This window comes from Nocardia sp. CA-136227 (assembly GCF_050955695.1).
GTDB lineage: Bacteria > Actinomycetota > Actinomycetes > Mycobacteriales > Mycobacteriaceae > Nocardia.
Genome location: NZ_CP192081.1, coordinates 7404568 through 7462238 on the forward strand (window position 1 = coordinate 7404568; position 57671 = coordinate 7462238).

Annotated in this window: 48 protein-coding genes (2 of these 48 only partly in view); 27 read left to right on the top strand and 21 right to left on the bottom strand. The window is 70.2% G+C overall.

The genetic code is table 11. The features are described 5' to 3' along the window. Together ACQP06_RS34265 and ACQP06_RS34270 are read left to right on the top strand one after the other, a co-directional pair. Positions 1 to 663, top strand: the 3' portion of a protein-coding gene (locus ACQP06_RS34265) for a DUF4185 domain-containing protein (protein WP_433669202.1). The gene continues 444 nt to the left of window position 1, outside the view; only the last 663 of its 1107 coding nucleotides appear in the window; its start codon lies off the left edge, out of view; the stop codon is at positions 661 to 663. Between the two features lie 104 nt (positions 664 to 767). Then, positions 768 to 1496: a class I SAM-dependent methyltransferase gene (locus ACQP06_RS34270; protein ID WP_433669204.1), complete on the top strand. Its 729-nt coding sequence runs from the start codon at positions 768 to 770 to the stop codon at positions 1494 to 1496. Positions 1497 to 1509: 13 nt separating this feature from the next. Here the strand turns inward: ACQP06_RS34270 and ACQP06_RS34275 are convergent, their stop codons facing one another. Next, the gene (locus ACQP06_RS34275; RefSeq protein ID WP_433669206.1) at positions 1510 to 2400 is read right to left on the bottom strand and encodes an SDR family NAD(P)-dependent oxidoreductase; all 891 of its coding nucleotides are present in this window, start codon (positions 2398 to 2400) and stop codon (positions 1510 to 1512) included. A gap of 78 nt (positions 2401 to 2478) precedes the next feature. Here ACQP06_RS34275 and ACQP06_RS34280 point away from each other — a divergent pair, with 78 nt between their 5' ends. Continuing rightward, positions 2479 to 3051 (top strand): TetR/AcrR family transcriptional regulator, encoded by a 573-nt coding sequence (locus tag ACQP06_RS34280; protein WP_433669208.1) that lies wholly within the window; start codon positions 2479 to 2481, stop codon positions 3049 to 3051. A 37-nt stretch (positions 3052 to 3088) separates the two neighbouring features. On the opposite strand, the gene ACQP06_RS34285 is transcribed toward ACQP06_RS34280, so the two are convergent. After that, entirely contained in the window at positions 3089 to 3694 is a 606-nt protein-coding gene (locus tag ACQP06_RS34285; RefSeq protein ID WP_433669209.1) for an alpha/beta hydrolase family protein, read from the bottom strand. Between the two features lie 369 nt (positions 3695 to 4063). On the opposite strand from ACQP06_RS34285, the gene ACQP06_RS34290 reads away from it, so the two are divergent. After that, positions 4064 to 5890, top strand: a complete 1827-nt coding sequence (locus ACQP06_RS34290; protein ID WP_433669211.1) for an acyl-CoA dehydrogenase — start codon at positions 4064 to 4066, stop codon at positions 5888 to 5890. Between the two features lie 56 nt (positions 5891 to 5946). On the opposite strand, the gene ACQP06_RS34295 is transcribed toward ACQP06_RS34290, so the two are convergent. Continuing rightward, positions 5947 to 7575: a VanW family protein gene (locus ACQP06_RS34295; RefSeq protein ID WP_433673514.1), complete on the bottom strand. Its 1629-nt coding sequence runs from the start codon at positions 7573 to 7575 to the stop codon at positions 5947 to 5949. A 330-nt stretch (positions 7576 to 7905) separates the two neighbouring features. Here ACQP06_RS34295 and gnd point away from each other — a divergent pair, with 330 nt between their 5' ends. From gnd to ACQP06_RS34315, 4 genes are all read left to right on the top strand, one after another. Then, a complete protein-coding gene (gene gnd, locus ACQP06_RS34300; RefSeq protein ID WP_433669213.1) occupies positions 7906 to 8934 on the top strand; it encodes a phosphogluconate dehydrogenase (NAD(+)-dependent, decarboxylating) in 1029 nt (342 codons plus the stop codon). A gap of 162 nt (positions 8935 to 9096) precedes the next feature. Continuing rightward, complete coding sequence (locus ACQP06_RS34305) at positions 9097 to 10263, top strand: glycoside hydrolase family 3 N-terminal domain-containing protein (protein ID WP_433669215.1); 1167 nt, start codon at positions 9097 to 9099, stop codon at positions 10261 to 10263. 130 nt (positions 10264 to 10393) lie between these two features. Further along, positions 10394 to 11002: a TetR/AcrR family transcriptional regulator gene (locus ACQP06_RS34310; RefSeq protein WP_379102574.1), complete on the top strand. Its 609-nt coding sequence runs from the start codon at positions 10394 to 10396 to the stop codon at positions 11000 to 11002. A 101-nt stretch (positions 11003 to 11103) separates the two neighbouring features. Continuing rightward, positions 11104 to 12279 carry a DUF5685 family protein gene (locus tag ACQP06_RS34315; RefSeq protein WP_433669216.1) on the top strand — a complete coding sequence of 392 codons (1176 nt, stop codon included), beginning with the start codon at positions 11104 to 11106 and terminating at the stop codon, positions 12277 to 12279. A gap of 175 nt (positions 12280 to 12454) precedes the next feature. On the opposite strand, the gene ACQP06_RS34320 is transcribed toward ACQP06_RS34315, so the two are convergent. Beyond that, positions 12455 to 13321, bottom strand: coding sequence for a MaoC/PaaZ C-terminal domain-containing protein (locus ACQP06_RS34320; RefSeq protein ID WP_433673515.1), 867 nt, complete (start codon positions 13319 to 13321; stop codon positions 12455 to 12457). Further along, the gene (locus ACQP06_RS34325) at positions 13321 to 14679 is read right to left on the bottom strand and encodes a 3-oxoacyl-ACP reductase (protein ID WP_433669217.1); all 1359 of its coding nucleotides are present in this window, start codon (positions 14677 to 14679) and stop codon (positions 13321 to 13323) included. Before ACQP06_RS34325 ends, ACQP06_RS34320 begins: the two co-directional genes overlap by 1 nt. A 173-nt stretch (positions 14680 to 14852) precedes the next feature. Here ACQP06_RS34325 and ACQP06_RS34330 point away from each other — a divergent pair, with 173 nt between their 5' ends. Then, entirely contained in the window at positions 14853 to 16175 is a 1323-nt protein-coding gene (locus tag ACQP06_RS34330; protein WP_433669219.1) for an acetyl-CoA C-acetyltransferase, read from the top strand. Positions 16176 to 16249: 74 nt separating this feature from the next. Here ACQP06_RS34330 and ACQP06_RS34335 read toward each other — a convergent pair whose 3' ends face one another. Together ACQP06_RS34335 and ACQP06_RS34340 are read right to left on the bottom strand one after the other, a co-directional pair. Continuing rightward, positions 16250 to 17359: an ADP-ribosylglycohydrolase family protein gene (locus ACQP06_RS34335; RefSeq protein ID WP_433669221.1), complete on the bottom strand. Its 1110-nt coding sequence runs from the start codon at positions 17357 to 17359 to the stop codon at positions 16250 to 16252. A gap of 16 nt (positions 17360 to 17375) precedes the next feature. Continuing rightward, on the bottom strand, positions 17376 to 17816 hold the full coding sequence (locus ACQP06_RS34340; RefSeq protein ID WP_433669222.1) for a hypothetical protein: 441 nt from the start codon (positions 17814 to 17816) through the stop codon (positions 17376 to 17378). A gap of 234 nt (positions 17817 to 18050) precedes the next feature. Here ACQP06_RS34340 and ACQP06_RS34345 point away from each other — a divergent pair, with 234 nt between their 5' ends. The 4 genes from ACQP06_RS34345 to ACQP06_RS34360 all read left to right on the top strand — a co-directional run bounded on the left by ACQP06_RS34345 (position 18051) and on the right by ACQP06_RS34360 (position 24362). Continuing rightward, entirely contained in the window at positions 18051 to 18545 is a 495-nt protein-coding gene (locus ACQP06_RS34345) for a universal stress protein (protein WP_433669224.1), read from the top strand. Positions 18546 to 18708: 163 nt separating this feature from the next. Continuing rightward, positions 18709 to 19800, top strand: a complete 1092-nt coding sequence (locus ACQP06_RS34350; protein ID WP_433669226.1) for an isochorismate synthase — start codon at positions 18709 to 18711, stop codon at positions 19798 to 19800. A 127-nt stretch (positions 19801 to 19927) separates the two neighbouring features. Beyond that, the gene (locus ACQP06_RS34355; RefSeq protein WP_071812209.1) at positions 19928 to 20098 is read left to right on the top strand and encodes a DUF2613 domain-containing protein; all 171 of its coding nucleotides are present in this window, start codon (positions 19928 to 19930) and stop codon (positions 20096 to 20098) included. Further along, the gene (locus ACQP06_RS34360) at positions 20079 to 24362 is read left to right on the top strand and encodes an alpha-(1->3)-arabinofuranosyltransferase (protein ID WP_433669228.1); all 4284 of its coding nucleotides are present in this window, start codon (positions 20079 to 20081) and stop codon (positions 24360 to 24362) included. The genes ACQP06_RS34355 and ACQP06_RS34360 overlap by 20 nt, the downstream gene beginning before the upstream one ends. Before the next feature lie 13 nt (positions 24363 to 24375). Here the strand turns inward: ACQP06_RS34360 and ACQP06_RS34365 are convergent, their stop codons facing one another. After that, complete coding sequence (locus ACQP06_RS34365; RefSeq protein WP_433669230.1) at positions 24376 to 25527, bottom strand: acyltransferase family protein; 1152 nt, start codon at positions 25525 to 25527, stop codon at positions 24376 to 24378. Between the two features lie 187 nt (positions 25528 to 25714). On the opposite strand from ACQP06_RS34365, the gene ACQP06_RS34370 reads away from it, so the two are divergent. The 3 genes from ACQP06_RS34370 to ACQP06_RS34380 all read left to right on the top strand — a co-directional run bounded on the left by ACQP06_RS34370 (position 25715) and on the right by ACQP06_RS34380 (position 30102). Further along, positions 25715 to 26851, top strand: a complete 1137-nt coding sequence (locus tag ACQP06_RS34370; protein WP_433669232.1) for a DUF3068 domain-containing protein — start codon at positions 25715 to 25717, stop codon at positions 26849 to 26851. Positions 26852 to 27036: 185 nt separating this feature from the next. Then, the gene (locus ACQP06_RS34375) at positions 27037 to 28203 is read left to right on the top strand and encodes a polysaccharide biosynthesis protein (RefSeq protein WP_433673516.1); all 1167 of its coding nucleotides are present in this window, start codon (positions 27037 to 27039) and stop codon (positions 28201 to 28203) included. 9 nt (positions 28204 to 28212) lie between these two features. Next, positions 28213 to 30102, top strand: a complete 1890-nt coding sequence (locus ACQP06_RS34380) for a hypothetical protein (RefSeq protein ID WP_433669234.1) — start codon at positions 28213 to 28215, stop codon at positions 30100 to 30102. Positions 30103 to 30174: 72 nt separating this feature from the next. Here the strand turns inward: ACQP06_RS34380 and ACQP06_RS34385 are convergent, their stop codons facing one another. Next, positions 30175 to 31344 carry a glycosyltransferase family 4 protein gene (locus tag ACQP06_RS34385; RefSeq protein WP_433669236.1) on the bottom strand — a complete coding sequence of 390 codons (1170 nt, stop codon included), beginning with the start codon at positions 31342 to 31344 and terminating at the stop codon, positions 30175 to 30177. A 137-nt stretch (positions 31345 to 31481) separates the two neighbouring features. Here ACQP06_RS34385 and ACQP06_RS34390 point away from each other — a divergent pair, with 137 nt between their 5' ends. After that, entirely contained in the window at positions 31482 to 32273 is a 792-nt protein-coding gene (locus tag ACQP06_RS34390) for a methyltransferase domain-containing protein (RefSeq protein WP_433669238.1), read from the top strand. Between the two features lie 15 nt (positions 32274 to 32288). Here the strand turns inward: ACQP06_RS34390 and ACQP06_RS34395 are convergent, their stop codons facing one another. Continuing rightward, entirely contained in the window at positions 32289 to 32591 is a 303-nt protein-coding gene (locus tag ACQP06_RS34395) for a hypothetical protein (RefSeq protein WP_433669239.1), read from the bottom strand. Between the two features lie 202 nt (positions 32592 to 32793). Next, a complete protein-coding gene (locus ACQP06_RS34400) occupies positions 32794 to 32997 on the bottom strand; it encodes a hypothetical protein (protein WP_433669241.1) in 204 nt (67 codons plus the stop codon). Between the two features lie 240 nt (positions 32998 to 33237). Here ACQP06_RS34400 and ACQP06_RS34405 point away from each other — a divergent pair, with 240 nt between their 5' ends. After that, positions 33238 to 34671, top strand: coding sequence for an aldehyde dehydrogenase (locus tag ACQP06_RS34405; protein WP_433669242.1), 1434 nt, complete (start codon positions 33238 to 33240; stop codon positions 34669 to 34671). 132 nt (positions 34672 to 34803) lie between these two features. On the opposite strand, the gene ACQP06_RS34410 is transcribed toward ACQP06_RS34405, so the two are convergent. From ACQP06_RS34410 to ACQP06_RS34420, 3 genes are all read right to left on the bottom strand, one after another. Then, positions 34804 to 36630 (bottom strand): phosphoenolpyruvate carboxykinase (GTP), encoded by a 1827-nt coding sequence (locus ACQP06_RS34410; protein ID WP_433669244.1) that lies wholly within the window; start codon positions 36628 to 36630, stop codon positions 34804 to 34806. 243 nt (positions 36631 to 36873) lie between these two features. After that, positions 36874 to 38430: a hypothetical protein gene (locus ACQP06_RS34415; protein ID WP_433669246.1), complete on the bottom strand. Its 1557-nt coding sequence runs from the start codon at positions 38428 to 38430 to the stop codon at positions 36874 to 36876. Between the two features lie 234 nt (positions 38431 to 38664). Then, a complete protein-coding gene (locus ACQP06_RS34420) occupies positions 38665 to 39327 on the bottom strand; it encodes a hypothetical protein (protein WP_433669248.1) in 663 nt (220 codons plus the stop codon). A 267-nt stretch (positions 39328 to 39594) separates the two neighbouring features. On the opposite strand from ACQP06_RS34420, the gene trmB reads away from it, so the two are divergent. From trmB to ACQP06_RS34435, 3 genes are read left to right on the top strand one after another with little or no spacing between them, the layout of a single operon-like run. Further along, the gene (gene trmB, locus ACQP06_RS34425) at positions 39595 to 40449 is read left to right on the top strand and encodes a tRNA (guanosine(46)-N7)-methyltransferase TrmB (protein WP_433669250.1); all 855 of its coding nucleotides are present in this window, start codon (positions 39595 to 39597) and stop codon (positions 40447 to 40449) included. Continuing rightward, the gene (locus ACQP06_RS34430) at positions 40446 to 41216 is read left to right on the top strand and encodes an NYN domain-containing protein (protein ID WP_357094131.1); all 771 of its coding nucleotides are present in this window, start codon (positions 40446 to 40448) and stop codon (positions 41214 to 41216) included. The genes trmB and ACQP06_RS34430 overlap by 4 nt, the downstream gene beginning before the upstream one ends. Beyond that, on the top strand, positions 41216 to 44506 hold the full coding sequence (locus ACQP06_RS34435; protein WP_433669252.1) for an MMPL family transporter: 3291 nt from the start codon (positions 41216 to 41218) through the stop codon (positions 44504 to 44506). Before ACQP06_RS34430 ends, ACQP06_RS34435 begins: the two co-directional genes overlap by 1 nt. Positions 44507 to 44566: 60 nt before the next feature. On the opposite strand, the gene ACQP06_RS34440 is transcribed toward ACQP06_RS34435, so the two are convergent. Next, the gene (locus ACQP06_RS34440) at positions 44567 to 46213 is read right to left on the bottom strand and encodes a DUF2339 domain-containing protein (RefSeq protein ID WP_433669254.1); all 1647 of its coding nucleotides are present in this window, start codon (positions 46211 to 46213) and stop codon (positions 44567 to 44569) included. A 228-nt stretch (positions 46214 to 46441) separates the two neighbouring features. Between ACQP06_RS34440 and ACQP06_RS34445 the strand changes: the two genes are divergently transcribed. Beyond that, the gene (locus ACQP06_RS34445; RefSeq protein WP_433669255.1) at positions 46442 to 46792 is read left to right on the top strand and encodes a hypothetical protein; all 351 of its coding nucleotides are present in this window, start codon (positions 46442 to 46444) and stop codon (positions 46790 to 46792) included. Positions 46793 to 46839: 47 nt separating this feature from the next. Here ACQP06_RS34445 and ACQP06_RS34450 read toward each other — a convergent pair whose 3' ends face one another. From ACQP06_RS34450 to ACQP06_RS34470, 5 genes are all read right to left on the bottom strand, one after another. Continuing rightward, the gene (locus ACQP06_RS34450; RefSeq protein ID WP_433669257.1) at positions 46840 to 47649 is read right to left on the bottom strand and encodes an alpha/beta fold hydrolase; all 810 of its coding nucleotides are present in this window, start codon (positions 47647 to 47649) and stop codon (positions 46840 to 46842) included. 42 nt (positions 47650 to 47691) lie between these two features. Then, positions 47692 to 48336, bottom strand: coding sequence for a DUF1707 SHOCT-like domain-containing protein (locus tag ACQP06_RS34455; protein WP_379272903.1), 645 nt, complete (start codon positions 48334 to 48336; stop codon positions 47692 to 47694). A gap of 107 nt (positions 48337 to 48443) precedes the next feature. Next, entirely contained in the window at positions 48444 to 49106 is a 663-nt protein-coding gene (locus ACQP06_RS34460) for a response regulator (protein ID WP_433669258.1), read from the bottom strand. 14 nt (positions 49107 to 49120) lie between these two features. Then, positions 49121 to 50311: a MacS family sensor histidine kinase gene (gene macS, locus ACQP06_RS34465; RefSeq protein WP_433673517.1), complete on the bottom strand. Its 1191-nt coding sequence runs from the start codon at positions 50309 to 50311 to the stop codon at positions 49121 to 49123. 21 nt (positions 50312 to 50332) lie between these two features. Further along, positions 50333 to 51460: an AI-2E family transporter gene (locus ACQP06_RS34470; RefSeq protein WP_433673518.1), complete on the bottom strand. Its 1128-nt coding sequence runs from the start codon at positions 51458 to 51460 to the stop codon at positions 50333 to 50335. A gap of 172 nt (positions 51461 to 51632) precedes the next feature. On the opposite strand from ACQP06_RS34470, the gene ACQP06_RS34475 reads away from it, so the two are divergent. The 3 genes from ACQP06_RS34475 (at position 51633) to ACQP06_RS34485 (ending at position 54763) form a co-directional block, all read left to right on the top strand. After that, positions 51633 to 53150, top strand: a complete 1518-nt coding sequence (locus ACQP06_RS34475; protein ID WP_433673519.1) for an adenylate/guanylate cyclase domain-containing protein — start codon at positions 51633 to 51635, stop codon at positions 53148 to 53150. Positions 53151 to 53154: 4 nt separating this feature from the next. Beyond that, positions 53155 to 54300: a lysylphosphatidylglycerol synthase transmembrane domain-containing protein gene (locus ACQP06_RS34480; RefSeq protein WP_433669260.1), complete on the top strand. Its 1146-nt coding sequence runs from the start codon at positions 53155 to 53157 to the stop codon at positions 54298 to 54300. A gap of 79 nt (positions 54301 to 54379) precedes the next feature. Next, positions 54380 to 54763: a DUF3054 domain-containing protein gene (locus tag ACQP06_RS34485; protein ID WP_433669262.1), complete on the top strand. Its 384-nt coding sequence runs from the start codon at positions 54380 to 54382 to the stop codon at positions 54761 to 54763. 7 nt (positions 54764 to 54770) lie between these two features. On the opposite strand, the gene ACQP06_RS34490 is transcribed toward ACQP06_RS34485, so the two are convergent. Next, positions 54771 to 56324 carry an NTF2-like N-terminal transpeptidase domain-containing protein gene (locus ACQP06_RS34490; RefSeq protein ID WP_433669264.1) on the bottom strand — a complete coding sequence of 518 codons (1554 nt, stop codon included), beginning with the start codon at positions 56322 to 56324 and terminating at the stop codon, positions 54771 to 54773. A gap of 460 nt (positions 56325 to 56784) precedes the next feature. On the opposite strand from ACQP06_RS34490, the gene ACQP06_RS34495 reads away from it, so the two are divergent. Together ACQP06_RS34495 and aroQ are read left to right on the top strand one after the other, a co-directional pair. Continuing rightward, entirely contained in the window at positions 56785 to 57402 is a 618-nt protein-coding gene (locus tag ACQP06_RS34495; protein ID WP_433669265.1) for a hypothetical protein, read from the top strand. A 28-nt stretch (positions 57403 to 57430) separates the two neighbouring features. Next, positions 57431 to 57671 carry the 5' portion of a type II 3-dehydroquinate dehydratase gene (gene aroQ / locus ACQP06_RS34500; protein WP_357097348.1) on the top strand. 197 nt of this gene lie beyond the right edge of the window, so the window shows 241 of its 438 coding nt (coding positions 1-241); its start codon is at positions 57431 to 57433; its stop codon lies off the right edge, out of view.

The following is a 57671-nucleotide window of genomic DNA, read 5'->3' on the forward strand; positions in this document are numbered from 1 at the left end:
AAGATCCCCTTCATCGAGATCAGCCGCATCCCCACCGCGGCCATCTCGGTCGGCGGCACCCAGATCATGAGCCTGATGTCGGTGAAGAGCTGGGACGACGTCGGCCAGTGGACCACCAACTACTCCAGCCTGGCGGTCTCCGGCGACAACGGCGAGAACTGGGTCGAACTGCCGGCCACCCGCCGCGCCGACGACGGCGGCAACTCCAACTTCCAGATGAACGCCTTCGTCAAGCGCGGCGGCTTCCTCTACAACTTCGGCACCGACTCCGGGCGCAACCACCCGGCCTACGTGGCTCGCGTCCCGGAGGGCGCCGCCACCGATCTCGGCGCCTACGAGTACTGGGACGGCGGCCGGTGGCAGAAGGACGTCAACGCCGCGCAGCCGGTGGTGGGCGGCGGCGTCTCCGAGATGTCGGTGATGTGGAACGACTACCTCGGGCAATACATCATGCTGACCACGGACCCGTGGAACTCGGTGGTCATGTACACCTCGCCGAGCCCGGAGGGGCCGTGGAGCCCGCCGTCGGTGCTCATCGACACCCGCGAACTCCCGACCGCGTACGCGCCCTACATCTTCCCGTACCAGACCGGGCGTGACCTGTACTTCCTCACCACCGTCCACAGCCAGTACAACGTGCTGCTGATGCACACGACGCTCTAGCGGAACCCGACTCCCGGGACTCCGCCCCGCTCGACCCGCCGCCCGCGAACGCCCCCGTTCGCGGGCGGCTTTCGTCGGCGGGCACAACTTCTAGACTCGTTCCCATGGATGCCGCCGCATGGGACGAGCACTACTCCGCCACCGAACTGGTGTGGGGCGCGCCCCCGAACGCCACGGTGGTCGAGCAGGTCTTCGGGCTGGAACGCCGGGTGCCGGTCGGCGGGCACGGGATCGGCGAGGGCCGGCCCGAGCTGCCGCGAGTACTCGACCTGGGCTGCGGCGAGGGCCGCAACGCGCTCTGGCTCGCCACCCACGGCTGGCAGGTCGACGCCGTCGACTTCTCCCAGACCGGCATCGACAAGGGTCGTACCGTCGCCGCCCGGCTCTCCCGCTCGGTGCGCGGGCGCATCCACTGGGTGCACGGCAATGTCACCGATCTGGACCGCGCGGGCATCACGGGTCCCTACGAACTGATCCTGGTCGCCTTCCTGCACCTGCCGCCCGAGGACCGGCGCATCCTGCTGCTGCGCGCGGCCGGGATGCTCTCCCCCGAGGGCACCCTGCTGGTCATCGGCAACGACACCCTCAATCTGGCCGAAGGCTATGGCGGCGAACAGGATCCGGCCCTCACCTTCACCCCGGCCGACATCATCGCCGATCTCGCCTCCGCCGAACCGGCCATTCGCGTCCAGATCGCCGACCGCGTGCACCGGCCCACCGAGGACCGCGACGCCATCGACGCCCTGGTGGTCGCCACCCGCCCGGCGGTCGAGGATCCGGACGCGCCGCGGGCTCTCGAGGTTCCCCAGCCTCCGGCGCTGGACATGTTCTGACGGCCGCGGCCCGTCAGTGGTCGACCGTCAGCCCCGTGAGCCGTGCGCTCTCGTCCCACAGCCGCGTGCGGCGGGCCGGGTCGGTGGTGTGCGCGGCCGTCGCGACATCCTTGCGGCGCACGAAGAATCGACCGGACACGCCCTCGAGTTCGGGCGCGGTGGCCAGCCAGACCGGCGTATCGGCCCCGGCGTCGGGACCCGGCAGCAGCGGATTGACCCACTGCGACCAGCCGAAGACCCGCAGCAGCCCGCGCGCGGACTCCCGGCCCAGCCCGGTGTGCCGGATGATCCCCGGATGCGCGCCGTTGACGGTCACGCCGCTGCCCGCGAGCCGCTCGGCCAGGCTGTAGACGAACATCGCGTTCATGTTCTTGGTGCGCCCGTAGGCCACGAAAGGCCGGAAACTGGGCGGGAATCCGAGCGCGCGCGGGTTCCGGAATCCCAGATCGTCGAGATCGACGGGCACCGAGCGCAAGGCGGTCGGTGAGGCCCCGACCACCACCAGTCGCGCGGATCGCCCGGCGTCGGCGAGGTTCTCACCCAGGGTGCGCAGCAGCAGGTACGGCGCGAGGTGGTTGGTGGCCAAGGTCGGCTGCAAGCCCTCGGCGGTGCGGTCGGCGATGTCGGCCACCACGGCCGCATTGCTGATCAGGATGTCGATCCGGCTGTCCCGCAGGCGATCCCCGAGCGCACGCACGTCCGCGACCAGCGAGAGATCCGCGAGTTCGTCCCGCAGCACGGCGTCGGGCACGGCCGCCGTGATCCGTTCCCGCGCGGCGCGCAAGCGGCCCGGGTCCCGCCCGACCAGCACCACCTCCGCGCCGGCCGCAGCGAGCTGCCGCGCGATCGCTTCCCCGATGCCGTTCGTCGCGCCCGTGACGACGGCTGTTGTTCCCCGGTCCATACCCGCTCCCATCAGAGGTTGACAGTGTCAACCTAGGCGCGCTGGTTGACACTGTCAACCGCTGATTACGATGGACCGATGCCGCCGTCCACCCGCACCGTGCTGCTCGATTCCGCCCTCCGCCTGCTCGACGCCGGCGGGGTCGAGGCCGTCACGCTGCGCGAGGTCGGCAGCGGCGCGGGCGTCTCACACAACGCGCCCTACAAACATTTCGCGAACAAGAACGCGCTGCTCGCGGCGGTCGCCGCCCGCGAATTGTCCGAGCGCTCAGCGGATTTCGCCCGCATCGTGCAGGAGCGCCCGGAGCCGGTCGAGATGCTGCGCGGGGTGCTGCACGGCTACATCGCGTGGGCCCTCGAACACCCCGCCCGCTTCAAGCTGGTCTTCGGCCACTGGGCCGACGAGACCACCGAACTCGCCGAGACCGGCCGCAATGCCCAGAACGCGCTGATCGCCCTGGTCGGGCTGGCCCAGGAGGCGGGCAGCCTGCCCGGCGGCGACACCGAACGCATGGCCTCCCTGGTCCGCGCGCTGGCCCACGGGGCCGCCGACCTCGCCTCCTCCGGCCACCTGGACGCGAACGGCAAGGGACACGCGACGCCGACCGACCTCGTCGACGACCTGCTCGCCTACCTCGGCAAGGCCCGCTGAGCCCGCGAGACGGATTCACCCGGCGGTGCGCAACCGCTCAGTTCGCGGACCAGCGCTCCAGCCACGGCTCGATCGCGGCGACGATCTCCTCGAACCCGGCGCGATACGAATGCGCCTGTCCCGCAATGACATGCACCTCGGCCGCATCGGCGGCATCGGGAATGCCGAAGGGGTCGCGCGCGCCATTGACCACGACGACCTCGATGTCGCCGGGTTCCAGCAGTTCCTCGCGCCGCGACTTCTCCGGCTTACCCGGCGGATGCAGCGGGAACGACAACGCGACCACGCCGCGCGCACCCGCCTCGCGCGCGGTCCGGCACGCCACCCGCGCGCCATTGCTGCGCCCGCCCTGGATCAGCGGCGCGCCCCGGACCTTCTTCCGCAGGGCCGCAATGATTTCGAGCCAAGCCGCGTCCTGCACGTCGGCCTTGCCGGGCGCGCGCCGCCCCGCGACCCGATAGGGCTGGGTCACCAACGCCACCGCGCCGCCGAGGGCGACAGCCGAATCCCGCACGGCCAGCAAATCTTTCGCATCGACCCCGCCGCCGGCGCCGTGGGTGAGCACCAGCAGGAATCCGGGCTTCTTCCGCCCGGGCTCGGCGATCTCCGCCTCCGCCGGTCCCGCACTCGTCTCGATCCGCATATACGCACCGTAACCACCGTCACAGGCGGGTTTCGCGCGGCACACCGGAGGTGTGCGCGAGGGTTGCCCACGCGCCCGGAGCCGACTGTGTCGAGGGCCTCACGTCGCCTCCGCATCGATCTCCCGCAGGGCTTTCACCTGCGACGACGGGATCCCCACGGACTCAGCGAAACCCCCACCCCCGGTTACCCGCGTGCTTTCGGTCACATTCGGCCTCGATCGGGTTGGCGGGCCCCCTACCGGTCGGTAACATGGCGCATAAGTTACCCGCTAGTAGCGCTGCTTTACGGTGTCTACCCGGTGGAGACCTTACGGGCGGGAACGGCACACACCGAACCGCACCCATCTCAATGGAGAGTGAGTACGACCATGGGTCACTACAAGAGCAACGTTCGCGACCTCGAGTTCAACCTGTTCGAGTTCCTGGGCATCCAGAAGCTCCTCGACGCGGGCGCCTACGGCGACCTCGACGCCGACACCGTCAAGGAAATGCTGAGCGAGGTCCGTCGCCTGGCCGAGGGCCCGCTCGCCGAGTCCTTCGCCGATGCCGACCGCAACCCGCCGGTGTTCAACCCCGACACCCACACGGTCACTCTCCCCGAGTCCTTCAAGAAGTCCTACCGCGCCCTCGAGGACGGCGGCTGGTCCAAGGTTCCCGTCCGCGAGGAGCTCGGTGGCCTCGGCGCCCCGTCCGTCGTCGGCTGGGCCCTGGGCGAGATGGTCCTGGGCGCCAACCCGGCCGCCCAGATGTACGCCGCCGGTGCGGGTTTCGCGCAGGTCTTCTACAACAACGGCACCGATGAGCAGAAGCAGTGGGCTCAGAAGATCGCCGACCGCAACTGGGGCGCCACCATGGTGCTGACCGAGCCCGACGCGGGCTCCGACGTCGGCGCCGGCCGCACCAAGGCGGTCCAGCAGGAAGACGGCACCTGGCACATCGAGGGCGTCAAGCGCTTCATCACCTCGGGCGACTCCGACGACCTGTTCGAGAACATCATGCACCTGGTGCTGGCCCGCCCCGAGGGCGCCGGCCCGGGCACCAAGGGTCTGTCGCTGTTCTACGTGCCGAAGTTCCACTTCGACTTCGAGACCGACACCCTGGGTGAGCGCAACGGCGTGTTCGTCACCAATGTCGAGCACAAGATGGGCATCAAGGTCTCGGCCACCTGTGAGGTCACCTTCGGCGGCCACGGCGTACCTGCCAAGGGCTGGCTGGTCGGCGAGGTCCACAACGGCATCGCGCAGATGTTCGACGTCATCGAGAACGCTCGAATGATGGTGGGCACCAAGGCCATCGCCACCCTGTCGACCGGTTACCTGAACGCGCTGGACTACGCCAAGACCCGCGTGCAGGGCGCCGACCTGACCCAGATGACCGACAAGGCCGCCCCGCGCGTCACCATCACCCACCACCCGGACGTGCGTCGTTCGCTGGCCATGCAGAAGGCCTACGCCGAGGGCCTGCGCGCCGTGTACCTGTACACCGCCGCGCACCAGAACGCCGATGTCGCCGAGCTGGTCTCGGGCGCCGACAAGGACACCGCGTTCCGCGTCAACGACCTGCTGCTGCCGATCGTCAAGGGTGTCGGCTCCGAGCGCGCCTACCAGTACCTGACCGACTCGCTGCAGACCTTCGGTGGCTCCGGCTTCCTGCAGGACTACCCGATCGAGCAGTACATCCGCGACGCCAAGATCGACTCGCTGTACGAGGGCACCACCGCCATCCAGGCGCAGGACTTCTTCTTCCGCAAGATCGCCCGCGACCGCGGTGTGGCGCTGGCCCACGTGGCCGGCCAGATCCAGAAGTTCATCGAGCGCGAGGGCGGCAACGGCCGCCTGAAGGCCGAGCGCAAGCTGCTCGCCACCGCCCTCGAGGATGTCCAGGGCATGGCCGCCACCCTGACCGGGCACCTGATGGGCGCCCAGCAGGACCCGAAGGAGCTCTACAAGGTCGGCCTGGGTTCTGTCCGCTTCCTGCTGGCCGTCGGTGACCTGATCATCGGCTGGCTGCTGCTGTCGCAGGCCGAGGTCGCCATCAACGCCCTCGACGCCGGCTCCACCGAGAAGTTCTACGACGGCAAGATCGCCACCGCGCAGTTCTTCGCCCGCAACGTGCTGCCCGAGCTGACCTCGGTCCGCACCGTCCTGTCGAACCTCGACAACGACATCATGGAACTCGACGAAGCCGCGTTCTGATAGCTGAATGACGAAGGGGCCCGGGTGATCACCCGGGCCCCTTCGCTATATCCGGATCACTGGCACCGCACGACCGGGATCGGGTCGTATTTGACGGTGCGGGTGTTGCGGGAGATCTCCTTGCCCGTCTTGGCGTCGCGGATGACGCGGGTGTCGGAGGTGGTGAAGCCGGAGCCGCCGCTGGAGGGGACGCAGTCCTTGCCCGCGGGCAGCGTGATGGTCTGGGGCTCGGTGTATTTGGAGCGGTCCCCGGTGATCGATTCGACGTCGACGGTCTTGGTGCCCCACATGCGGACGGTCACGTTCGAGGCGTCGGAGGTGGCGTCGATGATCACGCCGTACGGGGTGTTGTTGCGGAACTTCAGGTCGATCGCGCCGTCGAAGACGGTGGCCTCGCGGGCGGCCGGATAGCGCGAGATGTAGTAGCTGTGCTCGGTGTGGCCCGCGTCCTCCATGCCCGCGAAATAGGCGGCGTTGTAGAGGGTGGTGGCGAACTGCGAGATGCCGCCGCCGACCGCGTTGGCGGGACGGCCGTTGTTGATGATGCCGGACTCCACATAGCCTTCGGCCACGCCGCGGGGGCCGGTGAAACCGTTGAGCGAGAACGTCTCCCCGGGCCGCACCAGCGCGCCGTTCACCTTGCGGGCGACCACGCCGATGTTCACCCCGGACGGCCCGCTGAACCCGCCGGTGGTGAAGGAGCCGATCACCTCGGTGATGCCCAGCTTGCCCGCCTCCTCGGTGGTCAGCTTGGGCTGCACCTCCTTGTAGGCCACCGGCTTGACCCGCATGCCCGGCGAATTCAGCACGGCCGGAAGGTCTTCCAGGGTCTTGTCCCAGTCGACCAGCAGCCCGGGCACCGCGGGCCGCACCGCGGCGCGGGAACCGCTCAGGTCGAAGCTCGCGTCCTGCGGCTTCGTCTCGGTGGCCTGCAACTGCGGGGCCAGGATGGCGATCATCGACTCCCGGTTGATCGAAAGGCCCAGTCCGCCATGGCCGTCCGGCGGGAAAGCGAGCACGCTCGCGATCTGCGCCGGTTCCACGGTGGCGTCGCCGCCCTGTCCGGTGAACGTGATCGGGGCGCGCACGGCCGGTTCGGCGACCATCCGCAGGGTGCGGTCGACAGCGTCGGCGGTCACCGTGGCCGGGGTCTCCACCATGGGCAGGGTCATCGCCGATCCGTCGGCCCAGTGGTCGATCAGGGTGGTGCGGGCGGCCGGGGCGTCGAGGGTCAGGCCGGGCACCGGGCGGACCGCGACGGGCAGCGCGCCCTCGAAGGCGATCCCACCCTCGACCGGACGCCGATCGTGCGCCCGCAGGGCCTCCAGCTGCTTGTCCAGGGCCGTGGCGTCGACGGTGGAGGCGGGTTCCACCTCGTGGGTGGTGAAGAAGGACGCGATCCGGGTGAAGGGGTTGAGCGGCTGACCGCCGATCCGGTCCCAGGTGCCGTCCCAGTCGACGCCCAGTCCGGCGGCCCGCGGCACCACGTCGGTGGTGGCGTCCCCGGTGCGGACGGTGATCGGCCGGGTCGCCCGCTGTTCGAGCGCGGGTTCCAGCCGGGCCCGGGCGGCCGCCCGATCCTCGCCGCCGATATCGATCCCGGCCACCTGTGTACCGCGCGGCACATTTCCGGACGAAACGGACAGATCAACCAGGTATCCGACCGTCGCGGCGGCCACCAGCATACCAACGGCGATCCCGGCGCGACGCCCAGCCTTCAAATTCAGAGCATGGCGTACACGAGCAATTCCACCGGTCACGACCATCTCCCCAGCTCTCAGCAAACCTGCTGCAACGATACCGGTCGCGCGGTTTAGAGCCAGTCCTGAGATGCAAAGAGCTCCGTGCGGTTGCCGGGTCGGGGGTCTGGCAACAGCACGGAGCCACCCGTTCTATCGACACCGGTTCCAGGGTGTTACACACCCATTTCACGAATCGGGAAAAGTTTCCGGAGAGGGCTATCGTCGTCATAGCGAACGCAACATCTGATCTCGAAAGAGGCGGAGGAGCGACCTATGCAGCTGGGGATGATCGGGCTCGGGCGGATGGGCGCGAATATCGTGCGCCGGATCGTGCGCGACGGGCATACCGCGGTCGGATATGAACGCAAGCCCGGGCACATCGAGGAACTCGCGGGGGAACTCGGCGACAAGTTCCAGGGCAGTACCGAACTTCAGGAATTCGTGGCCATGCTCGACACCCCACGCGTGGTGTGGGTGATGATCCCCGCCGGCGCGACGGGCACGGTCATCGATGATGTCGCCGAGCTGCTGGAGCCCGGCGACATCATCATCGACGGCGGCAACAGCCGCTACCACGAGGACATCGCCCGCGCGAACAAGCTGCGGCCCAAGGGGATTCACTACGTCGACATCGGCACCTCGGGCGGCGTGTTCGGTCTCGAGCGCGGCTTCTGCCTGATGATCGGCGGCGAACCGGAACCCGTCGCGCACCTGGATCCGCTGCTGAGATCCATCGCCCCCGGCGTCGACGCCGCGCCCCGCACACCCGGCCGCAGCGGCACCCCGTCCCAGGCCGAGCAGGGCTATCTGCACTGCGGCCCGGCGGGTGCGGGGCATTTCGTGAAGATGGTGCACAACGGGATCGAATACGGCGCGATGGCCGCCTATGCCGAGGGCCTCAATATCCTGCACAAAGCGAATGTCGGCAGCGAACAGGACGACGAGCATTCCGCGGAAGTCACGCCGCTCGAACATCCCGAGTACTACCGCTACGACATCGATATCCCCGAGGTGGCCGAGGTGTGGCGGCGCGGATCGGTGGTGGCGTCCTGGCTGCTCGACCTCACCGCCGCCGAGTTGTACGCCGACCCGAATCTCGATTCCTTCGGCGGCCGGGTCTCCGACTCCGGGGAGGGCCGCTGGACCGTGGACGCCGCCATCGACGAGGGCGTGCCCGCGCCGGTGCTGTCGGCGGCCCTGTTCCAGCGTTTCGCCTCCCGCGGCGAAGCCCTGTTCGCGGACAAGACGCTGTCGGCCATGCGCCAGGCCTTCGGCGGGCATCACGAGCTGCCGGAGCGGTAAGTGGGATACGAAAGGCGACAACAGATTTCGCGAGTTTGGGGGTAACTCGCCGGGTACGTCGGGAATCGGCTCGGCTCCCAGCCGCCGGCACGGGTGCGAACGGCAGACGGCTCTCAGCCGTCCGCTGAAGTCTCGGGGAGGCGGAGGAGCTACCGTCGAAGCATGCGCCTTGCACCGGGGATCGTTGTCGCGGTAACCGCCCTCGCCCTGACCGCCTGTTCGGGTGGGAAGGACTCCACCGACGCCGCGCCGACCAGCGGTAGCGCGGCGCCGAGCAGCAGCGCCGTCGCGCCGCCGCCGACGACGACGGGCAAGCAGGACTGCGCGGCCGGGTACCTCTCGGAGTTCACCCTGCGGCAGAAGCTCGCGCAGCTGCTGACCGTCGGCGTGACCGGTGAGGCCGACGCCGAGAACGTGGTGCGGAACGAGCAGATCGGCGGCATCTTCATCGGCAGCTGGACCGACAAGGCCATGCTGGCCCAGCATCAGGTCGACGCCGTTCAGCAGGCGTCGCGGACCCCGCTCATGGTGACCATCGACGAGGAGGGCGGCCGGGTCTCGCGGGCCAAGGACCTGATCGGGCCCGCGCCCTCGGCCCGGGTGATCGCCCAGACCATGAGCCCCGACGAGTTCTACACCTTCAGCCTGGACCGGGCGAAGCAGCTGCGGGCGCTGGGCGTGACCGTGGACTTCGCGCCGGACACCGATGTGAGCGCGCAGCCCGACGACTCGGTGATCGGCGACCGCTCCTTCTCCGACGATCCGGATGTGGTGACGCAGTACGCGGGCGCGCAGATCCGGGCCATGAAGGACGCCGGGCTGGGCAGTCTGATCAAGCATTTCCCGGGTCACGGCTCGGGTTCGGGCGACTCGCACACCGGCGCGGTGCGGACGCCGCCGCTGGATCAGATGCAGACCACGGACCTGGTCCCGTTCCGCAATCTGGTGGATTCGGGCGCCGCCGTGATGGTCGGGCACCTGGATGTGCCGGGTCTGACCACCGCGAATGTGCCGGCCAGTATCAGCCCGCAGGCGATGGCGCTGCTGCGTCAGGGCACGGGTTACGGCGCAGCACCCTTCGAGGGCGTCATCTTCACCGACGACTTGGGCGGCATGGCCGCGATCACCAGCCGGATGAGCATCGAGGACGCGGTGGAGGCCGCCCTGATCGCGGGGGCCGACAATGCCCTGTGGATCACCACGGACGCGGTGCCGAAGGTGCTGGACCGGCTCGTGGCGGCGGTGAACAGTGGCCGCTTACCGGGATCCCAGGTGGATGCCTCGGTCTTGCGCATGGCAAAGTTCAAGGGCTCCGCGCCGCACTGCTGAGATCGGCTCCGACGCCGCCGTCCAGGCATGGCGAATCACCGGCAATTCACACTGGCGGAACTTACCATGGAGTAAGATAAGGGCTTCGGCGCTTGCGATGAGCGCCGACTGTCCGGTCCGAGGAGAGTGAATGGCAGGCGGAACGAAACGGCTTCCTCGCGCGGTGCGCGAGCAGCAGATGCTCGACGCCGCCGTGGAGGTCTTCTCGCGCAAGGGCTACCACGACACCTCGATGGACGCGATCGCCGCCGAGGCGAAGATCTCCAAGCCGATGCTGTACCTCTACTACGGCTCCAAGGACGAACTCTTCCGCGCCTGCATCCTGCGCGAGAGCGCGCGGTTCATCGAAGCGGTCGCGGTCGCGGGCAACCCCAAGCTCACCCCGCACGAGCAGCTGCGCGCGGGCCTGGAGGCGTTCCTCGCCTACGTGGACCAGAACCGGCTGTCCTGGCAGGTCCTCTACCGGCAGGCGCTCGGCCAGCAGCCGTTCGCCACCGAGATCGCCAACAGCCGCGACCGGATCATCGAGCTCACCGCGAAACTGCTGGAGTCCAGCGCCAAGTACGCCGAGCCGGGCACCAATTTCGAGGTGGTGTCGGTGGCGGTGATCGGCGCGGGCGAGGCCATCGCCGACCGGGTCGCCAGCGGGCAGATCGACATGGACGTGGCCGTGAACCTGCTCGACGATCTGGCCTGGCGAGGTCTGTCCGGCAGCAAGAAGCGGGCCGAGCCCGCCTGAACCGGTGCGGCCCGCCGGACTTGCCGTCCCGGCGCGCGCCTGCCACAGTTCGCTGCGATCGTGTTGCAGGACGGCCCTTCCGGCCGGGGAGCGGGGACATCTTGTTCGGCTTGCTGAAGCCGTGCGCGCACAGTGCGGCACGGCACGGAATCGACCCCTCGGCGTGGCAGGCGCACATGTGCGGTCTGTGCCTGGGCTTGCGCGACGGGCACGGCCAGCTGGCCCGCGCGGCCACCAATACCGACGCCATCGTGCTCGAGATCCTCACCGAGGCACAGCAATCGCTGCCTTCGGCACGTACGGCCGCGGGCCCGTGCCCGCTGCGCGGTATGCGCCGGGCCGAGGTGCTCGCCGCGGACGCGCCCGGGGTCCGGCTGGCCGCCACCGCGTCACTGCTGCTGGGCGCGGCCAAGATTCGCGATCACGTGGACGACGGTGACGCCCACCGGCTGGCCCGCCGGCCGCTGACCCGCGTCTCCACCCGCTGGCACGCCCGGGCCCGCTCGGCCGCCGCGCCGCTGGGCCTGGATGTGGAACCCCTGATCGCGGCCATCGAATCGCAGCTGCGCCTGGAGAACTCGCCCGGCAGCTCGCTGGCGGAACTGACCGAGCCGACCCAGGTCTGCGCCGCGGCGCTGTTCGCGCACACCGCGATCCTGGCCGATCGCCCCGAGAACGCCGGCGCGCTGCGCGAAGCCGGATGGCATTTCGGCCGGATCGCCCATCTCGCGGACGCGCTCGAGGATCTCGACGCCGACCGGGCCGAGGGGCGTTTCAATCCGCTGTCCGCCACCGGAACCACGCCGGAGCAGGCGCATGCCCTGGTGGCCGAATCGAATTCGCTCTTGCGCGCGGCCCTGACCCGGGTCGCCCTGGACCGGACCGCGACGGTCCGCTGGGCGCTGCTCGATCCGCTGGGCAGTGTGGTCAAGCGGCTCGGCCGGGCCGCAGGCGTCGTCCACACCTGCGCCACGGGTGCGTGCCGCACCCAGACAGCGTCGCTGCCGGTGGCGACCTTCACGCAGCGGCCGGGTTCGGATGACCTGCGCGAGAAGCCGAACCTGCTCGAAGGTCTCGGCATCATCTGCACCCAGTACTGCACCGGGTACGCGTGCTGCGCCGAGCACACCAGCCCGTGCAGCGGCCGCCGCAAGGAGCCGTGGATGAACTGCTGCGACGGCTGCGGGAATTGCGGTTGCGACGGCTGTGACGGTTGCGGGGACTGCTGCGACTGTGACTGCGACTGCTGCGACTGCGGTTGCGATTGTGGCTGCTGACGCCGGATCGGTGTCCGTCCCACGAAATGGCAAGAGCCGCACGCTGTTTCGTACCGGATGTAGAAACCCCTGCGTGGCGACATCCGGTATCCGAGACAACGTGCGGCTCTTCACCCCCGTCGGGCGGGCCGTGTGATCACGGCTCCGCCCGAAACCTCGGGTGTCAGGCTCGTACTCAGCGCAGCGTAGCGGTGAGGTGTGGATAGCCCTTCTTCGGGTGCTTCAAGGACAAGTCCCACCCACCGGACGCCTGGTCGGCGTACACGTTCACGGTGGACGGCAGCAGGATCGGCTTGCCGAACTTCACCGAGTAGGTGGTCCGGTCCGGAACCCGGCCCTCGATGGACCCGAGAATGGCGGCCGCCGACCACATGCCGTGCGCGATCGGCTTCGGGAATCCAAAGGCCTTGGCGCCCAGCGCGGAGGTGTGGATCGGGTTGTGGTCACCCGACGCGGCGGCGTAGCGGTTGATCATCTTCGGATCGACCCGCAGCGTGCGCAGCGGCGCGGGCGGCACCTCGTCCGGCTTCGGCTCCGGCTTGGGGCCGCCGGACAGCGAGGTGCGCTGCTGGTGCAGGAAGGTGGTGACCTGCCGCCACACCAGCTCACGACCGACACTCACCTCGGTGACGGCGTCCACGAGCAGGCCCTTCGGGTGCTCACGCAGGTTCTCGATGTGGGTGTCGAAGTCCAGCGGCTCGGCGACCGAGATGGGACGGGTGCGCTCGATGACGTTCTCCGCGTGCACCGCGCCGACCGCCACGAACGGGAAGTCCCGCGCGACGACCAGCTGCATGGCCAGCGGGAAGCTGAGCACGAACGGGTAGGTCAGCGGCAGCGAGTCGCTGAAGCGCAGCCCGGTGGCCCGGCAGTAGGCGGCCAGGTGGTCCGGGTTCACCCGGAAGCCCTCCAGCCGGACGCTGCGATCGGGCAGGGTCGGCTTGCGGGCCGAGAGTCCGGGCACCGGCAGCGCGCCGAGGGCGGCCTTGACGAACAGGCCACCGTTCTTCGGCACCTCGGACAGAGTGATGGTCTGCGACATCATGCTCCGATCATGGCCTGGCCGCAGACGCGAACGATGTTGCCGTTCACCGCGTTCGAGGCCGGGGAGGCGAAGTAGGCGATGGTCTCGGCGACGTCCACGGTCTGACCACCCTGCAGCAGGGAGGACAGCAGGCGGCCGCCCTCGCGGGTGGCCAGCGGGATGGCGGCGGTCATGGCGGTCTCGATGAAGCCGGGGGCCACCGCGTTGATGGTGATGCCCTTCTCGGCCAGCTTCGGGGCCTCGGCGTTCACCATGCCGATGACACCGGCCTTGGAGGCGCCGTAGTTGGTCTGACCGCGGTTACCGGCGATGCCGGCGATGGAGGACACGTCGATGACGCGGCCGCCGGCGCGCAGCGCGCCCGCGGCGACCAGGCCCTCGGTGATGCGGTGCGGCGCGGCCAGGTTCACGTTGATGACCGAGTTCCAGCGGCCCTCGTCCATATTGGCGAGCAGCTTGTCGCGGGTGATGCCGGCGTTGTGGACGACGATGTCGATGCCGCCGAAACGCTCGGTGGCGAAGGCGGCCAGCTTCTCGGCGGCGTCGGCGGCGGTGACGTCCAGCGCGAGGGCGGTGGCGCCGACCTTGTTGGCGGTCTCGGACAGCGCCTCACCGGCGGCCGGGATGTCGGCGACGATCACGGTCGCGCCGTCCCGGGCGAAGACCTCGGCGATGGTGGCGCCGATACCGCGGGCGGCGCCGGTGACCACGGCCACCTTGCCCTCCAGCGGCTTGTCCCAGGAGGCGGGGGCGACGGCGTCGTCGGAGCCGACCCGGAAGACCTGGCCGTCGACGAAGGCCGACTTGCCCGACAGCACGAAGCGCAGGGTGGACTCCAGACCCGTTGCGGCGGTGGCGGCTTCGGGGTGCAGGTACACGAGGTTGGCGGTGGCGCCGCGCAGCAGCTCCTTGCCGACCGAGCGGGTGAAGCCCTCGAGCGCGCGCTGCGCGATCTGGCCGTCGACCGAACCGGCCAGCTCGGGGGTGGTGCCGATGACCAGCACGCGGCCCGAGGGGGCGATGCTGCGCATGGCGGGCTGGAAGAACTCGAACAGCTGCTGCAGCTCTTCGATGGTGCGGATACCGGTGGCGTCGAACACCAGCGCGCCGAACTTCACGCCCGGGGTGACGGCGTCGACGAAGGTGTAGTCGCCCAGCAGGTTTCGCACGGCGTCCGCGGCGCGGCCCTTGCCGCCGAGCAGCACGGGGCCGGGGAGGGCGGCTTCGCCCGCCTTGTAGCGGCGCAGCGTCTCCGGCTGCGGCAGGCCCAGCTTCGAGGCCAGGAACGCGCCGGGGGCGGAGTGAACGAAAGATCCGTAGAGGTTGGGAGCGCCCTTGCTCTTGCTGGCAGCCACGTTTCCTACCTTCTCCTTGTCTAGGTCCGCGGGAAGCGGCATAGCGCACATCTGCGGGGTACGGTGTCGACAATGAACTTACTCCAGAGTAAGTTTAATGTAAACCGACTGACGCGCACCCCCCGGGGCTGCGCGTGCGGAAACCTCCCACCGACGAGACACTGGAGACTCGAGTGACCACCAAAGCCCGTTCGGCGAAGGCCGCGGCCAAGAACACCAAGCAGGCCCGCCCGGTTGCCATCCTCGGCGGTAACCGCATCCCGTTCGCGCGGTCCGACGGCAAGTACGCCCACGCCTCCAACCAGGACATGTTCACCGCCACCCTGAACGGCCTGGTCTCCCGCTTCGGCCTGCAGGGCGAGCGCCTGGGCATGGTCGTCGGCGGCGCGGTGCTCAAGCGCGTCGGCGAACACGGCATGATCCGCGAGAGCGTGCTGGGCTCGACCCTGTCGCCTTACACCTCGGCCCACGACTTGCAGCTCGCCTGTGGCACCGGCCTGCAGTCCATCGTCACCGTCGCCGACGGCATCGCCCTGGGCCGCATCGAGAACGGTATCGGCGGCGGCACCGACACCACCTCCGACGCGCCGATCGGCGTCAGCGAGGGTATGCGCGAGTGGATGCTCGACGCCAACCGCGCCAAGAAGAACTCCGACTACGTGAAGCTGGTCGGCCGCCTGCGCCCGTCCATGGTCGGCATCGAGATCCCGCGCAACGCCGAGCCGCGCACCGGCCTGTCCATGGGTGACCACGCCGCCATCACCGCGAAGGAGTTCGGCATCTCCCGCGAGGCGCAGGACGAGCTGGCCTACCTGTCGCACAAGAACATGGCCGCCGCCTACGACCGCGGCTTCATGGACGACCTGATCACCCCGTTCCTGGGCCTGACCCGCGACGACAACCTGCGTCCGGGCTCCACCCTGGAGAAGCTCGCCACCCTGAAGCCGGTCTTCGGCACCAAGCTGGGCGACGCCACCATGACCGCCGGCAACTCCACCCCGCTCACCGACGGCGCGTCCGCGGTGCTGCTGGGCTCCGAGGAGTGGGCGGCCGCGCGCAACCTCTCCCCGCTGGCCTACCTGGTGGACTCCGAGGTCGCCGCGGTGGACTACATCCACGGCCCCGACGGCCTGCTCATGGCCCCCACCTACGCGGTACCGCGCATGCTGGCCCGCAACGGCCTGACCCTGCAGGACTTCGACTACTACGAGATCCACGAGGCCTTCGCCTCCGTGGTGCTCGCCACCCTGCAGGCGTGGGAGTCGGACCAGTACTGCAAGGAGCGCCTGGGCCTGGACGGCGCGCTCGGCAAGATCGACCGCTCCAAGCTGAACGTGAACGGCTCCTCGCTCGCCGCGGGCCACCCGTTCGCCGCCACCGGCGGCCGCATCATCGCCCAGACCGCCAAGCAGCTGGCGGAGAAGGGTGGCGGCCGCGCGCTGGTCTCCATCTGCGCCGCCGGCGGCCAGGGCGTCGTCGCCATCGTCGAGCGCTAGCCGACGCCGCGTCACCCCCGCGAAGGCGGTGCGGTCCGAGTCCTCGGATCGCACCGCCTTTCTCGTATCCGGGTCTATACGAGCAGGTTTCGCGTGCGGCCGGCCAGATCGGCGAGACCGTTCCCGTCGGTGGCGGCGAGCGCGGCGGCCCCGGTCAGGATGCCCGCCACCGAGCCGGCGGTCGCGCTGTTCGAGTCGGTGTCCCAGCCGCCCTGGACGGTCAGGGTGACGGTCCGGTCGAAATCGCCGCCGCCCCAGAGCAATCCGGCCGCGATCAGGCAGGCGTTGCCGATGGCGTGCACCCGGTTGTAGTGGTCGTGGCGGGCGTGGACGGCGGTCACCACCCGCTCCCAGGTGTCGCCGCGAGCGTGGTCGGCGAGCACCTCGGCCAGGGCCACGGCGAGGCGGGAACGGGCCGGGACCACGGCCGCGGCGGTGGTCAGCGCCGAGGCCGGGACGTGGTCGGTGAAGGCGGCGGCGATCAGGGCGGCCGACCACATGGCGGCCCATAAACCGTTGCCCGTGTGGGAGATCGAGGCGTCGCGGGCGGCCGCGTCGGCAGCCCGGCGGGGGTGGCCGGGGTGGGTGTAGCCGTGGATGTCGGCGCGGGCGAGGGCGCCGACCCACTCCCGGTACGGGTTTCGGTAGGTGGCGGTGTCGGGTGGGGCGAAGCCGTCGATGAGATTGCGGTAGGCGACCCGTTCGGCGGTGTAGGTCCACAGGAACGGCAGGCGCTCGAGCCATTCGGCCGCGACGTCGTCGGGGCTGAAGTCGAGGCCGCGGCGTTCCAGCAGGTGCAGGCCGAGCACCGCGTAGTCGATTTCGGTGGCGGCGCGGGAACGAGCGGCGTGGCGGCCGAGCCAGCCGCCGTGCAGGCGATCCAGCAGTTCCGGTTCCGGCAGCGTTCCGGCCGAATCCTGCTCGCTCCCGGCCGGATTGCCGGGGTGCGGCGCGTCGGCCCACTCCGTGTACGGCCAATCCGGTAGCCGGGGCGCGTGTTCGATCTTGTCCAGCAGCCGCCAGCAGGCCGCGGGAACCGGTCGGTCGGCGTTCGCCAGCTCGTGCACTTCTTCCTCGAAGTCGTCCACGGCGTAACCGGATTCGGCGCGCTGACACCACTCGTAATACAGCAGGGCACGGGGGTCGGCCTCATGATGGCCGAACATGGCCGCCTCGATCGTCACCTCGATACCGCAGCGGTCACAGCACCGCGCGGGTGGCCGTGACCACCTCGGAGAGCAGCGGCAGCGATTCGTCGCGCCGGGGCTCGCGCGCCCACCAGCGACCCTCGTGGGTGTGCCGCCCGAATCCGGTGGGCAGGATGACATTACTGCGGTGCGGGCCGATGTCGACGCTGTTGCGCTCCAGCAGCTCCAGCAGGTCGTCGGCGGGGTAGCCGTCGAAGACCGCGAGGAAGGTGCGGCGCGACGGCTTGTCGCGCACCAGCACCGGGCCGGGTGTGCCGCGCTCCATCATCTCGCGAAGGATCAAGCCCCCCAAGGGTTCCGGGGTGTTCAACGCCGCGATGGTGTCGTTGAGCGGTAGCACTACGAAGCCGGGGGTGGTCACGTGCACGTGGGGGAGACCGAACAGGGAGCGGTACACACGCGCCCACTCCTGCGGGGTCGTCAGCTCGTCCAACCGCACAATCCACCCCTCGTTCGGGCCCTGCTCCAACGACGGCGATGTCGATCGTCGGCGACCGCCGACAATTTCAGTGAAAACCCGTACCCCCCATCGCACCACCGCTTTGGGTGAATCGTTCGCAAACTGTGGAGAACTTGCGACGTGCCGGGTCTTGCCAAGTCCACTGGACAGCGGGCCCGAGGGGTAGCCTCGGGAGGACAGAGAGGCGTTCCTACCAGGAGGTTCGTCATGCCCTGCGATTTGATGCTGATCGCCTACGACGGCTCCGAGAACGCCCGGCGGGCCGTCGAATACGCGGGACGGTTCCTGGCCGCGAATCGGGCCGTGGTGCTGACGGCGTGGGAGCCGATGGTGCGACAGGCCGCGCGGCTGTCGGGGCTGTCCGGAGTGATGCAGCCGGAGTGGATGACCGACGACGAAATAGAGGACGTCGCGCTCGTGGACGCCCGGAATATCAATGCCGAAGGCGTGCGGCTGGCCAAACTGGCCGGTCTCAATGCTGAGGCGCGCACCGTGGAGTGCAGCACCACCATCTGGACCGCCATCGTCGAGACCGCCGACGAGCTGGATGTGGACATCATCGTGGCGGGCACCCGCGGGGCCACCGGCATCCGCGCCCTCATGCACTCCAGCGTCGCCGACGCCGTGCTCAAGCACTGCCACCGGCCGGTGCTGATGGTGCCGCCGGGCCGCGAACCCGACGAGAAACCCGCCGGTCGGTGAGGCTCCGGCCCTGGTCGGCGCCCCGCTCGCGGGCCGGATCGCACCGCTTGCGGGAAAGATGCTGGGCCGCAGGGTGATCCGTCTCACCACGCCGACGGCGGGGTGAGAGATGCGTCGCTCCCGGGGCTCGAGCGCGCGGGCGCGGGGCTATCGTCGATCCATCATGGACGGATTTCTGCTCGCGACCCCGGACGGTGTGCTGCGCACCTCCGGCACCCGGGCCGCGTTCGACTCGGCGGCGGCCGCGAGCACGGCGCTACGGTCCGCCGCGGCCGAGCTGATCGTGGGCGCGCTGCCCTTCGATCCGCGCGGGCGGGCCGCGCTGACCGCCCCCGAGCAGGCCCTCCACACCGCCGGTCCGTGGCGGCCCGCCGCCCTGCCGGACCTGCCCGAAGTGCGGGTCGTCGCCGAAATACCGAGTGCCGCAGACCATGTCGCGCGGGTCACGAAACTGGTCGAGCAACTGGGCGATCCGGCGCAGCCGCTGCGCAAGGTGGTGGCCGCCCGCGCGCTGCGGGTGGCGGCGGAGGCCCCGCTGGAACCCGAGGTGATCGCGGCCCACCTGGTCACCAGGCATCCGCGCGCCGCCGTCTACGCCGTCGACCTGACCGCCGCCGGACGGCCGGGCGACACTCTCCTCGGCGCTACTCCGGAAACCCTGGTGTCGCGGCACGGCCGCGCCGTCACCCTGCGCCCGCTGGCGGGCACGCTGCCCCGGCTCGCCGATCCGGCCGCCGACGCCGAGCAAGCCCGGGATTTGCTGGCCAGCACCAAGAATCGCGACGAGCACGCCTACGTGATCGATTGGATCCGGGAGCTGCTGACCCCCGTCTGCTCCGAGCTATCCATTCCCGACGCCCCCGAACTGCTCTCCACCCCCGAGGTCTGGCACCTGGCCACCCCCATCCGCGGCGTCCTGCGCGACCCGGCCATCACCGCCCTGGACCTGGCCGTTCTGCTGCATCCCACTCCCGCGGTCTGCGGCACCCCCACCGATCTGGCCCTGGACGCCATCGCGGCGCTCGAGGGCGACCGCGGTTTCTACGGCGGCGCGGTCGGCTGGTGCGACGCCGCCGGCGACGGCGACTGGTTCGTGGCGATCCGCTGCGCCGAACTCGCCGCCGACGCCCGCACCCTGCGCGCTTCCGCCGGCGGCGGCATCGTCGCGGCCTCCGACCCGGTCGCCGAACTCCACGAGACCACCGCCAAACTCCGCACCTTCCTGGGCGGACTGAGCTGTGCGATTCCGGAGTAACCGGGCTGCGCGATTCCGGACCAACCGGGCGGTGCGATTCCGGAGTAACCGAGCGTCGCGAATCCCGCCGCGCAAAACCTGCTAGGTTGGCCGGGTTACGCATGCGTCCGATGTTGGGAGTACCGCGATGAAGTTTGCCGTTCCTGGTGCAGCGAGTGCTGTCGGTGGGGCCCTCGTCGGCCTGGCGGCGGTCCTGGTCATCACAATGGCGGCCTCGCAGGACAAGCGGCCCGATATCGACCGCAGCGGTGACGCCTCGTCGTCGCTGCTGAACAACGTTGAGTACGGCTCGCGCTGACCGGACGACCTCCGAACCAGACCACACCGAAGACTCACAGTCCGCGACCGGTCCGGACGAGGACCGGTCGCCGACTACCGCGCCGCTGGGCCGCCGCTGGCTGCTCGGCAGCGTCATCGCAGCATTCCTGCTGACCTTTCTGCAGGCCCCCGGGCAAACCGTCGCCGACACCAAGTACGACCTGGCGCAGAATCCGCTCGGCTTCCTGTTCCGCGCCTCGCATCTGTGGAGTAGCCAGGCCCCGATGGGCCAGGTGCAGAACCAGGCGTACGGCTACTTCTTCCCGCACGGGGCGTTCTTCTCGCTCGGGCACGTGCTCGGGCTCCCCGCCTGGGCGACCCAGCGCATCTGGTGGGCGCTGCTGCTGCTCGCCGGATTCTGGGGCATCGTCCGGCTCTGCGAGACCCTCGGCATCGGCAGCCGCGGTTCGCGGGTGATCGCCGCGGTCGCGTTCGCGCTGTCGCCGCGCGTGCTCACCACCCTCGGCTCCATCTCCTCGGAGACGCTGCCGATGATGCTGGCCCCGTGGGTGCTGCTGGCCCCGGCCGCGCTGGGGGTGGCGATGCGGCGGGACCGGAACTCCGAACCACCGAAGCGCGGGATGGCGACGCCCGCGGGCAGTGCCCTCGCGCTCGCCCTGATGGGTTCGGTCAACGCGGTGGCCACGGCGGCGGCCTTCCTGCCCGCGGCCCTGTGGTGGTTGTCCTACAAGCCGAATCGGGCGTGGTGGCGGTTCACCCGCGCCTGGATCCCGCTGCTGGCGCTGGGCACCTTCTGGTGGGTGGTGCCACTGTTGTTGCTGGGCAAGGTGAGTCCGCCGTTCCTGGACTACATCGAGTCCTCGGGCGTGACCACGCAGTGGGCCTCGCTCGGCGAGGTGCTGCGCGGCACCGACAGCTGGACGCCGTTCGTATCGCCGGAGCGCATCGCGGGCGCGGTGCTGGTCACCCAGCCCGCGGCGGTGCTGGCCACGGGGCTGCTGGCGGCGGCGGGCATGGCCGGTCTGGCCATGCGGGCCATGCCGAATCGCGGTCGGCTGGTGCTGATCCTGATCGTCGGCCTCACCGGCATCTGCGCGGGCTACGCGGGCGCGCTGGGCGGGCCGTTCGCCGAACAGGTGCGCCTGTTCCTGGACTCCGGCGGCGCGCCCCTGCGGAACGTGCACAAGCTGGAACCGCTGATCCGACTACCGCTGGTGCTCGGGCTGGCGCACCTGCTGGCCCGGGTCCCGCTGCCCGCCTCGGTGCCGATGCCGGTGTGGCGCAGGGCGTTCGCGCATCCGGAACGCGATCGCATGGTGGCGGTGGGCGCGCTCATCCTGACCGCGCTGGCCCTGTCCACCTCGCTGGCCTGGACCGGCAAGCTCGCACCGCGCGGCAGCTACGACGAGGTCCCGGCCTACTGGCGGCAGACGGCGGACTGGCTGGCGCACAACGCCTCCGACACCCGCGCACTGATCGTGCCGGGCGCGCCGTTCGCCTCGCAGGTGTGGGGCCTGACCCGCGACGAGCCGATGCAGGCGCTGGCGAGCACCCCGTGGGCGGTGCGCGACGCGGTGCCGCTCAACCCGCCCGGTGCGATCCGCGCCATGGATTCGGTGCAGCGGCTCATCGCCGACGGACGGCCGTCGGCGGGGCTGGCGGCCACGCTGGCCGGACAGGGCATCGGAGTCCTGGTGCTGCGCAACGACCTCGACCCGGAGACCTCGCGCTCGACCCGGCCGATGCTGGCGCACCGCGCCATCGAAGGGTCGCCGGGGATCCGGAAGGTCACCGAATTCGGGGATCCCATCGAGACCGGCAAGGTGGAGGGCCTGGTCTCCGACGGGGATCTGCGGCCCGGCTACCCGGCCGTCGAGATCTACCGCGTCGAGGTGCCCGCGCCCGGCACGCCCACCAGCGTGCGCAGCGGCGTGGGCGCGCCGAATTCGTTCCCGGGCGCGTTCACCGTTCCGCTCGCGAATCTCCCGGTCGTGCAGGGCGGACCGGAAGTCGTGGAACGATTGCGGCGCAATCCGGCCGTGCCCGCCGGACCGGTCCTGCTGTCCGCCGACGCGAACACCGCCGGACTGCCGCAGCACGGCGTCACCATCACCGACACCCCGATGGACCGCGAAGCCGACTTCGGGCGCGTCGACAACCACAACTCGGCGCTGCGCGCCCCCGGCGACGCCCGCCGCACCCACAATCTGGTCCCCGACTACGCGGTGCCCGGCGCACCTCTGGTGGAGGGCGAATGGTCCGGCGCGACCGTCACCGCCTCCAGCGCCGCGGGCGACGCCACCCAGCTGGGCGGCGCCGCGCCCGGCAGCTCCACCGCCGCCGCGGTGGACGGCGACCCGGCCACCGCGTGGATCAGCAATGGCGCCGAACACGCTGTCGGCCAATGGCTTCGACTCGACCTGGACAAGCCGGTGAGTTCGGCGGTGCTGCGGCTGACCACCAGTGCGGCCGCCATCGGCAGCCCGATCAAATGGGTCGAGGTCGAGACCGCCAAGGGCACCGTCGCGGGCCGCGTCACCGAACCCGGTGCACCCGTGTCGATCTCGCTGCCGCCGGGCCGCACCGACTGGATCAAGATCACCGCCGTGCACACCGAGGACGGCAGCGCCGGTGGACAGTTCGGGATCGCCGAACTGAGCCTGTCCGACTACGCCGACCGCGAGAACCCGGTCACCGTGGACATCCGGCATCGCACCGTGCTCCCGCCCGCCCCCGCCGGCGCCACCGTCGCGGGCTGGGACCTGGGACAGGAATTCCCCGGCCGCAGCGCCTGTTTCGACTCCCCCGACCGGATCCGCTGCAGCAAGGGCCTGGCGCTGGCCGCCGAGGAACCGAGCCTGTTCGAGCGCACCCTCCAGGTGCCGGAACCCGTCACCGTGGCCCCGGACCTGATCGTGCACACCCGGCCCGGCCCGGCCCTGGAGGCCCTGCTCACCGATCCGGACCGGCCCATCGCCCGCGGCCGGGCCGATGTCGCGGACCCGCGCGGCTCCGCGCTCGCCGCCACCGACGGCGACCCGCTCACCAGCTGGACCGCGCCCGAGACCACGGTGCGCAATCCGGCCGGGCCCAAACCCACGCTCACCATCGAACTTCCGGCCCCCACCCTGGTGACCGGGCTGACCGTGACGCCCTCGCGCGGCGATCTCCCCGCGCACCCGACCGCCGTCACCGTGAACCTGGGCGACGGCCCCCAGGTGCGGGAGGTGAAGCCGGACTCCGGCAGCACCACCCGCCTGGAGCTGTACCCGACCGTCACCAGCCGCATCGAGATCTCGCTGCAGAGCTGGGACGGCGTGCTGGACCGCACCGCACTGGGTTTCGCGCAGGAGCAGCCGCCGGGCCTGGCCGAGGTGACCGTGCTCGGCCCGGACTATCCGGCGCCCGCCGATCCGAATCGGCCCATCACCGTCGACTGCGCGCACGGGCCCACCATCGTGGCCGCCGGTCGCACCCTGCACACCACGGTCACCGGGACCGCGGCCGAATTGCGTTCCGGCGCACCGCTGCCCGCCACCGTGTGCGGGGTCGACGACAACGGCGGCGGCGCGTCGGAGGACCACTCCTTCGAATTCCCCTCCGGGCGCGTGGATGTCGCGGTCGCGCCGACCGAGCTGTTCACCGTCGACGAGCTGCGCCTCGACCGCACCCCTGCCCTGCCCGCCGCGACGGAGACGAACGAGGCGACCGGCACGCAGGTGCTGGTGCTGCCGCTGTCGACGAATGTCGGCTGGCAGGCCACGACGGCCGACGGCACCGCGCTGAAACCCGTGGTGATCAACGGCTGGCAGCAGGCGTGGCTGGTGCCGGCCGGCGCGCACGGCCCGATCACCGTGTCCTTCCCCACCGACCGCTGGTACCGGGTAGCCATCTTCGGCGGCCTGGTACTGCTGATTCCCTTGCTGGCGCTGGCCTTCCGGGGCGCGCGGTCGCCGGTTGGCACGGACGGCCCGCCGCCGCGCGCCTGGCGCAGCCGGACCCTCGCCGGGCTCGGCCTGGCCGCCGGGGCCGGTCTGATCGCGGGCCCGGTCGCGCTGGTGCTCACCGTGTTCGGCCTGATCGGCGCTCATCTGCGGCCGCGAGGCTGGTCGCGCATCCTGATCGCGCTCGCGGGCGGCGGCACCGCCGTGTGCGCGGCCGCGCTGTCCACCGGACCGTGGCGCTCGTTCGAGGGCTATGTCGGCGGTTCGCTCTGGGTGCAGTTCCCGGCGCTGGTCGCGATCATCGCGGTCGGGATCGCGGCCCTGCCGCCGCGCCGCTGAATCACGCTGCCGCTCAGCCGAAGCGGCGGCGCGTCCACTGCCGTACCGGCTCCTCGACGAGGGCGAAACTGGCGGCGGCCAGGGGCAGCGTGAAGACGACGGTCAAGACGTAGACCACCACGAAATGCCCGCGGAACGGCACCACGCCGAACACCGGGAACACGATCGACAGCACCGCGAGGTGCCAGATGAAGATGCCGTAGGACCAGCGGCCGAGGGTGGCCGCGACCCGGCTCTCCAGCAAGCGGTGCGGCAGGTCCGGCCGCAGCACCAGCGGGGCGATCAGCCCGAAGCCGACGATCGCGCCGAGCGCCATCTTGGCGGCGTACTGCCAGGGCTGCCCGTGCACCAGTCCGCGCGGCCCGGCCAGGTCGGTGGTCGCCAGGACCATGGCCGCCACGGCGAGCGGCCACATCAGCCAGCGGTTGCCCGCCACCCGCCGCCAGGTCGGCGCGGGCTGGTCGGCGAGTTCGGCGAGCAGCATGCCGACCGCGAACCAGGGCAGGTAGCCGGGCAGCCAGTTGTCGGAGTGGATGCCGTCGGGGGTGGGGACGGGCAGGAAGTTCCAGCCGAGACCGATCACCGCGAGGCCGAGCACCACCGGCACCCGCAGTCGCGCCCGCTGCCCGCGCAACCACACCAGCGCGAACGCCAGCAGCGGCAGCACCAGATAGAAGGCGACCTCCACCGAGAGACTCCACATCTGGGTGAGCCCGTCGGTCAGCGTGAACGGCACGAACACCTGCAGCAGGCCGAGATTCGACAGCCACACCCGCAGTCCGGCGGTGTGCGCCGCGCTCGGCAGCAGGATCAGCACCGCGCACACGACCACCCAGTAGGCGGGCAGGATGCGGGCCGCGCGATGCAGCAGATAACGTCCGGCGCTCGGTGCCACCCCGTGCCCGCGGGCCGCCGCGGCGTGCGGCCGCCACAGCAGGAATCCGGACAGCGCGAAGAACACCGCGACCGCGAGATCGAAGCGCTCCCACACCCGGCCGAGCACCGGCTGTCCGGTGGCGCCGGTCTGGAAGGCGACGTGGGTGAGCACGACCCCCAGGGCGGCGAGCGCGCGCATGCCCTCGAGTGCGGGAACGAAGCGGCCCGGACGGACCGGCGCCGGGTCCAGGTCGGGCGTCTCCGCGGTGGTGAGGGTGGTCGTCGTCATCGGGTCCCAGTGTGCCTTGCGGGTGTTCCGCGGATCATCCGGCTTTTGACTTGGGGGCGTTTCGGGGTGTTTTCCTGCCTCGGCCGCACTCAGGGACCGCTCGGACTGTTAGTGTCTGGGCTCACGAGTGCTGCGCGGCGACCGCAGTACTGGAAGAAACACGCGTTCGACGACGAGGAGAACCTGCATGGCACTCAGTGCCGGTACCAGAAGGACGGTTGCCTGCGTACTCGTGGGGCTCGGCGCGATGCTGCTCGTCGCTGCCATCATGATCCCCACCTACACGGTCAGCCGCCTCGCGAAGACGCCGTTGGATCTGGAGATCACGACCGTCGCGACCAACCCGCAGACCGGGGCGCCCAGTGAGGTGCTGGACTCGAAGTCGCTGACTTCGACGACCGGCTCGGCGAAGGTGGACCAGAACGTCCCGCTCGTCTCGCAGCGCTTCCTCACCGTCGAAAACCCGTCCGACGCTTCGGAAATGACCATTCAGGCCGGTCAGACCCTGCGCCGCACGGACAAGCAGGGCGACACCGGCCTGCTGACCGCGAGCATCGACCGCGTGACCGTGGACCGCAAGACCGGTGAGCCGGTGGAGTCGGTCGACGGCGGCCCGAACGGCGCGATCGCCGTGACGGTCGACAAGAAGGGCGAGTCGGTCATGGACCCGGTGCAGCACACCGGTCTGCAGTACCGCTTCCCGATCGGCACCGAGAAGAAGACGTACCCGTACTTCGACCTCAACACTCGCAAGACCTACGACGCCCCGTTCGTCGAGGAAACCGAGATCAACAGCCTGAAGGTCTACCACTTCCAGATGACGGCGCCGGTCACCGACCTGTCCACCGTCGCGAACTCGCCGACCAACAAGCTGACCCTGCCCGCCGCCAAGTGGGGCGTGGAAGGCGACGGCGACGTCACCATGGCGCGCTACTACACCAACGTCCGCGACCTGTGGGTCGAGCCGGACACCGGCACCGTCATCAAGGGCCAGGAGCAGATTCACCTGTTCTACGCCCGCTCCGGTGACAAGCCCGAGGTGACCGCGCTCAAGTCGACCCTGGTGTTCGACGAGAACACCATCGAGTCGCAGATCTCGGTGGCCAAGGAGAACATCGACAAGCTGTCGCTCTACGGTCGCACCCTGCCGATCATCCTGGGCGGCCTCGGCCTGCTGTTCCTGATCGCCGGCATCGTGCTCGGCCTGCTCGGCAAGAGCGGCGACGGCCGGACCCCGGCCCGCCGCGTCCCCGCCCCCGCGGGCGGCCCGGCTCCCTCGTTCGACGCGCCGACCCAGCAGATCGACATGAACAAGCGCCCCTGACGGCACCCGTTCCCGGCGGCCCAGCACCTTTCGCAGGTGCTGGGCCGCTGTCGTTCGCGGACACCCGTCCGGGTTGCGCGGGGTGGCGGGCCGGGGGCCGGACCCCGGATGGGAGCATTGCGGGCGTGTCTGTTGTACGCCGTCTGCCCGTGGTCAAGGACCTGACCTTGGTGACGGCGGGGGCGATGACCGCGAATGTCGCGGGGTATCTGCTGCAATTGCTCGCCAGCCGCTGGCTGGGAGTGGCGGGATACAGCTCCTTCGCGAGCCTGCTGGCGATCCAGGTGCTGTGCGCCGTGCCCGCGCTGGCCTTGCAGAACGTGGTGGCGCGCGAAGTGGTGCGCGGCGCACCCGCGACGGCCGTGCGCACACTCGCGCTGCGCTGCGCCGCCCTGGTCGCGGCTGCCGCGGTCGTGCTGGTGCCGATCGTCGCCCTCGTGTTGAAGGTGAGTGTCGTGGCCGCGGCCGGCGCGCTCTGCTCCGCTCCCCTGCTGGTCCTGCTCGCGGGCGAACAAGGGATTCTCCAGGGTGGCAGCCGATTCCGGCCGCTGGCCTGGGTGCTGGGCGGCGCGGCGATCCTGCGGGTGACTCCGGCGCTGATCGCGCTCGCGGTCGGCGGCGGCCCCGCGCCCGCGCTGTGGGCGGGCGCCGCCGGAGCCGCGACCGCGGCCGTCGCGGCGCGACGTGTGGCCGACACGGTCAGCGTTCCCGTCGGCGCACGTGATCTGGCGCTCGGGGTGGTTCCGGTCTTCCGGGCGGCGCAGGTGCAGGCGGCGTTGATGGCGTTGTCGTCGGCCGATCTGCTCATCTCGCGAATCGTGCTCAGCGAGAACGATGCCGGGCGGTACGCGCTGGGTGCGATCGCGGCCAAGATCGCGTTCTGGCTGCCACAGGCCGTCGGCGTGGTGCTGTATCCACAGATGGCGCAGCCCAAGCACTCCGCGCGCGCCATGCGGTCCGCGCTGGCGGTGCTGATGGGGATCGGCGCGGTCACGGTGCTCGGCGCCGCGCTGGCCGCCCCGCTCGCCCCCTTGTTCGCGGGACGCGACTACGCGCCGATCCAAGGGCTGCTGTGGCTGTTCGCGCTCGACGGCGCCCTGCTGGCGGTGCTGCAAGCGGTGCTGTTGTCGGCGATCGCGGCCGACCGCACCGCACCCGCGGCGATCACCTGGATCGGGCTGGGCGTCGGGGTGACGGTCATGCTCACCTGCGCCCACTCGGTGCTCACGCTGATCCTCATCGCCACGGTCACCGCGGCCGTCACCACACTGGTCCTGACAGCGGTCACCCTGCGCACGGCCCGCGACGAGACCCCTTCGCGGGTCCCCGATCTCGGGCCGACCGGAACGTAGGGTGCCGGTGTGAACGCGGTGGGCGGAGAACGGCGGTGGCGCGGGCTGATCCCGGCCGGGTACAGCCTGCTGCTGTCCGTGATCGTCCTGGGCCCGCTGCTCGGCCCCGGCTACCTGCTCCTGCGCGACGCCGTCAGCACCCCTCGCTCGTATCTCACCGACTCCGCGCTCGGACTCGGTGACGCCGCACCCCGCGCGGTACCGCAGGACGCGCTGATCGCCACCCTGTCCCCGGTCGTCGACGGCGGACTGATCGTCAAAGCGATTCTCCTGTCGGCCCTCTGGCTGTCCGGCTGGGGCGCGGCGGTCCTGGCCCGCGACCTGTTGCGGGTCTCGCTGGGCCCGCAGCTGGTCGCGACGACCATCGCCGTCTGGAACCCGTACGTGGCCGAACGGCTGCTCCAAGGACATTGGAGCCTGCTCACCGGCTACGCCGCGCTGCCCTGGATCGCCCTGCTCGCCTGGCGGTTACGCGCGGGCTCGGACCCGGCACAACCAATCGCGGGCATCACCTCACCCCACACCCGACGCCTCAGCTCCGTGGGCGGGTGGGCCGGGTTGGCGGGCTGCCTGGCCGCGGCGGGACTCACGCCCACCGGATCCCTGCTCGCCGGCGCGTTGACGCTCATGCTGGTGGGCCGCCGGAATCTGGCCGGCGCGGTGGTGCTCTGGATCATCTCCGCTGCCCCGTGGCTCACCGCGACCGTGCTCTCCGGCGCCGCCGCGGAGCCCTCCGATCCGGCGGGCGTCGCGGCCTTCGCGGCCCGCGCGGAACCCTGGCTCGGCACCCTGGGCAGCCTCGCCGGATTGGGCGGCATCTGGAACGGCACGGCTGTTCCCGGCTCACGCACCACCTTTTTCGCCCTGGTCGGGACGCTGCTGTTGCTCGCCCTGGTGGCGACCGGCGTGCGTGCGGTGGTGAGCCGAGTCCCGGAAGAGGCTGCGGCTGTACCGAATACGGGGACCGACCACGGACTCATCGTTCGTCGCCGACTGGTGTGGCTGGGGCTCACGGCGATCGTGTTGCCCGCGCTCGGCGCGACCGGATGGGGGCTGTCGGCGGGCGAGTTCCTGGTGCGTGAGGTGCCGGGGACCGGGCTGCTGCGGGATACCCAGAAGTACGTGGCGCTGGCGGTTCCGGCGTACGCGTTGTGCGCGGCGGCGGGGTGCCTGGTGGTGGGGCGCTGGATCTCCCGCATGGTCGCGGACGAAGCGAGCGACCCGCCCGGGCGGGCCCGAACCGGCGGTGCCGCAGCGCTTTTCCTCGCGATCCTGTTCCTGACCCTGCCGGATATGGTGTGGGGTGTCGGGGGCGCGTTGCGGCCGGTGCACTATCCGGATGGGTGGCGACAAGTGGCGGCCGAGGTGGGCGCGCCCGGCGATGTCGCGGTGCTGCCGGGCGGGATGTTCCGCAAGTTCCGGTATTCGGGGAGCGCACCCGTACTGGATCCCGCGCCGCGCATGCTGCCGCGAGATGTGCTGCAGACCGGGGAACTTCCGGTGCGCGGCGGCAGTGTGGCCGGTGAGGGCGCACGGGCCCGGAAGGTGGAGAGCCTGCTGCTGCACGGTGGGTCCGTGCGCGAGCTGGCGGGCCTCGGCGTTGGATGGGTGCTGGTCGAGGGTGGTACGCCGGGGCCGATGGGTGACTCGAAAACCGTTCTCGCTCAGCTGACTCCGGTCTACGCGGATCGAGATGTGCAGCTGTACAAGGTGCCCGGTGAGATCGCCACGCACGAGGCTTCCGCGAGCAGCCGCCGGATCGCCGGGGCCGCGCACCTGCTGTGGGCCGCACTGCTGACCGGCGGATTCCTCACCGCCGCAGTCCTTTCGGTGCGGCGCGGGTCAGTCCTTCGGGAATCCGAGCGCGAATCCCGCAGCGATCACGACAACGCTGATTAGTGCGATGACGACGATGATCCACATGCCTCGATGCTAGGAATCATCACGGCGTCGCGCCGGGACTTCGGCGAATCAGACGCGCGCGGGCGCGATCAGCCCGCTCACCCGCTCGCCGCGGGTCACGGCCGACAGCACCTCGTAGACGCCGTTTCCGGTTTGCTCCCAGGAGAATTCACGCGCCCGCGCCCGCGCCTTCTCCCCCAGCACGGTGCGGGCCTCGCTGTCGCGGAGCAGTTCCCCGACGGCCGCGGTGAGCTGGGCGGAGTCGTCGACCAGGAGCCCGGTGACGCCGTCCACGACCGAATCGGTGAGGCCCCGTGAACTCCGGTACCCGACGGTCGGCACCCCGTGCTGGGCGGCTTCGATGACGGCCAGTCCCCAGCCCTCCTTGCGGGAGGGCAGCACGTGCACCCAGGCGCGGGCCAGCAGGCGGTGCTTCTCGTCCTCGTCGACGTGCCCGTGGAAGGTGACCGCGTCGGCGATGCCGAGCTCGCGGGCGTGCGCGCGCAGGTTCTCGTCCCACCAGCCGCCGCCGACCACGTCCAGGTGCAGGCCGGGGATGCTGTCGCGCAGTCCGGCGACCGCCGCCATGGCGTCCTCGATCTGCTTGTGCGGCACCAGCCGTGAGAGCACCACGATGCTCGGATGCGGGGTGCGGGCGGATTCGTCACCGGCGGGCACGCATTCGGGGATGGGCTCCGCGCCATTGCGCACCACCGCGATCCGCGGCGCGTCCACGCCGAGCGCGGTGAGCTCCTCGGCGGAGGGCAGCGACACCGTGAGGTACTGGTCGCCCCGGTGCACGCGCGGCGAGAGCCGCGATTCGATCCACCACCCGATCCGGCCGACCAGCTTCCCGGCCACCGGCCACTGCTCCCGATGCCCGTGATGCACCAGCACCACGGTCGGCGCGGCGCTCACGGTGCGCGCGAAGAAGGGGATCCCGTTCTGGGTGTCGATGACCGCGTCAGGCCGCAGCCCCCGCAGCGGTCCGAGTCCGACCCGCCCGAGCGCGATGGCGGCCAGCGCCCGCGGGTACACGGTGAAACGCCCGCCGCCGCGACTGATCTCGATCCCATCGACCGATTCCCGCCGCGCCGCCCCCGGATATCCGGCGGTCCGCAGCGTCACCTTCACGCCGCGCGCGGCCAGCTGCGCGCCGACCTGCTCCAGGTACCGCTCACTCCCGCCGCCCTGCGGATGCCCGGTGTCGCGCCAGCACAGCAGCAGCACTTCACGCACGGGCGATTCTCCAGGGGCACGGTCGGGGGACGGACAGACAATGGGCTCCACAATATAGCGAGCCGACCGGTCTCGGGCCGGCAGTGCCGATCCGACCTGCGATTGCCCGCGATTCTCCGCGTGAGAGACTTGCCGCCGTGCTTCGAGCTGAGCAGACCACCGTGCGCCGTCCGCGATTCGCCCGCCGGGCAACGCTGCGACGCTCGCTGCGGCTGCTGGGCAGCTTCCGGTTCGAGCAGACCGATCCCGCCGTGTTCTACGGCGGTGTGGCCACCGATACGGCCGAGCTGGTGTCGGACTTCTACCGGGATCTGACCGGGCAGTCGCTGCGCGGCACCGTGGTGCTGGACGTGGGCGGCGGGCCCGGCTACTTCGCGGACGAGTTCGGGCGCGCGGGCGCGCGCTATCTCCCGGTCGAGCCGGACCCCTCGGAAATGCACGCCGCCGGATTGCGGGTCGCGGGCGCGGTGCGCGGGTCGGGAATGGCCTTGCCGTTCCGCGACGACGCGGTGGAGGTGTGCGTCTCCTCGAATGTGGCCGAGCACGTGCCGCAGCCGTGGCTGATGGCGGCCGAGATGCTGCGGGTGACGAAACCCGGTGGCCTCATGGTGTTTTCGTACACGGTGTGGCACGGCCCGTTCGGCGGACACGAGACCGGGCCGTGGCACTACCTGGGCGGGGAGTACGCGGCCCGGCGGTATCGCCGCAAGCACGGGCGGGAGCCGAAGAACCGTTTCGGGCGTTCGCTGTTCGCGGTCAGCGCGGCCGAGGGCGTGCGCTGGGCCGCGGCGGTACCGGACGACATCGAGATCCTGGCGGTGTTCCCGCGCTATCACCCGCGCTGGGCGTGGTGGGTCGTTCGGGTTCCCGTGCTGCGGGAGCTGCTGGTCAGCAACCTGGTGGTGGTGGCCGCCAAGCGGCCGCGCTAGCCCACCCGGGCGCGTTCAGCGGAGGGCGACGCCGCGCCGCCACACCCGGCGGAGGCCGGTGCAGGGTTCGGGTTCGCCCCACGGTGACTCCTGGGTAGCCAATCCCACGGTTTCCATCGCGGTCAGGCCGACCTGACCGGCGAGGGCGTTCACGGCGGCAACCGCTTCGGCCGCGAGTAATGCGGCGGTGGCTTGCGCAGTGGTGAGGGTCCGGCCGGGTAGGAAGGACACCACCCATCCGCCCGCGCCGACGCTTTTCGCCTGATGCGGCGTGAGATCGCTGGTCATCAGCGCTCTGCCGACCACTTGCACCGCCATGACTCGGACTCCCCTGTGCGGTAACTGTTCATGTTACGTGCGAGCTATCCACGGTAGCTATAAAGCATGCTCGCTACGGCTGCCGAATGCAATAGTGCGTTCGGCGAAAACAGAACCGACAGGTCGGGATTCGATTGCCGAGGGTGCTGATGATTTGCCACGAGTATGCGGAAGTGCTTGCGCGACTACATGTCCGGCGTAGCTAGTCCGCCGGAACCAGAAGCCGCAGTGCCGGTTGTCCTTTCCGGACAGTCGGATAGGTCGCCTCCACGACCTCCACCCGCCACCCGGGCGGCAGCACCCGCTGCAATTGACCCGCCGCCCGCTGCATGGGGGTGCTGCTCACCGGCGAGTCGGTATCGGAGAACTCATCCACCAGGAAGTCATCGAGCCGCGTATCAGCCATACGGGGGATCTACCTTTCGAAGAGCTATGGAATAGCAACCGACCGAAGTGGTGGAGAAAGGTGTTCTGACCCGAGCATAGGCCACCGCCGGGCAACCAAGATTTCAAACCGCGTTTTACCTCGCCGGTAACAAGGGTGCTTAGAAACCGAGGGGTCCAATTTCAAAGAAAATCCCGGCCAGCGGGACGATTGCCCACCGGGACGCGGACAACCCGGGGCACAAAACTGTAACGTGTTCTCATGGAGTTCCAGAGTCTGTTCATCGGTGGCCGCTGGACCGCGCCGGCCGGCCCCGACACCCTGCCCGTCGTCTCGCCCGCAACCTTGGAGACCGTCGGCAGCGTGCCCGTCGTCACCCGCGCTGACGTGGACGCCGCGGTCGCCGCCGCCCGCCGGGCCTTCGACAGCGGGCCCTGGCCCGCCACTCCGCCGGAGGAACGCGCCGCCCTGCTGTCCCGCGCCGTCGCGCTGCTGGACCAGAAGGCAGGCGACCTCGCCAACGCGCTCTCCGCCGAGACCGGTGCGCCGCCGATGGCCGCCAGCACCCTCAACTACGTCTCCGGCCGCGCCACCCTCGACTTCTACGCCAACCTCGGCAAGTCCTTCCCCTGGACCGAGACCCGCACCGGCCTGTTCGGCACCACCCGCGTCTCGCGCGAGCCGGTCGGCGTGGTCGCCGCCGTCATCGCCTGGAACGTCCCCATCTTCCTCGCCATCAACAAGCTCGCGCCCGCCCTGCTGGCCGGCTGCAGCGTGGTCCTCAAGCCCGCGCCGCTGACCCCGCTGGCCGCCAACCTGCTGGCCGACATCTTCGCCGAGGCCGGCCTGCCCGAGGGCGTGCTGTCGGTGCTGCCCGCCGAGGCCGACGCCTCCGAGTACCTGGTCTCGCACCCCGGCGTCGACAAGGTGACCTTCACCGGCAGCTCCGCCGTCGGCCGCAAGATCGCCGCCATCGCCGGCAGCCAGCTCAAGCGCTGCTCGCTGGAACTGGGAGGCAAGTCGGCCGCGATCCTGCTGCCCGACATGGACATCGCCACCATGCCGCAGCTGGCCTTCTCCGGCCTGATGAACAGCGGCCAGGCCTGCGTTGCCCAGACCCGCATCCTGGCTCCCCGCAGCCGCTACGACGAGATCCTCGAGGCCCTCACCGCGGCCGTCGACCTGTTCCCGGTCGGCCTGCCCGACGATCCGGCCGCCCAGCTCGGCCCGCTCATCTCGAAGGCGCAGCGCGAACGCGTCGAGGGCTACATCGCCAAGGGCAAGGACGAGGGCGCGCGCCTGATCCGCGGCGGCGGCCGCCCCGATGGCCTGCCCGGCTGGTACGTCCAGCCCACCGTCTTCGCCGACGTGGACAACGCCATGACGATCGCCCGCGAGGAGATCTTCGGCCCGGTCCTGTCGGTCCTCCCGTACGACACCGAGGAGGAGGCCATCGCGATCGCCAACGACAGCGACTACGGCCTCGCCGGTTCGGTGTGGACCGCCGACATCGAGCACGGCGCGACCGTCGCCTCGAAGGTCCGCACCGGCACCTACGCCATCAACTGGTACGCCTTCGACGCGTGCGCGCCCTTCGGCGGCTACAAGACCTCCGGCATCGGCCGCGAGAACGGCCCCGAGGGCCTGGACGCCTACTGCGAGACCAAGTCCCTGCTGATGCCGATGGGCACGTAGCCCGGCGAACGAACAACGGCTCGCCCGCACAATCAGTGCGGGCGAGCCGTTTTCGTTCTGTGGGGGTGCGGGGGCTTACCCCCGCTCACCCTTATCGGGTTGTGGGGGCGTGCGCCCCCACCACCGGCCGTCTCAGGCCAGACGCTCCTTCAGAGCCTCGAACTCGTCACGCAGGCCGGAAGGCAGCTTGTCGCCGATGAACTCGAACCACTCCTCGATCGAGGGGATCTCGCGCTTCCACTCCTCGACGTCGACCGCGAGGGCCTCGTCGACATCGGCAGCCGTCACGTCCAGGCCCTCGAGGTCGAGGTTGGCCGCGACCGGCACATTGCCGATCGGGGTGGCGACGGCCTCGGAGCGGCCCTCGATGCGGCCGACGATCCACTCCAGCACGCGGGAGTTCTCGCCGAATCCGGGCCACAGGAAGCGGCCGTCGTCGCCACGACGGAACCAGTTGACGTAGAAGATCTTCGGCAGCGCCTGGGCGTCGGCGTTCTTGCCGAGGGTGATCCAGTGGTTCAGGTAGTCACCCACGTGGTAGCCCATGAACGGCAGCATGGCCATCGGGTCGCGACGGACGGTGCCGACCTTGCCCTCGGCGGCGGCGGTCTGCTCGGAGCCCACGGTCGAGCCCATGAACACGCCGTGCTGCCAGTCGAAGGACTCGGTCACCAGCGGGATGGTGGTCTTGCGGCGACCGCCGAACAGGATGGCCGAGATCGGCACGCCCTGCGGGTCGTCCCACTCGGGCGCCAGGGTCGGGCACTGCGACATCGGGGTGCAGTAGCGCGAGTTCGGGTGCGCGGCGAGGGTTTCCGACTCGCGCTCGAACCAGTCGTTGCCCTTCCAGTCGACGAGGTGGTCCGGAGTGCCCTCGAGGCCCTCCCACCACACGTCGTTGTCGTCGGTGAGGGCGACGTTGGTGTAGACGGTGTTGCCGGCCTCCATGGTGGCCATGGCGTTCGGGTTCGAGCTGCGGTTGGTGCCGGGGGCGACACCGAAGAAGCCGAACTCCGGGTTGACGGCATATAGTCGGCCGTCCGCGCCGAAGCGCATCCACGCGATGTCGTCACCGAGGGTCTCGGCGCGCCAGCCCGGGATGGTCGGCTGGATCATGGCGAGGTTGGTCTTGCCACAGGCCGACGGGAACGCCGCGGCGATGTAGTAGGCCTTGTTCTCGGGCGAGATCAGCTTGAGGATCAGCATGTGCTCGGCCAGCCAGCCCTCGTCGTGCGCCATGGCCGAGGCGATGCGCAGCGAGTAGCACTTCTTGCCCAGCAGCGCGTTGCCGCCGTAACCCGAACCGTAGGACCAGATCTCGCGGTCCTCGGGGAAGTGGGTGATGTACTTGGTGTCGTTGCACGGCCACGGCACGTCGGCCTGGCCCTCGGCGAGCGGGGCGCCGACGGAGTGCAGGGCCTTCACGAAGGGGCGGTCGGTGCCCAGCTTCTCGAGGGCGGCCTGGCCGGCGCGGGTCATCACGCGCATGGAGACCACGACGTACTCGGAGTCGGTGATCTCGACGCCCAGCTTGGGGTCCTCGGCGCCGAGCGGGCCCATGCAGAAGGGCACCACGTACATGGTGCGGCCCTTCATGGAGCCGCGGTACAGCTCGGTCATGGTGGCGCGCATCTCGGCCGGGTCGACCCAGTTGTTGGTCGGACCGGCGTCGGCCTCGTTCTTGGAGCAGATGTAGGTGCGCGATTCGACGCGGGCCACATCGGAGGGGTCGGAGAGCGCCAGGTACGAGTTGGGCTTCTTCGACTCGTTCAGCTTCTTGAAGGTGCCCGCGGCGACCAGCTGCTCGGAGAGACGGGCCGCTTCCTCTTCGGACCCATCCGACCAGACCACGCGGTCGGGCTGGGTGAGTTCTGCGACCTCCTGTACCCAGGCAAGCAGTTCCTTGTGCTCGGTGGGCGCGGTGCCATCGTGAAGACCAGGAATGGTCGCTGAGGTCATGAAAACTCTCCTGAGATGGGCGGCCCCGATGAACATCGAGCCGAGGAGCGCGGCTCGCGACACCGAGTGCCACCAATTGCGGCAAGGCTCCCGTCGGTCCCGCACGCGCGCCCATACCGGCTGGACGCACGTACAGGAACTCGGCGGATGCCCTGGTTCCTGCCATAGAGGTTAACGCCATATATCGCGCTGTACGGAATCGGGTTGTCCAGTCGGTACCGGGTCGAAACCTCCGACCAGCCATTATCCGAATTCGAGTGCGGCCAGGTCACGTTCGCATGCCTGCACGAGCGCGGGTCGCCGCTGCGCCGCGTGCCGCAATTGCGCCTCCAATTCACCGACCCGCGAATCGGTTTCCACCATGCGGGCGGCGGCACTGCCGAGCACCCCGTCGGTGAGCCGCTCCTCGGCGTCCACCAGGGCGGTGGCGACCCGCTGTTCCAGTCCCGCGCGGGCGTCGACCAGCGCGTCGGCGACCCATTGCCGCAGGTGAGCGCCCTCGGCGAGGCGTCGGCGGGCGCGCACCACCCAGCCCGCGCCCGCGGCACCCAGGACCAGACTGATCGGCATGATCGCGTAATCGAAGGCCTGCAACAGGGCCAGTGGCGTCACCAGCAGCCGCCCCAGCCCGAACCCCGCCGAGGCCCCCAGCACCAGCACCAGGTGGTCCTCCACGCCCCGCGGCCGCGGTCCCGGCGTCGGCGCGGCCCGCGACACCCGGTCCGCCGGGGCCGGAAAAGATATATGCCATTCCTCCGCGACGGATTCCTCGACCTGGCGGCACAATTCGCCGATCCGGGACCGAATCGACCGATCCATCTCCCGTGTGAGTTTTTCCACACATTCGCCGACCCGCGCCGGAAATTCGGTGAGCGCATTCCGCGCCAACCCGTCGATCTCATCCCGCAACTCCCCGTGCAACCCCCGAATCCGCGCCCCCACCTCGTGCAACAGCTCCACCCGAGCCAACTGCGCCCGATTCCGCACCACGCTCATCGCCGCCCCGCGACCCCCGTCCCCCACCGCCAGCAACCGCGCCCGCTCCGCCCGCAACCCCGCCACGTCCCCGCCGTCCCGCACCTTCGCCAACTGCCCCCGAATCCGCCGCCGCGTCTCCGCCAGCACCCGCTCCCGCACGATCGCCACCTGATCCCCGGCCGCGCCCGCCCCGGCCGCCGCCACCAATCGCGCGTGCAACAACCCCACCCCCGAGCGGTCCACCAGCGCCGCATCTCCCGCCGCGCGCCCCACCGCTGCCATCCGCGCCGACACCGGCACGATCTCCTCCCCGCCGCCACCCACCTCGGCCAGCAGCTCCGAATCCAGCTTCCGCACCTCTCGCCACTCGCGATGCGCGTGAATCCCATCCAGTGCGAACACGATCCGCGTCCGGTCGGCACACAACCCCCGTACCCGGCCCAGCAGCTCCTCCCCGATGAGGACACCGGCATCGAGTACGACGAGCGCTACCCGATGCGAACGAGCCGGGTCACCGCCGACGAGATCGATGTGCGGCCGGAACCGGGCCAGCTCCACCCGCAACGCCGCCGATTCGTCACCGCCGATGAGCGCGACCGCCGCGGCCTTCCCCGGTGCGGCCATTCCACGCAGCAACGCGAGACCGTGCGGATTCCAGCGCATGACAATGGCTTCCACTGCTTCGGACAGCCCGGCCGGCCTGCACGCGGTCGACACCGCCGCATCGGCCACGCCCGGAGCGATACCGAAGACCACGTCCGGCGAGGCGGCATCAGCGGCGCGGTGACCTGCCGACAACTGATACGACTCTGTGGCCGTCACCCTGGACAGCGGAGGCAGCTCCAGCCCACCGCCGAACGAGCCGGAACCAGGCTCCTTTATCGGTTGTCGTTCCGGAGTCGCCGAAACACGTACCGGCGGCGGCAATTCGAGGCCGGTATCCGGACGTGCGGCGTCCGGCTTCGGCTCGGGAAGCGGTGCATCGTCGGGGCGCGGTGCTGGCATCAACACCGCTGATTCGTTCCAGGGGGTGTGGTCGGCTTGGCCGCGGGAGGTTCACCGGCCGATGGCGGCGGCTTCGTAGCGGCGGTGCAGTTCGCGGTGGAGCGGGTCGATTCCGCTGGCGCAGTGCAGGATCTGCAGGAGGAGCCGTACGGGAAGCTCTGGAGCGTGGCGCAGGGCGGTCAGAGCGCACGAGACGCCGTGGAGATCCCAGCGGTCGAGTAGCGCGCGGCGGGCTTCGGGATCGGGGGCGAGGTCCGGGGCGGCGAACAGGTCGTGGGAGAGGGTGAGGGGCGGGTCCGGATCGTCGCGGTGGCGGCGCAGTGTGTTCAGGTCGGCGTCGGTGAGGGTGCCCGAGCGGGTGTGGGCGGCCAGCGTGGCGACCACGGGGAAGACGGGGAGATCGAGGTCCGAGGCGAGCGCTTCGGCCGCGGTGGCCGCGTCGGACCAGCGCACGCCGATGGCATCGGCCTTGTTGAGGACGACCAGGGTGCGGTCGGGCGGGAGGGTGGCGAGCAGGCGGCGGTCGGCTGCGTCGGCCCGGCCGGGGAGGACATAGAGGAGAAGATCGGCGTCGAGAGTGGGGTTCGGACGGCCGGGACGGTCGATCGGGCGGGTTTCCTCGGCGGCGAGCAGGGACAGGGCGCGGCAGAGGGTGGTTTTTCCGGCGCGGGCGCGGCCGGTGACCTGGATGCGCGGCGTTCGCCGGGGCGGCACGCGGGCAGCGTAGCGGGCGGATGCGGAGGTGGGGGCGGAAAACTCTCACGGAACTCACAATCAAGACCGCGCGGTCGGGGAAACGGGCTCGAACGCACCCTCGAGAGGTGGTGGAAATGGCAACTACCGCAAGGTGAGTCACCGTGCGGTCGTCATCGCGCGTGGTCGCGGCGGCGTGTCCGGTGTGGCGTCCGGCCTGGCAGCCGGATTGATCTTGGCCGTCGGAACCCGTGGTCGATTGCTGCGCTAAGGATCGAATACTGGACAATGGACGCCGTGAACGACGCCGCGAACCCCTCTGCCGAGCCAGCTCCCGGGCCGCGGTCCGCCGACCCCGCCGGTGACCCCGGTCACCCGGAGAACCCCGCCGCCGAGTCGGAGCAGACCGCCGGCCGCGAGCGCCCCGTGGGCGGCAACCGGCTCTATCCCCGGGTCACCAGCTTCCGCGCCCGCCGCGGCGCGGTGTCGCCCGCCCGCCAGGACGCCTGGGATCGGGTGTGGCCGGTGATCGGCAAGGACGTATCCGACGAAAAGCTGGACGCCGAGGCCTGGTTCGGCCGTTCGGCCCCGCTGATCATCGAGATCGGCTGCGGCACCGGCACGGCCACCGCGGCCATGGCGCAGGCCGAGCCGCAGTTCAACCTGATCGGCATCGAGGTCTACAAGCCGGGTCTGGCCCAGTTGGTGCAGCGGGTGGAGCGGGAGGGGATCGACAATCTCCGGCTGCTGCGCGGCGATGCCGTGGATGTCCTGGAAAATATGATTGCTCCCGAATCGCTGACGGGCGTGCGCGTGTTCTTTCCGGACCCGTGGCCCAAGGCCCGCCATCACAAGCGGCGGCTGTTGCAGCCGGAAACCTTCGCACTCATCGCAAGTCGGCTGATTCCGGGCGGCGTGTTGCATGTCGCGACCGACCACGCGGACTACGCGGAGTGGATCGGCCTGTACGGCAATGCGGAACCCCAGCTCATCGGCATGAACGAGCCCACCGGTGGGGACCCCGAGGCGTATCGAAACAAGGCACCGATTGGTTTCGAACGTCCGATTACCAAGTTCGAAAACAAAGGACTCCGCGCGGGTAGCGCCATCACCGAGTTCATCTGGGGGAAGATCGAATCATGAGCGTCAGTGAGATGACCCCGGAGGTCGCGGAAGTTGCCGGAATAATGCACGGCGGCGACTCGACCGGACTACAGGGCACCACCGGGCTCCACGGCAACGCAGCCGTAGCCATTGGCGGCACCGCCACCGACGTACGCCGCGTGCTGTTGGTCTGGGATGCACCGAATCTCGATATGGGCCTGGGCGCCATCCTCGGCGGCCGCCCCACCGCCGCCTACCGCCCGCGCTTCGACGCGCTGGGCCGCTGGCTGCTGGCCCGCACCGCCGAACTGTCGGTGGGCAGCACCACCCGGGTGGAGCCCGAGGCCACCGTCTTCACCAATATCGCCCCCGGCACCGCCGATGTGGTGCGACCCTGGGTCGAGGCACTGCGCAATGTCGGCTACGCCGTCTTCGCCAAACCCAAGATCGACGAAGACTCCGATGTGGACAGCGACATGCTCGGCCACATCGAGCTACGCCGCCGCGGCGCCGGACTGGCCGGGATCATGGTGGCCTCCGCCGACGGGCAGGCGTTCCGCGCGCCCCTCGAGGAGATCGCCGCTTCCGGCGTGCCTGTTCAGGTACTGGGTTTCCGCGAGCACGCGAGTTGGGCCGTCACGTCGGATATTCTCGAATTCATCGACCTCGAGGACATCCCGGGCGTGTTCCGTGAACCGCTGCCCAGGGTCAGCCTCGACTCGCTGCCCGACGAGGGTGCGTGGCTGCAGCCGTTCCGGCCGCTGTCGGCCCTGCTCACCTCCCGCCCCGCTCAAGGAGTCGCTTAGTGTTCACCCGCTGGGGCGACCTGGTCTACAAGCTGCGCTACACCGTCCTGGGTGTGGTCGTCGCCGCACTGCTCTCGTTGGGAGCGTTCGGGTTCGGGCTGGAGGACCATCTCAGCTCCAGCGGATGGGACGACCCGACCTCGGAGTCGACCGCGGCCGCGCAGCTCAAGGACAAGGTTTACAACCGCGACCACAACAGCGACGTGGTCCTGCTGTACACCGCGCCCGACGGCAAGACCGTCGACGATCCGGCGTGGAGTCAGAAGGTCATCCAGTCCCTGAACGACCTGCCCAAGCAGCACCCGGAGATCACGCAGGTCAACGCGTCGCCGTGGAAGACCGAGACCGGTCAGCAGCTGGCGCAGGCGGTGAGCCCGGATCGCAAGCACGCCTTCGCGACGGTCGCCATCAAGGGCGACAACGACACCGAGATCATGCGCAACTACCGGAATGTGAAGAACGCCTTCACCGTTCCGGACGTGACGGTCGAGGTCGGCGGCATGCAGCCGATCGCGGGCACCCTGAACGACACCATGGCGCAGGACCAGAAGCGCATGGAGATCATCGCGATTCCGGTGGTCGCGGTGCTGTTGTTCTTCATCTTCGGCGGTGTCGTCGCGGCCGCGCTGCCGCTGATCATCGGTGGCCTCACCGTGCTCGGCGCGAACGGCATCGTCATGGGGATCACGAAGTTCACCGAGGTGAATTCGTTCGTCTCCCCGGTGGTTTCGATGATCGGCCTGGGCCTGGCCATCGACTACGGCCTGTTCATAGTCAGCCGCTTCCGAGAGGAAGTGGCCGACGGCTACGACACCAAATCGGCGGTGCGGCGCACGGTGCAGACCGCCGGCCGCACGGTCATCTTCTCGGCGACCATGATCATCGCCGCCAGCGCCGGCATGCTGCTGTTCCCGCAGGGCTTCCTGAAGTCCGTGGCCTACGGCACCATCGCGACCGTCGCACTGGCCGCGATCTCCGCGATCACCGTCCTGCCGGCGCTGCTGTCCATTCTCGGGCCGCGCGTGGATGCCCTGGGCCTCAAGCGTTTCCGCAAGGAGAAGACCACCGAGCAGATCGAGAACGGCTTCTGGGGCCGGATGACCGCGTGGGTGATGAAGCACCCGCTGAAGGTGGCCATCCCGATCACCATCGGCCTGCTGCTGCTCATCATCCCGGTGAAGAACCTGCAGTTCGGCGGTATCTCGGAAACCTATCTCCCGCCGGACAATTCGACCCGACTGGCGCAGCAGCACTTCGACGAAGTGTTCCCGATGCGCAAGTCCGATCCGCTGCAGCTGGTCATCATCACCGACGAGTCGCGCAGTGTGGGACCGCTGATCAGTGAGGCCAACGCGAGCACGCCCGGCCTGCTGTCCAACGGCAAGTTCCAGATCCCGTCGAAGCCGCCGAACGGCTCCAACGTGTGGGTCTCGGAAGGCCGCCTGGAGAAGGGCGCGGACAAGGCCGCCGCCATCGAGGCGCTGCGCGCCATGGAGGTGCCCGAGGGCGTCGACATGATGATCACCGGTCAGCCCGCCATCGAACAGGATTCGATCAGCGCGCTGCTGGACCGCATGCCGTTGATGATCGCGCTGGTGGTGCTGGTGACCACCATCCTGATGTTCCTCACCTTCGGCTCGCTGGTGCTGCCCATCAAGGCGGCGCTGATGAGCGCGCTCGGCCTGGGGTCCACGCTCGGCATCCTGACCTGGATCTTCATCGACGGTCACGGTGCGGGCCTGTTGAACTTCACGCCGCAGCCGATCATGTCGCCGGTGCTGGTGCTGATCATCTCCGTGGTCTACGGCCTGTCCATCGACTACGAGGTGTTCCTGCTCTCCCGCATGGTGGAGTCGCGCACGCAAGGCGCGAGCACCACCGAGGCGGTGCGCGCGGGCACCGCGCAGACCGGTCGCATCATCACCGCGGCCGCGCTCATCCTGCTGGTCGTGACGGGCGCGTTCGCGTTCTCCGACCTGGTGATGATGCAGTACATCGCCTACGGCATGGTGTCGGCGCTGTTCATCGACGCGACCGTGCTGCGCATGCTGCTGGTCCCGGCCACCATGAAGCTGCTCGGCGACGACTGCTGGTGGGCGCCCAAGTGGATGAAGAAGGTCCAGCAGAAGATCGGCCTGGGCGAGCCCATCCTCGACGACGAGCGGCCCGGCGGCGGCGAGGTGGTGGACCTGGTCAAGACCACCCCGATCACCGACCCGGTCACCATGCAGATCCCGATCGTCTCCGACGGTTCCACGCCCGCGCGCCCGCGCAAGCCGCGCCCGCGCCGCACCGTCGACGTGGACAGCGAGGCCCCGACCCAGCGCATCGACACGGTGACGCCGGCCGAGTCCACGCCGCCCGCCGACAACACTCCGCAGCCGCCGGAGAACACCGCGCAGCAGGCGGAGAGCGTCGCGCCCGCTCCGGAACCGGTGCGCCCCCCGACCGGATTCCCTTCCGCCACAGTCCGTCCCGGCTTCGGCGTCACGCCGTCGACCACCGCGCCCCCCGCCTTCGCCAAGCCCGCGGGCATCAGCGAACCCAGTACCGAGGCGACCTTCAACCCGCCGGTGGAGACCTTCGGCACCGCGTCGGAGACCTATGGCGCGCCCGTGGAGTCGGTTCCGCCGCTGGCCCCGCGCCGGGTGATCAGCACGGCCGCCGCGGAAGCGCCGACCACCGATTTCGGTTCCGTCCCGCCGGTCGCCCCGGCCGGACCCGCCGAGTCCGCCGCGCCCCGCGGTCCGGTGACCCCGATCGGCGACTTCGCCTCGCCCGCACGCGGTTCCGCCCCCGGCCTGCCGCAGCGCAAGCCCGAACAGCCCGCCGCGAGCCAGGCGTACAGCCAGGACGTGAGTTTCACGCCCCCGCCCGCGCCGGTCACGCCGCCGAGTTCGGTGCCGTCGATCTCGCAGCCCGCACCGCCGGCGCCGCAGCCCGAGGCGACACCGCCCACGTCCACGGTCGGGTCCGAGCGGGTGCTCCCGCCGCCGACGCCGAAGATCGCGCCGCATCCGGCGACCCGGGCCCAGCTGTACCAGCCGCAGCCGGAAGGCGAGCAGCCCGCGCCGGAAGCCGCTCCCGCGGAACACCATCCGACGCATCACGCGGCCGGTGAGCAGCCCGAGGACGGCCCCGGGCGCAGCAGCATCGAGCAGTGGATGTCGGATCTGCGCACCTCCCGTCGCCGCCCCGGCAACCCGGACGAGGACGACGCCAAGCACCGCGGTGGTGAGGGGCGGCAGGTGAGCGTCAACGAACTGCTGCGTCGCCAGAACGACGACTGACGCGAAGCGACGCGGGAAGGCCCGGCCGAATTCTCGGCCGGGCCTTCCTTTTTCACCGCCCTAGGTGCGGGCGTTCAGGTCGGCGAAGGCCCGCGCGTAGCGGGTGCCGACCATCAGCAGCAGTACACCCACCACCAGGAACGCGGCCGCGCGCAGCAGTCCGGCCAGGGTGGCCAGGTCGAACAGGAACAGCTTGGCCAGGGCCGCACCGGTGAGCAGCAGGCCCGCCACCAGCGCCACCTTCGCCTGCGGCGACTTGCGCGAGAGGCGGCGCAGGCCGAACAGCAGGGCGGCGGTGGCCGCGGCCATCCAGATCACCGTGGCGATACCGTGTCCGGCCAGGAACCCGTCGCGACTGCCGGTGGCGACGCCGAGCGACACGGTCAGGGCGGTCACCGCGTACAGCCCGGCGATCCCGGCGAACACCGACAGAACGGCGGCGTCGGACTCCCGGTCCAGCAGGCCCAGGCGACGCGCGGTCCAGGCCGCGACCGCCAGCACCGCGAGCAGGAACACCGCCGACAACGCGGTCGAAATACCCAGGTGAGCTTCGGCTTCCGACTGCCCGGCCAGCGTGGCCGGGTCGGCGCGGAACAGGAAGGCGAGCGCGCCCAGCCCGCCGTAGGCCGCGCCGAGCGCCGCCGCGAACCGCGACCGCCGCTGTCCGGCCACCGCCAGGAAGCCCATGGCGACCACGAACAGCGCCGTCGGCAGCGTCTGCACCTCGGTCACGCCGACACACGCCTCCAGCAGCGCGACCGCACCGGCCAGCGCGGACACCACGGCCAGGTGCCCCGGAATCCGGACGGCGGCACCGAGTTTCGGCACCCACGGCACCGCCGCGACCAGCAGCAGTACCGCCGCGACAGCGCCGGCCAGCACCGTCGGCCCGGTGCGCCCGGAGAACAGGACGGGCGCGGCCAGCATCGGCACGGTCGCCGCGCCGAAGCTCAGGCTCGCGGTCACGTCGCCCGCCCGCAGCCGCCCGGCGAGCACCGCACCGGCCAGCCCGGTCACCGCGATGACGATCGCGGCGGCCAGCGCCTGATACCGGTCCGGCCCCGCACCCGAATCGAGAGCCGTGCCGACCACCGCGAGCAAGGTCACCAGCACCGCCGGAATCGTCCGAATCACGTGCAGCCACGGCCAATCCCGCACCAACTGCACCGGCAGAGCGGCGATCTGCAACACGATCAGGAAGCCGACCAGCAGCATCAATTCCGTCGACACGAACGGCGCGAGCACCGCCGCCCCGCCCGTGACCAGCACGGCCAGGCCCTGGGAGTTCCACCGCATGGCGAGCGCCACGCCCCCGGCGGCGATCCCGAACGCCACCACGTACCCGACAACGGGATCCAGCCACCGGTACATCGTGGTCATGGCGACCACATCCAGATATCCCCCGGCGATACCCGTGGCCGCCAACGCGATTCCCCCGACCCGGCCGCCCGGCTTGGCGAACACCCGCGCCCCGACCCCCACCAGAACGGCCGAGAACAGACCACCGGCAACAACTCTCGGCACCGGTCCGAAGAACCCGGCCTGCGCCGCCAGAACCAGCAGCATGACCACGCCGATCAAGGTGACCGCCACCCCGGCCACGGCCAGCACCCGGCTGATCACGCCTTCCCGCTGCCACCACGGCTCCCGCACCGGCCGCCCGGCCACCACGCGCCGCTGCTGCGGCAACCCGGGCATCGGCGACATAGGCTGTGCACCCGGGCCAGCCCACCCCGGCCGAGCCGCGCCGGCCGGACCCGGAACAGGCTGCCCCCCAGGCATTCCCGTCGGTCCTGCGGGCGGGATCCAGCCGGGGGCGGGCGGAATCGGAACCCCCTGCTGCGCAGGCCATCCCGGCACACCCACGGGCGGGTGCGCCCACACGGGCACAGCTCCGGCCGGACCGGACCCCGGCGCATTCCAGGCCGGAACCTCATGCCCCGCCGGAACATTCCCCTGAACGGACTGTCCGCCCAGCTCAGCCGCGGCAACTCCGCCAAGTGCGCCAGGAACGCCCTGTTCCGGCCGCTGTTCCGTGGCGAAGACGGTCGAGGGGGCCTCAGGCCCGCCCGCCCCGGCAATGCCCGTGCCGGTCGCGGTCTGTGCCGCGGTTCGCATGGTTTCGGCGAGGACCTGCGTGTGCAGGGTGTCGAGGTCGCGGCCGAGGACGTTCAGGTGCTCGCCGAGCGAGGTGAATTCGGTCGACAGCCGCGCGATCAGGCGGGGATCGATGGCGGGATTCATGCCCGCAATGCTCCCGACCTGCGGGTTCTGCCACATGAGTAGAAACACCCGGGCGGCGGGCGATTACTACGCGAGTCGCGGCCGAGCGGTCAGGCGGAGTGGGCGGCGGCCCGCGCGATGGTCGCGGTGATCTCGGCGGTGATCAGGTCGGGGGCTTCCAGCATGGGGACGTGCCCCAGGTCCGGGAGCGGACGGATCCGCACGGCCGCGGTGGGGGTCAGCGGCGCGTAGACGTGCGGCGGCAGCACCCGGTCGTGTTCGGGCAGCAGGATCGTGGTGGGGACGTCGAGCTCGGCCAGGCCGGTGAAGCCGACGGGCAGCTCGGGGTCGGTCGCGAGGTCGTCGACGATGGCGCATTCGGTGATGGCCGCGGTCATGGCCTTGGCGAGCGGATTCGGCACGGCGGCCGGGCGGTAGGCGAGCAGCGGCAACAGCAGACTGCGCAATAACGACGGCATGGTCGGCTGCTGGCCGGGGCCCAGCCCGATCAGCGGCCCGAAGGCACGGAACCGGCGCAGCAGCGAGTCCGCGGCGGCGGGGGTGCGCCACAGCCCGGCGGGTGCGATGGCGGTGCAGGAGCGAGCCCGGCCGCGGGCGGCGAGTTCCAGGGCGATCCAGCCGCCCAGCGAGTTGCCCGCGATATGGACCGTGTCCCAACCGGATTCGTCGAGCAGCCGCTCGCAGTGGTCGACGAGTGCGGTCACGGTGGCGGGACGCGCGGCCTCGGGTCCGCCCCAGTGCCCGGGCAGGGTGGGGGCGAGCAGGGTGTGGCTCGCGGCCAGGTCGTCGAGTACGCCGCCCCAGGACTGCCAGGTGAGCAGCACGCCGTGCAACAGCAGCAACGGTTCGCCGCGGCCGGTTCGATGCACTGCCTCGGGGGCCGGGACGCCTTCCACCATGCGCGTGACCCTACCGTCCGGCTCCGGCTCCCGCCGACCGGTTCACGCCCCGTTGAGGAAGCGCTTCCAGTTGGTCCCGAACGGGTGCTTGGCGGTGACGGAGCTGAACCGCAGGCTCCCGTGCACGATGATGTGCAGCGGGCCCATCGGCGGCCCGCTGCGCACCTTGGTGTTGGCGCTGGACCCGATCAGGTCGATGGCATTGAGGTCCACGGTCGCCTCGGCGGGCAGGATGAGCTCCAGCGAGCTGCAGGTGTCGTTCACGTGGATCTCCACCACCTGGGTGGACATGACGGCCTGGGTGAAGTCCAGGTGCACGCTGCCCATCATGCTGTTCAGCACGAGACTGGGCGGCACGTGCCAGACGCCCCTGCGGTGCACGCTCGACATGCGCGCCCGAATCACATTGCCGGGCACGGGTTGCGGCAGGCGCGGCGGCCCGGCCACGAATCGGGGCTGCGGCGGTACATAGTGCGGTGCGGCGGGGGCAGGCTGCCCGACCAGCCGGACCCCCGGCAGATCGATCAGCACCGCGTTGAGTTCGCCGCGGGTCTTGGCCGCGAGCGCGGTGTCCATGCGCTCGGTGAATTCCCCCAGCGACAGCATGCCCAGCCCGACCGCTCGCTGCAGCAGCCGGCCGACATGTTCGCGTTCTACATCAGATACCCGTAGATCCCGGTCGCCGATCACGGTGCCGGTCTCGAGCGCGGAAACCGCTTCAGGACCTCCCATGTCTTCGAGGCTAGCGAGCCCGAGCCGGTCACCGCATCAGGGCAATCCCTGAACCGATCCCCCTATTCGAGGCCCTGTTCGATGGCGTACCGGGTCAGTTCGACGCGATTGCCGAGCTGGAGTTTGCGCAGCGTGGACTGCACGTGGTTCTCGACGGTGCGGTGGCTCAGGCCCAGCCGGGTCGCGATCTGCCTGGCGGACAAGCCTTTCGCCACCATCCGCAGCACTTCGGTCTCGCGGTCGGTGAGCGCGGGCCGATGGGGTTCGTCGCGGTCGGCGGGGGTGTTGGCGATGCGGCGGAATTCGCCGAGGACCAGCCCGGCCAGGCCGGGGGTGAACACCGCTTGTCCGGCGGCCGTGGCGTGCACGGCGTCGAGGAGTTCGGCGGCCGAGGCGCTCTTGACCAGGTAGCCGGTGGCCCCGGCCTTGATGGCGTCGAGCACGTCGTCGCGTTCGGCCGACGCGGACAGCACCAGCACCCGGGTGCCCGGGGAGACCCGCAGCACCTCGGCGGTGGCGTCGGCGCCATTACCGTCGGGGAGCTGCATGTCCATCAGCACGACGACCGGGCGGACGGCGGCGGCGCGGGCGCCGGCCGAGCGCACGCCGTCGGCGGTGGCGACCACGTCGAATCCGGCCTCGGCCAGGTCGCGGGCGACGCCGTCGCGCCAGATCGGGTGGTCGTCGACCACCATCACGGTGATCCGGTCCGCCGCTTCGCTCATGTCCGCCTCCGCTCTCATTGTGGCCGTTCGACGGGAATCCGGAACTCCCATTCCGCGCCCGCCCCCTCGTCGCCGTCCTCGGGCGCCGCTTCGAACAGCAGCTGCGCGGTGCCGCCGAGCGCGGCGACCCGGCCGATGATGGAGCGTGAAACACCCATGCGCCCTTGCCCTTCGGCCTCCACGAGCCGCCCGGGCGGAATGCCCGGACCGTCGTCGCGCACGCTCACGATCAGCTCGTCACCCATATCCTCCAGCAGCACATAGGCTTTCGCGCCCGGTCCGGCGTGCTGGACCACATTCGCCAAGGCGGCGGCGACGGCCGCGGCGACCTCGCGGGCCGCCCAGTGCCCGAGCAGCACCGGATCGCCGGGCGTGGAGACGAAGACGGACGGCGTGGTCTGCGCGGTGAGCAGGGGACGCAGATCCTCGTCCACCCCGCTGACGTCGGCGGGTTCGCCCTGTTCGGAGATGAGCACCCGCAGGGCGACCTCCTGCTCCCCCGCCCGCTGCGCCAGTTCCGCTGTCGGCCCTCCGATCTCGTGCCCGCGCCGCTTGATGTAGCTGAGCACCTGGAGGACGCCGTCGTGCACCTGACGGGCCAGGCGTTCGCGTTCCTGGGCGGCGGCGGTGAGCCGGACTGCCCGCTGGAGCTGCTCGTGGGCGCGGCGGGCGGTGTTGGAGGCCAGGCCCAGGGCCAGGCCCACCGAGATCAGCACCGGCAGCGTGGCGTCGCGCCAGACGTCGACATCCCATTGGGCGCGAGCGGTGATGACGGCGGCGGAGACCACCAGCCCCGAGCAGATGCCGCCGAACGGCCCCCACAGGATCGCCGCGGAGACCACGGCATTGGCGGCCCACAGCGTGGTGGGCAGGGTCTGATGGCCGTGGTACCAGTCGTACGGGGCGACCAGCCGGGTGGCGAAGATGAGGGCGATCACCACCACGTGGTCGCCGATCACCACCCCGGTACGCACCCGCGGCTCGTTGCGGATCCGCCACTGCGACAACAGGATCGCGGAGATGCCCGACCACACCGCCATGACCGCGATCAGCGCCCAGCTGAGCCGCTGATTGGTGTAGTGCGGGACCGAGGCCACCTGCTGGCCGACCGCGTACAGCAGGGTGACCAGCCGGAAGGCCTGCACCGCCCGCCACAGCGGCGCGGTGGCGGCCCAGGCGGGATCGGGCCCGGTCCCGCCCGGCACCGGTTCGGTCCCGCGCCCCACTCAGTCCTCCGTGACCGCTCGGCCGTCGGGACCGTCGGGTTTGGCGGCGTACATGGGTTGGTCCGGATCGCCGGTGTGCAGTTCCTGATACGCCTCCTCGGGCGAATCGGCGAGCAGCGAGCGCATGGCGGTATTGACCACGGCCACGAACGGCACCGCCAGCAGACCGCCCGCGAGCCCGGCCAGCACCACACCCGCCGCGATGGCCAGCACCACGGCCAGCGGGTGGATGCGCACCGCGCGGCCCATCAGCAGTGGTTGCAGCACATGGCCTTCCAGCTGCATGACCGCGACCGTGATGCCCAGCACGATGAGCGCGGTGACCAGGCCCTTGGTCATGAGCGCGATGAATACCGCCACCGAACCCGCGATGAAGGAACCCACGATCGGGATGAACGCGCCGATGAAGACCAGCGAGGCCAGCGGAAGCGCCAGCGGCACATTGAGAATCGCCAGGCCCGCGCCGATGCCGATGGCGTCCACTGCCGCGACCAGCACGGTGGCCCGGACGAAGCCGGTGAGGGTGCCGAAGCCGAGCCGGCCGGCCTCCCGCACCCTGGAGCGGTGCGCGGCCGGGACGATGCGGGTGCAGAACTCCCAGATCTGGTCGCCGCCGTAGAGGAAGAAGATGAGGATGAACAGCGTCAGGAAGGTGCCGGTGAAGAACTCGCCGATGACCGTGGCGGTGGTGAGCGCCCCGTTGGTGAGCGCGTCCTTGTTGGATTCGACGGTCTTGACGATGGTGTCGCCCGCATTGCGGATCTGATCGTTGCTCAGGTGCAGCGGCCCGTTGATCAGCCAGTCCTGGACCTGGTGCACGGAGGTCTTGAACTCGTCGGACAGCTGCGGCACACCGGAGACGAACTGTTCCACGACGAAGGTCATGATCCCGGCCAGGATCCCGAGCGACCCGATCAGCGCGACCAGCACCCCGATGGCCCGCGGCACCCCGAACCGCTGCATCCAATTGACCAGCGGCGCCATCAGAGCCGCGCCCAGCAGCGCGATGGAAATCGGAATCGTCACCGTCGACAGCCGCCGCGCCAGGTACGCGACCGCGACCACCGCCGCCAGAATGATGAGCAGCCGCCAGCACCACTCCGCGGTCTGCCGGACGAGCGGGTGCACAGCCTCCACGTCGCGCCGCCGTACCTGACTCGTTTCCCCGGACCCGCTGGACACCGCCTGCGCCTCACTCACCTGAGCGAGCCTAACGGCCGGAACCTCCGCAGGCATGTACCGGCGATGCAAACGCTAGATTGGAGCGGTGTCAGCGCCCCTGGAAGCGGTCAAACAGACCATGCATACCCGCTGGCCGCTGTACTTAGCTTCGATGCTCGCGGCCAACGCGTTCGGCGCTGTCCTGGTGTGGGCGTTCATCGAGTACGGGTTGCCGGTGCCGGAGGGCGGCACCAGCGCGACCCGCGAGACCGGGCTGCTGGTGCCCGCGCTGGTCTTCGTGATCGGCGGATTCCTGAGCGTGACGGCGTCGGCGCTGATGCTGCGGCCGGTGATGCGGTGGCAGATGCGGGGCGGGCCGCCGTCGCGGCAGGAGCAGATGGCGGCGCTGCACGCCCCGTTGCGGCAGGCCATCGTGCATCTGGTGTTGTGGCTGGTCGGCGGCGCGGTGCTGGCCTCGCTGATCATCGTGCGCACCCCGGAGCTGGCGGCGGCGGTGATCGTCACCGAATGTATGGCCGCCACCATCGTTTTCGGCTTCACCTACATGCTGGGGGAACGGATTCTGCGGCCGGTCGCGGCCGAGGCGCTGACCGTGGGGGCCTTCGACCACACCCTGACCGCGGGTGTCGGCACCCGGATGGCCATGACCTGGGGGATGGGCACCTTCGCGCCGACCATCGCCATCGTGCTGCTGTGCGTCACCCAGATTTCTTCTCGCGTCCAGTTTTCCGCGCAGTCGCTGGCGGTCTCGATTCTCTTGTTGTGCGGCGTGGTGATCATGCAGGCGCTGGCGCTTTCGATGCTCACCGGCTCCTCCATTTCCGATCCGATCCGCCAGCTCAGCCAGGCCATCGACCGGGTGCAGGAGGGCGCCCGGGATGTGCAGGTGGAAGTTTTCGACGGCTCCGAGATCGGGCTGCTGCAGGTGGGCTTCAACCGAATGATGGGCGAGGCCGCGAAACGCCGGGAACTGCAGGAATTGTTCGGTCAGCACGTCGGCGAGGATGTCGCGCGGCGGGCCCTGGAGTACGGCACCGAACTCGGTGGTGAAACCCGATTCGTGGCAGTCCTGTTCGTGGATATGGTCGGCTCCACCGCGACCGCGGCGGAACGCCCGCCGACCGAAGTGGTCAGCCTGCTCAACGAGTTCTTCCGGGTCGTGGTGGATGTCATCGACCGCCATCACGGGCTCATCAACAAATTCATGGGTGACGCCGCGCTGGCCATCTTCGGCGCGCCGCTGGATCGCCCCGACGCACCGACCGCGGCCCTGGCCGCGGCCCGTGAACTGCGCGAAGCCCTGCGCGAGGTGGTCGGCCTGGATATCGGTATCGGCGTCTCGGCCGGACTCGCGGTGGCCGGGAATATCGGCGGGGCGAATCGTTTCGAATACACCGTGATCGGCGATCCGGTGAACGAGGCGTCGCGCCTGACCGAACTCGCGAAAGACCGGCCCGAACGGGTCCTGACCTCGTCGAGTGCCCTGTTCTTCGCCGATGAGAACGAGCAGCGGCATTGGCAGACCGGAGAAGAAGTGCAACTGCGTGGCCGCCGCCGGAAAACCCGGCTGGCGTGGCCGCGGACAGGCACGGACCCCGCTGCTGCAGACGAGGCGGCGGCGAGTTCGTTAGGCTGACGACGTGACGGCCCATGGTGAGCTGGACGGCGAGCCCGCGCCGCCCGCGGACAACGCGCGCCGTGGCAGATTCTGGTGGGCCAAATGGGTGCTGGGCGCCGCGCTCGTGGGACTGCTGATTTCCGAGGGCATTTACCTATATCCGCGCCTGCACGAATCCTGGAAGAACCTCACCGAAATCCATTGGGGCTGGGTCGCCGCCTGCATCCTCATGCAGGCGGTTTCCATGTCCGGGTTCGGTCGCATCCAGAAGCAGCTGCTGCACGCCGGCGGCGTGGAGGTGAGTCAGCGCAAGTCGGTGTCGGTGGTGTACGGCTCCACCGGCATGTCGCTGACCTTGCCCGCCGGTCAGGTGTTCTCGACCGCCTTCACCTACCGCCAGACCCGGCGCTGGGGCGCGAGCCCGATCGTGGCGTCCTGGCAGCTGGTGATGTCGGGCGTGGTGGCGGCGGCGGGGCTGGCGCTGCTGGGCCTGTTCGGCACGGTGCTGGCCGGGGACCGGGTGGGTCCGGCCAAGGTGATCCTGACGCTGGGCACGGTCGCGCTGCTGATCTGGGCGGTGAACTACGTGGCCCGGCACCCGGACGGGGTGCAGGGCCTGCTGCAGCGAATCCTGCACCTGGTCAACCGGATCAGACGCAGACCCGCGGACGACGGCATGGACAAGATCGAGGAGATCATGTCCCAGCTGGAATCGGTGGACCTGGGCAAACGTGATGGCGCGTGGGTGGCGGCCTGGGCGCTGGTACACCGGCTCGCCGACGTCGCCTGCCTGGGATTCGCCTGCTACGCGGTGGGCGCGGACCCGCGCTGGGCGGCGCTCATGCTGGCTTTCGCGGCCGGAAAGGCCGTGGGCACCATTCCTTTGGCGCCGGGCGGCATCGTCTACGTGGACGCCACCCTCATCTACTCGCTGACCGCCGCGGCCGGGTTGCCCGCCGCGCAGGCCGTGGCCGCCGCCTTCCTCTACCGGTTGGTGAGCTTCATCCTGGTGGCGATCGTCGGCTGGATCGTCTTCCTGTTCCTGTTCCGCAAGCCGCAGGCCGGCGACGCCGAACTCGAGAAGGAGTTCGAGGAGCGCGGCAATTCGCTGGTCACGGACCGCCGCCGCGCCACACCTCCCCCGGACCCGGACGCGACTTCCGCCTGACCTCCCTCGCGGCCGGTGACCTGCCAGGGTGGAGTGTCCCTGCATCAGCGTCTCCGAGCCGCCCGATACCCTGTGCCGCGTGAAGAAACTCGTGCCCTTCGCTGTGGATGTCGCCCTGGTGATCGTGTTCTGCGCGATCGGGCGGCGCAGTCACGACGAGGCGATCATCGCGGGCCTGCTGCGCACGTTCTGGCCGTTCGGCACCGGGCTGCTGCTGGGCTGGGTGCTGTCGGCGGCGGTCGCGGCGGGCCGGGAAGGCGTCTCGGCGGCACGGCGTTTCGACGGCCGCACGGTGTGGCCGACCGGCGTGATCGTGTGGCTGAGCACGCTGGCGGGCGGCATGCTGCTGCGCGCGGTGTCGGGTCAGGGTGTCGCGGTGAGCTTCGTGATCGTGGCCGCGACCTTCCTGGGCCTGTTCCTGGTCGGCTGGCGCGCGGCCGCGCAGGCGCTGTCCTCCCGCTGAACCGCCGCTAGTCCGGGGTGGCCAGCGACTGCAACAGCCGGGCGGCCACCCGCGCGGTGAGGTCGCTGCTGTCGGGATCGTCGATGTGGATGGCGAAGGCCAGATCCCCGAGGGTCGCGACCAGCCACCCGTTGTTGCCGGTGGTGGCGCTGTAGACCTGGACATCGCGATACCGGCCGAGGGCGGCCATCTCCGGCGCGCCGCCGCCGTCGTGCAGCATGGCGCGCAACCGGTCGGTGGCCTCCGGCGGCAACGCGGGCAGGTCGGCTTCGGTGGTGGCGGGCTGGCCGATGGCGATCATCGGCTTGGGCACCTGCCCGCGCGCGACCGCGGCCGCCGCGATGGCCATGCCCCAGGGGCTCGCCATCAGCGAGTCGGCGGCGCCGCCGCGGCTGACGTTCTCGGCGGTGTTCTTGCCGGTGGGCAGGCGGCCGGTGGTCTCGTCGAGGCCGGGCACCCGGAAGTCGATGCCGATGCCGAGCAGACTGGCCGCGTCGGCGGCGTCGCCGACCGAGACATCCTGCGGCGCTTTGTGTTTGGTGACCGCGGCGACATTCTTGAACAGCTCGATCATGCCGCCGACCGGGTACAGCCCGGTGAAGGCGATATTGCCGCGCTCACTGGCCTGACTGTTCTGGGCGACCGCGACCAGAGCCCCGCTGGAGGGCTGGACGGCCACGATGGAGGTGGGCGAGCCGGTGCTCACCGCGGCGTCCTCGGCGGCGCGCTGCAGGTGCTGGTCCATGGTGCCCGGGACATCGGGGCCGGGCGGGCCCTGTTCCCCGGCGAGCTGGGTGACCATGGCCCCGTTGGGCTCGAACAGCTGCACGCCCCAGCCGGAGTGGTTGTCGCGGTTCTCGTCCCACACCTTGGTGAGCGCGTCGAGCATGGGCGACCACACCCGGCGGTCGGCGGAGATGAGCTTGGGCTGCTTCTCCAGCACCACGCCCGGGATCGGGGCCATGCGCGGTTCGAGGATGGCGAAGTCGCCGTCGCGCAGGTTGACCGCGGTGATGGGTTTGCCCTGCGCGGCCGAAAGCTGTTGCATCAGGGCCGGTCCGTCGATGAGCGGGGCGACCGGGGCGATGGCGGCGGCGAGCGCGTTGGTGGAGGCGACCGGGTCGGTGATCTTGGCCGGGTCCAGCTTGACCACATTGATGGTCTGCTCGGTCATGAGCGGCTGGCCGACGATGTCGTTCACCCGCGGGGAGGGCTGGGCTTCGGTGCGGACCAGTTTGGCGGTCCGCTTGGCGTCGAGCTGCGGCATGACCAGGGCGGGATCCCACGAGATGCGCCAGCCCACACTGAGTTTGCGGACGGTGCCGTTGAGGTCGTACTTCCAGTTCCGGTTCTCGCCGAAGTTCCAGGCGCCGGTCATGGAGAAGAGGCCGGTTGTACCGTCCAGTTTGATGAACTGGGTGACGCGGTACTCGGGCTTACCCGGTCCCAGGCCCTCGAAGACTTGCTTCAGCGTTGCCGAGGCGCCCGCCGGATAGGAGGTCAGTCGCGACGCTCCGTCGTAGTCCTTCTTGTCGATCAGCGAGGTGAACTGATCGACCACATTCTCCGCGCCCGTCGATTTGTCCCGAAACCCACACGACCCCATCGCGATCGCGACGGCCGCCACACCCGCGAGTGCGATAGCACCCCGAACTCGGAAGCGGCGGGATCCCCACACATCCATATCGCCCACTCTTCACTCTGGCCACATCAGCATCAGGTCCACGGTACCGCGCTCCGAACGCCGCGGCGCCACCTTCTCCACCAGGAGCGCACGTACTGAGCATCACCATAGTGCCGAAATCGTTCAGTAGGGACCAGTTACATGATCACCGGTCGGTTACAGCACTGGCGTATTCGGGACTCGGCAGACCGTTCGGTTCTCACTGGTGACAGCCCCGCGCGCGATTCGTGACCATGCCTCGAGACCCCGTTCTCCCAGAGCGGAACCCACGCACCCAATTTCGACGTAACGTTGTAATCAGCATTACAACTCCATGCCGTAAGTGAGTGTGACCAACATGAGACACGGACATCGTGGACCCGGCTTCGGACGCACCGGCGGTTGGCAGCAGGCCGACCTCCCCGACGTCTCGGACGCCCCCGACTGGTTCGCTGGCAGATTGCCAGCCGACTGGTTCACCGGTCCCGCAACCCTCGAGGTCGATCGCGACGAAATCGTCGTCCTCGGCGAACTCCCGCTCCCCCCAGCCGAATCCACCCCCGCCGCCGAACCCGGCGCGGACGCCCCCGCCGCCGACGCGGGCCCGGCCGGCGTCCCGCAGGCCACCCGTGAGGGCCTGCTCGCCCGCTTCCGGGAGTCCACCCGGCCCGCCCGCATGCAGATCGCCCAGGAGGCGCAGGCCCGCTACGGCCGCAATGTCGCCTGGGGCGTGCTCATGGACGGCGAACGAATCATGTTCACGCATCTGGCCGTACCGGTCATGACCCGATTGCGCCAGCCCGAGCGCAAGGTGCTCGACACCCTGGTCGACGCCGGGGTCGCCCGCTCCCGCTCCGACGCGCTGGCCTGGACGGTCAAGCTGGCCGGCAAGCACGCCGAGGAGTGGCTCGGGGAATTGCGCACGGCCATGCGCAAAGTCGACGACCTGCGGACGGAGGGACCGCGCGGCCTGTGATCGCCCGACCGGCCGATAGAGTGGGCGCATGCCTGCTACCGGCCCGATCCTGGTGCTCAACGGCCCCAATCTGAACATGCTGGGCACCCGTCAGCCCGAGGTGTACGGGGCCGACACGCTCGACGACGTGGTCGAACTGTGCCGCAAGACCGCGGCGCGGTTCGATCGCGAGATCGTGGCGTTCCAGTCCAATCACGAGGGCGCGCTGATCGATCGCATCCACGCCGCCCGCGGTGTGGAGTCCGGCATCGTCATCAATCCGGGCGGGC

Bases quoted from the DNA above. Each gene is read 5' to 3' on its own strand.
- ACQP06_RS34285 (WP_433669209.1), bottom strand. From the start codon at position 3,694: ATGCGGATCGAGACGAGTGCGGGACCGGCGGAGGCGGAGATCGCCGAG.
- ACQP06_RS34280 (WP_433669208.1), top strand. From the start codon at position 2,479: ATGCCGCCGTCCACCCGCACCGTGCTGCTCGATTCCGCCCTCCGCCTG.
- ACQP06_RS34450 (WP_433669257.1), bottom strand. From the start codon at position 47,649: ATGGTGGAAGGCGTCCCGGCCCCCGAGGCAGTGCATCGAACCGGCCGC.
- ACQP06_RS34270 (WP_433669204.1), top strand. From the start codon at position 768: ATGGATGCCGCCGCATGGGACGAGCACTACTCCGCCACCGAACTGGTG.
- ACQP06_RS34320 (WP_433673515.1), bottom strand. From the start codon at position 13,321: ATGTCGCAGACCATCACTCTGTCCGAGGTGCCGAAGAACGGTGGCCTG.
- ACQP06_RS34400 (WP_433669241.1), bottom strand. From the start codon at position 32,997: ATGGCTGATACGCGGCTCGATGACTTCCTGGTGGATGAGTTCTCCGAT.
- ACQP06_RS34365 (WP_433669230.1), bottom strand. From the start codon at position 25,527: ATGACGACGACCACCCTCACCACCGCGGAGACGCCCGACCTGGACCCG.
- ACQP06_RS34310 (WP_379102574.1), top strand. From the start codon at position 10,394: ATGGCAGGCGGAACGAAACGGCTTCCTCGCGCGGTGCGCGAGCAGCAG.
- ACQP06_RS34350 (WP_433669226.1), top strand. From the start codon at position 18,709: ATGGACGGATTTCTGCTCGCGACCCCGGACGGTGTGCTGCGCACCTCC.
- ACQP06_RS34405 (WP_433669242.1), top strand. From the start codon at position 33,238: ATGGAGTTCCAGAGTCTGTTCATCGGTGGCCGCTGGACCGCGCCGGCC.
- ACQP06_RS34445 (WP_433669255.1), top strand. From the start codon at position 46,442: ATGCCCCGCCGGAACATTCCCCTGAACGGACTGTCCGCCCAGCTCAGC.
- ACQP06_RS34275 (WP_433669206.1), bottom strand. From the start codon at position 2,400: ATGGACCGGGGAACAACAGCCGTCGTCACGGGCGCGACGAACGGCATC.
- ACQP06_RS34295 (WP_433673514.1), bottom strand. From the start codon at position 7,575: ATGCTGGTGGCCGCCGCGACGGTCGGATACCTGGTTGATCTGTCCGTT.
- trmB (WP_433669250.1), top strand. From the start codon at position 39,595: ATGGACGCCGTGAACGACGCCGCGAACCCCTCTGCCGAGCCAGCTCCC.
- ACQP06_RS34355 (WP_071812209.1), top strand. From the start codon at position 19,928: ATGAAGTTTGCCGTTCCTGGTGCAGCGAGTGCTGTCGGTGGGGCCCTC.
- ACQP06_RS34460 (WP_433669258.1), bottom strand. From the start codon at position 49,106: ATGAGCGAAGCGGCGGACCGGATCACCGTGATGGTGGTCGACGACCAC.
- ACQP06_RS34345 (WP_433669224.1), top strand. From the start codon at position 18,051: ATGCCCTGCGATTTGATGCTGATCGCCTACGACGGCTCCGAGAACGCC.
- ACQP06_RS34440 (WP_433669254.1), bottom strand. From the start codon at position 46,213: ATGTCGCCGATGCCCGGGTTGCCGCAGCAGCGGCGCGTGGTGGCCGGG.
- ACQP06_RS34430 (WP_357094131.1), top strand. From the start codon at position 40,446: ATGAGCGTCAGTGAGATGACCCCGGAGGTCGCGGAAGTTGCCGGAATA.
- ACQP06_RS34395 (WP_433669239.1), bottom strand. From the start codon at position 32,591: ATGGCGGTGCAAGTGGTCGGCAGAGCGCTGATGACCAGCGATCTCACG.
- ACQP06_RS34495 (WP_433669265.1), top strand. From the start codon at position 56,785: ATGAGACACGGACATCGTGGACCCGGCTTCGGACGCACCGGCGGTTGG.
- ACQP06_RS34305 (WP_433669215.1), top strand. From the start codon at position 9,097: ATGCGCCTTGCACCGGGGATCGTTGTCGCGGTAACCGCCCTCGCCCTG.
- ACQP06_RS34290 (WP_433669211.1), top strand. From the start codon at position 4,064: ATGGGTCACTACAAGAGCAACGTTCGCGACCTCGAGTTCAACCTGTTC.
- gnd (WP_433669213.1), top strand. From the start codon at position 7,906: ATGCAGCTGGGGATGATCGGGCTCGGGCGGATGGGCGCGAATATCGTG.
- ACQP06_RS34375 (WP_433673516.1), top strand. From the start codon at position 27,037: ATGACCGCGAATGTCGCGGGGTATCTGCTGCAATTGCTCGCCAGCCGC.
- ACQP06_RS34475 (WP_433673519.1), top strand. From the start codon at position 51,633: ATGCATACCCGCTGGCCGCTGTACTTAGCTTCGATGCTCGCGGCCAAC.
- ACQP06_RS34370 (WP_433669232.1), top strand. From the start codon at position 25,715: ATGGCACTCAGTGCCGGTACCAGAAGGACGGTTGCCTGCGTACTCGTG.
- ACQP06_RS34410 (WP_433669244.1), bottom strand. From the start codon at position 36,630: ATGACCTCAGCGACCATTCCTGGTCTTCACGATGGCACCGCGCCCACC.